This window comes from Paenibacillus sp. J22P51, from assembly GCF_059692215.1.
Window position 1 is genome coordinate 57,672 of the sequence record NZ_JCAUAZ010000019.1, and the last position, 54,118, is coordinate 111,789.

At 45.7% G+C, this 54,118-nt stretch carries 49 protein-coding genes, 1 pseudogene and 1 other annotated feature (1 of these 51 running past the window's edge); of the genes and pseudogenes, 7 read left to right on the plus strand and 43 right to left on the minus strand.

What is annotated here, in order from left to right:
• The 3 genes from selD to aroA form a co-directional block, all read right to left on the minus strand.
• A protein-coding gene (selD, locus tag AC58QC_RS26830; protein WP_497418115.1) for a selenide, water dikinase SelD crosses the window boundary here: on the minus strand, nucleotides 1-905 show its 5' portion. It extends 145 nt beyond the left edge of the window; only the first 905 of its 1,050 coding nucleotides appear in the window; it begins with the start codon at nucleotides 903-905; the stop codon falls past the left edge of the window.
• Nucleotides 906-1,042: 137 nt separating this feature from the next.
• Nucleotides 1,043-2,098, minus strand: coding sequence for a chorismate synthase (gene aroC / locus AC58QC_RS26835; RefSeq protein ID WP_497418116.1), 1,056 nt, complete (start codon nucleotides 2,096-2,098; stop codon nucleotides 1,043-1,045).
• Nucleotides 2,099-2,116: 18 nt separating this feature from the next.
• A complete protein-coding gene (aroA, locus tag AC58QC_RS26840; RefSeq protein ID WP_497418117.1) occupies nucleotides 2,117-3,460 on the minus strand; it encodes a 3-phosphoshikimate 1-carboxyvinyltransferase in 1,344 nt (447 codons plus the stop codon).
• A gap of 105 nt (nucleotides 3,461-3,565) precedes the next feature.
• Here aroA and AC58QC_RS26845 point away from each other — a divergent pair, with 105 nt between their 5' ends.
• Complete coding sequence (locus AC58QC_RS26845; RefSeq protein ID WP_497418118.1) at nucleotides 3,566-4,444, plus strand: LysR family transcriptional regulator; 879 nt, start codon at nucleotides 3,566-3,568, stop codon at nucleotides 4,442-4,444.
• 80 nt (nucleotides 4,445-4,524) lie between these two features.
• Nucleotides 4,525-5,004: a hypothetical protein gene (locus AC58QC_RS26850; RefSeq protein ID WP_497418119.1), complete on the plus strand. Its 480-nt coding sequence runs from the start codon at nucleotides 4,525-4,527 to the stop codon at nucleotides 5,002-5,004.
• A 243-nt stretch (nucleotides 5,005-5,247) separates the two neighbouring features.
• Here AC58QC_RS26850 and AC58QC_RS26855 read toward each other — a convergent pair whose 3' ends face one another.
• Together AC58QC_RS26855 and AC58QC_RS26860 are read right to left on the minus strand one after the other, a co-directional pair.
• Nucleotides 5,248-6,921, minus strand: coding sequence for a ribonuclease J (locus tag AC58QC_RS26855; RefSeq protein ID WP_497418120.1), 1,674 nt, complete (start codon nucleotides 6,919-6,921; stop codon nucleotides 5,248-5,250).
• 153 nt (nucleotides 6,922-7,074) lie between these two features.
• Complete coding sequence (locus AC58QC_RS26860; protein ID WP_497418121.1) at nucleotides 7,075-7,293, minus strand: hypothetical protein; 219 nt, start codon at nucleotides 7,291-7,293, stop codon at nucleotides 7,075-7,077.
• A gap of 268 nt (nucleotides 7,294-7,561) precedes the next feature.
• On the opposite strand from AC58QC_RS26860, the gene AC58QC_RS26865 reads away from it, so the two are divergent.
• The gene (locus tag AC58QC_RS26865; protein WP_497418122.1) at nucleotides 7,562-8,119 is read left to right on the plus strand and encodes an NADPH-dependent FMN reductase; all 558 of its coding nucleotides are present in this window, start codon (nucleotides 7,562-7,564) and stop codon (nucleotides 8,117-8,119) included.
• Between the two features lie 105 nt (nucleotides 8,120-8,224).
• Here the strand turns inward: AC58QC_RS26865 and AC58QC_RS26870 are convergent, their stop codons facing one another.
• Genes AC58QC_RS26870 through AC58QC_RS26880 form a run of 3 tightly spaced genes read right to left on the minus strand, consistent with a single transcriptional unit; the run spans nucleotide 8,225 to nucleotide 11,879 of the window.
• Nucleotides 8,225-9,316, minus strand: coding sequence for a GerAB/ArcD/ProY family transporter (locus AC58QC_RS26870; RefSeq protein ID WP_497418123.1), 1,092 nt, complete (start codon nucleotides 9,314-9,316; stop codon nucleotides 8,225-8,227).
• Nucleotides 9,313-10,455: a Ger(x)C family spore germination protein gene (locus AC58QC_RS26875; RefSeq protein ID WP_497418159.1), complete on the minus strand. Its 1,143-nt coding sequence runs from the start codon at nucleotides 10,453-10,455 to the stop codon at nucleotides 9,313-9,315. The genes AC58QC_RS26870 and AC58QC_RS26875 overlap by 4 nt, the downstream gene beginning before the upstream one ends.
• Nucleotides 10,456-10,481: 26 nt before the next feature.
• Nucleotides 10,482-11,879, minus strand: a complete 1,398-nt coding sequence (locus AC58QC_RS26880) for a spore germination protein (protein WP_497418124.1) — start codon at nucleotides 11,877-11,879, stop codon at nucleotides 10,482-10,484.
• Between the two features lie 210 nt (nucleotides 11,880-12,089).
• On the opposite strand from AC58QC_RS26880, the gene AC58QC_RS26885 reads away from it, so the two are divergent.
• Nucleotides 12,090-12,839 (plus strand): glucose 1-dehydrogenase, encoded by a 750-nt coding sequence (locus tag AC58QC_RS26885; protein ID WP_497418125.1) that lies wholly within the window; start codon nucleotides 12,090-12,092, stop codon nucleotides 12,837-12,839.
• A 220-nt stretch (nucleotides 12,840-13,059) separates the two neighbouring features.
• Here the strand turns inward: AC58QC_RS26885 and AC58QC_RS26890 are convergent, their stop codons facing one another.
• From AC58QC_RS26890 to AC58QC_RS26905, 4 genes are all read right to left on the minus strand, one after another.
• Entirely contained in the window at nucleotides 13,060-15,126 is a 2,067-nt protein-coding gene (locus AC58QC_RS26890) for a beta-galactosidase (protein ID WP_497418126.1), read from the minus strand.
• A 560-nt stretch (nucleotides 15,127-15,686) separates the two neighbouring features.
• Entirely contained in the window at nucleotides 15,687-17,258 is a 1,572-nt protein-coding gene (locus tag AC58QC_RS26895) for an ABC transporter substrate-binding protein (RefSeq protein WP_497418127.1), read from the minus strand.
• Nucleotides 17,259-17,328: 70 nt separating this feature from the next.
• Nucleotides 17,329-18,228: a carbohydrate ABC transporter permease gene (locus AC58QC_RS26900; protein WP_056625360.1), complete on the minus strand. Its 900-nt coding sequence runs from the start codon at nucleotides 18,226-18,228 to the stop codon at nucleotides 17,329-17,331.
• A 27-nt stretch (nucleotides 18,229-18,255) separates the two neighbouring features.
• Nucleotides 18,256-19,173, minus strand: a complete 918-nt coding sequence (locus AC58QC_RS26905; protein WP_497418128.1) for an ABC transporter permease — start codon at nucleotides 19,171-19,173, stop codon at nucleotides 18,256-18,258.
• A 187-nt stretch (nucleotides 19,174-19,360) separates the two neighbouring features.
• Between AC58QC_RS26905 and AC58QC_RS26910 the strand changes: the two genes are divergently transcribed.
• From AC58QC_RS26910 to AC58QC_RS26920, 3 genes are read left to right on the plus strand one after another with little or no spacing between them, the layout of a single operon-like run.
• On the plus strand, nucleotides 19,361-20,935 hold the full coding sequence (locus tag AC58QC_RS26910; RefSeq protein ID WP_497418129.1) for a response regulator transcription factor: 1,575 nt from the start codon (nucleotides 19,361-19,363) through the stop codon (nucleotides 20,933-20,935).
• Nucleotides 20,932-22,710, plus strand: coding sequence for a cache domain-containing sensor histidine kinase (locus AC58QC_RS26915; protein WP_497418130.1), 1,779 nt, complete (start codon nucleotides 20,932-20,934; stop codon nucleotides 22,708-22,710). The genes AC58QC_RS26910 and AC58QC_RS26915 overlap by 4 nt, the downstream gene beginning before the upstream one ends.
• A gap of 30 nt (nucleotides 22,711-22,740) precedes the next feature.
• The gene (locus tag AC58QC_RS26920) at nucleotides 22,741-23,079 is read left to right on the plus strand and encodes a hypothetical protein (RefSeq protein ID WP_497418131.1); all 339 of its coding nucleotides are present in this window, start codon (nucleotides 22,741-22,743) and stop codon (nucleotides 23,077-23,079) included.
• Nucleotides 23,080-23,363: 284 nt separating this feature from the next.
• Here the strand turns inward: AC58QC_RS26920 and AC58QC_RS26925 are convergent, their stop codons facing one another.
• From AC58QC_RS26925 to AC58QC_RS27075, 31 genes and pseudogenes are all read right to left on the minus strand, one after another.
• Entirely contained in the window at nucleotides 23,364-24,593 is a 1,230-nt protein-coding gene (locus tag AC58QC_RS26925; protein ID WP_497418132.1) for a stalk domain-containing protein, read from the minus strand.
• Between the two features lie 154 nt (nucleotides 24,594-24,747).
• Complete coding sequence (locus AC58QC_RS26930) at nucleotides 24,748-25,365, minus strand: NUDIX hydrolase (RefSeq protein ID WP_497418160.1); 618 nt, start codon at nucleotides 25,363-25,365, stop codon at nucleotides 24,748-24,750.
• 19 nt (nucleotides 25,366-25,384) lie between these two features.
• Nucleotides 25,385-26,197: a class I SAM-dependent methyltransferase gene (locus tag AC58QC_RS26935; RefSeq protein WP_497418133.1), complete on the minus strand. Its 813-nt coding sequence runs from the start codon at nucleotides 26,195-26,197 to the stop codon at nucleotides 25,385-25,387.
• A 44-nt stretch (nucleotides 26,198-26,241) separates the two neighbouring features.
• Nucleotides 26,242-26,468: a binding site (T-box leader), on the minus strand.
• A gap of 71 nt (nucleotides 26,469-26,539) precedes the next feature.
• Nucleotides 26,540-26,959: an HIT family protein gene (locus AC58QC_RS26940; protein ID WP_497418134.1), complete on the minus strand. Its 420-nt coding sequence runs from the start codon at nucleotides 26,957-26,959 to the stop codon at nucleotides 26,540-26,542.
• 92 nt (nucleotides 26,960-27,051) lie between these two features.
• Nucleotides 27,052-27,879: a sugar phosphate isomerase/epimerase family protein gene (locus AC58QC_RS26945; RefSeq protein WP_497418135.1), complete on the minus strand. Its 828-nt coding sequence runs from the start codon at nucleotides 27,877-27,879 to the stop codon at nucleotides 27,052-27,054.
• A gap of 240 nt (nucleotides 27,880-28,119) precedes the next feature.
• A complete protein-coding gene (locus AC58QC_RS26950) occupies nucleotides 28,120-28,608 on the minus strand; it encodes an SRPBCC family protein (protein WP_497418136.1) in 489 nt (162 codons plus the stop codon).
• A gap of 153 nt (nucleotides 28,609-28,761) precedes the next feature.
• Nucleotides 28,762-29,934, minus strand: a complete 1,173-nt coding sequence (locus AC58QC_RS26955) for an MFS transporter (RefSeq protein ID WP_497418161.1) — start codon at nucleotides 29,932-29,934, stop codon at nucleotides 28,762-28,764.
• Between the two features lie 8 nt (nucleotides 29,935-29,942).
• A complete protein-coding gene (locus tag AC58QC_RS26960; RefSeq protein ID WP_497418137.1) occupies nucleotides 29,943-30,761 on the minus strand; it encodes a class I SAM-dependent methyltransferase in 819 nt (272 codons plus the stop codon).
• A gap of 66 nt (nucleotides 30,762-30,827) precedes the next feature.
• On the minus strand, nucleotides 30,828-31,124 hold the full coding sequence (locus tag AC58QC_RS26965) for a hypothetical protein (RefSeq protein ID WP_497418138.1): 297 nt from the start codon (nucleotides 31,122-31,124) through the stop codon (nucleotides 30,828-30,830).
• Nucleotides 31,093-31,707 (minus strand): DUF3990 domain-containing protein, encoded by a 615-nt coding sequence (locus tag AC58QC_RS26970; RefSeq protein ID WP_497418139.1) that lies wholly within the window; start codon nucleotides 31,705-31,707, stop codon nucleotides 31,093-31,095. Before AC58QC_RS26970 ends, AC58QC_RS26965 begins: the two co-directional genes overlap by 32 nt.
• A 38-nt stretch (nucleotides 31,708-31,745) precedes the next feature.
• Entirely contained in the window at nucleotides 31,746-32,729 is a 984-nt protein-coding gene (locus AC58QC_RS26975; RefSeq protein WP_497418140.1) for an aldo/keto reductase, read from the minus strand.
• Nucleotides 32,730-32,880: 151 nt separating this feature from the next.
• Nucleotides 32,881-33,264, minus strand: a complete 384-nt coding sequence (locus tag AC58QC_RS26980) for a GIY-YIG nuclease family protein (RefSeq protein ID WP_497418141.1) — start codon at nucleotides 33,262-33,264, stop codon at nucleotides 32,881-32,883.
• A 5-nt stretch (nucleotides 33,265-33,269) separates the two neighbouring features.
• Nucleotides 33,270-33,752 carry a DUF6530 family protein gene (locus AC58QC_RS26985; protein ID WP_477593919.1) on the minus strand — a complete coding sequence of 161 codons (483 nt, stop codon included), beginning with the start codon at nucleotides 33,750-33,752 and terminating at the stop codon, nucleotides 33,270-33,272.
• A 313-nt stretch (nucleotides 33,753-34,065) separates the two neighbouring features.
• Nucleotides 34,066-34,521: a GNAT family N-acetyltransferase gene (locus AC58QC_RS26990; RefSeq protein ID WP_497418142.1), complete on the minus strand. Its 456-nt coding sequence runs from the start codon at nucleotides 34,519-34,521 to the stop codon at nucleotides 34,066-34,068.
• 32 nt (nucleotides 34,522-34,553) lie between these two features.
• Nucleotides 34,554-35,111, minus strand: coding sequence for a DEAD/DEAH box helicase family protein (locus AC58QC_RS26995; RefSeq protein WP_497418143.1), 558 nt, complete (start codon nucleotides 35,109-35,111; stop codon nucleotides 34,554-34,556).
• Between the two features lie 456 nt (nucleotides 35,112-35,567).
• Nucleotides 35,568-35,828: a hypothetical protein gene (locus AC58QC_RS27000; RefSeq protein WP_497418144.1), complete on the minus strand. Its 261-nt coding sequence runs from the start codon at nucleotides 35,826-35,828 to the stop codon at nucleotides 35,568-35,570.
• Nucleotides 35,825-36,217 carry a hypothetical protein gene (locus AC58QC_RS27005; RefSeq protein WP_497418145.1) on the minus strand — a complete coding sequence of 131 codons (393 nt, stop codon included), beginning with the start codon at nucleotides 36,215-36,217 and terminating at the stop codon, nucleotides 35,825-35,827. The genes AC58QC_RS27000 and AC58QC_RS27005 overlap by 4 nt, the downstream gene beginning before the upstream one ends.
• Before the next feature lie 121 nt (nucleotides 36,218-36,338).
• A complete protein-coding gene (locus AC58QC_RS27010; RefSeq protein WP_497418146.1) occupies nucleotides 36,339-36,764 on the minus strand; it encodes an HIT family protein in 426 nt (141 codons plus the stop codon).
• Nucleotides 36,765-36,915: 151 nt separating this feature from the next.
• A complete protein-coding gene (locus tag AC58QC_RS27015; protein WP_497418147.1) occupies nucleotides 36,916-37,770 on the minus strand; it encodes a 3-hydroxybutyryl-CoA dehydrogenase in 855 nt (284 codons plus the stop codon).
• A 61-nt stretch (nucleotides 37,771-37,831) separates the two neighbouring features.
• The gene (locus tag AC58QC_RS27020; RefSeq protein ID WP_497418148.1) at nucleotides 37,832-38,998 is read right to left on the minus strand and encodes an acetyl-CoA C-acetyltransferase; all 1,167 of its coding nucleotides are present in this window, start codon (nucleotides 38,996-38,998) and stop codon (nucleotides 37,832-37,834) included.
• 73 nt (nucleotides 38,999-39,071) lie between these two features.
• Nucleotides 39,072-40,217 (minus strand): acyl-CoA dehydrogenase family protein, encoded by a 1,146-nt coding sequence (locus AC58QC_RS27025; protein ID WP_497418149.1) that lies wholly within the window; start codon nucleotides 40,215-40,217, stop codon nucleotides 39,072-39,074.
• Nucleotides 40,218-40,245: 28 nt separating this feature from the next.
• Nucleotides 40,246-41,154 carry a methylisocitrate lyase gene (prpB, locus tag AC58QC_RS27030; protein ID WP_497418150.1) on the minus strand — a complete coding sequence of 303 codons (909 nt, stop codon included), beginning with the start codon at nucleotides 41,152-41,154 and terminating at the stop codon, nucleotides 40,246-40,248.
• Between the two features lie 44 nt (nucleotides 41,155-41,198).
• Nucleotides 41,199-42,647 carry a bifunctional 2-methylcitrate dehydratase/aconitate hydratase gene (locus tag AC58QC_RS27035; protein ID WP_497418151.1) on the minus strand — a complete coding sequence of 483 codons (1,449 nt, stop codon included), beginning with the start codon at nucleotides 42,645-42,647 and terminating at the stop codon, nucleotides 41,199-41,201.
• Nucleotides 42,644-43,795 (minus strand): citrate synthase, encoded by a 1,152-nt coding sequence (mmgD, locus tag AC58QC_RS27040; protein WP_497418152.1) that lies wholly within the window; start codon nucleotides 43,793-43,795, stop codon nucleotides 42,644-42,646. Before mmgD ends, AC58QC_RS27035 begins: the two co-directional genes overlap by 4 nt.
• Before the next feature lie 17 nt (nucleotides 43,796-43,812).
• Nucleotides 43,813-44,946: an acyl-CoA dehydrogenase family protein gene (locus AC58QC_RS27045; protein ID WP_497418153.1), complete on the minus strand. Its 1,134-nt coding sequence runs from the start codon at nucleotides 44,944-44,946 to the stop codon at nucleotides 43,813-43,815.
• A gap of 654 nt (nucleotides 44,947-45,600) precedes the next feature.
• Nucleotides 45,601-47,547 carry an ATP-dependent DNA helicase gene (locus AC58QC_RS27050; RefSeq protein WP_497418154.1) on the minus strand — a complete coding sequence of 649 codons (1,947 nt, stop codon included), beginning with the start codon at nucleotides 47,545-47,547 and terminating at the stop codon, nucleotides 45,601-45,603.
• Between the two features lie 136 nt (nucleotides 47,548-47,683).
• The gene (locus AC58QC_RS27055; RefSeq protein ID WP_056625258.1) at nucleotides 47,684-48,562 is read right to left on the minus strand and encodes a radical SAM/SPASM domain-containing protein; all 879 of its coding nucleotides are present in this window, start codon (nucleotides 48,560-48,562) and stop codon (nucleotides 47,684-47,686) included.
• Between the two features lie 85 nt (nucleotides 48,563-48,647).
• On the minus strand, nucleotides 48,648-49,442 hold the full coding sequence (locus AC58QC_RS27060) for a lipid II flippase Amj family protein (RefSeq protein WP_497418155.1): 795 nt from the start codon (nucleotides 49,440-49,442) through the stop codon (nucleotides 48,648-48,650).
• Nucleotides 49,443-50,047: 605 nt separating this feature from the next.
• Nucleotides 50,048-51,896, minus strand: a pseudogene (locus AC58QC_RS27065) (ABC transporter ATP-binding protein).
• Complete coding sequence (locus AC58QC_RS27070) at nucleotides 51,893-53,656, minus strand: ABC transporter ATP-binding protein (protein WP_497418156.1); 1,764 nt, start codon at nucleotides 53,654-53,656, stop codon at nucleotides 51,893-51,895. Before AC58QC_RS27070 ends, AC58QC_RS27065 begins: the two are co-directional and overlap by 4 nt.
• 268 nt (nucleotides 53,657-53,924) lie before the next feature.
• Nucleotides 53,925-54,118 (minus strand): hypothetical protein (locus AC58QC_RS27075; protein WP_497418157.1); only part of this gene is annotated, 194 nt, incomplete at its 5' end.

Consider the following 54,118-nt stretch of genomic DNA (forward strand, 5'->3'; position numbering starts at 1 on the left):
TCACATAGGATCCATTGACCTATTTGATCCAACGTTTCTGGGTAAGTAACCGAGTCTTGTACATGGGCGTAGTTATTCTTAGTGCCACCCGGAACAAATCCTTCTTCAGCCAATTCCCTTACTCTCGGCAATAGTGGCACATCGCTAGCCGTGATGCGAATGCCGACTTGACTGCCTTTTGCCATCTCAAGCGAGTGTCCGATCAAGCCAAATCCAGTCACATCTGTGCAAGCATGTACATCGAATGGCTCCATGGTTTCGGCCGCTATTTTGTTAAGAGTTGCCATAACCTGTGTTACCCGGGCAACTTCTTCTTCATTCAAGCGATCTTTCTTAATCGAAGTTGTCAAAATGCCCACACCAATTGGCTTCGTTAAAATCAATTTATCACCGGGAATCGACCCCGCATTGGTACGTATCTTCTTAGGATGGACTAAACCCGTAACAGCAAGACCGAACTTAGGCTCGTTATCATCAATCGAGTGTCCACCAACGAGCGTAATGCCTGCTTCCTTCATTTTATCGCCAGCACCACGCAGTATGTCAGCCAGCACCTCTTTATCCAACGTACGAATCGGAAATGCAACGATATTTAATGCCGTTAACGGTCTGCCACCCATGGCATAAATGTCACTAATCGCATTCGCAGCGGCGACTTGTCCGAACGAATACGGATCATCAACAATCGGGGTAAAGAAGTCTACCGTTTGTACAAGAGCAAGTTCTTCGGTTAATTGATAAACGCCAGCATCATCACTTGTGTCAATACCTACGAGAAGATTGGGATTTGGTACCCCCGGTGGTAATTTCTTGATTACTTCGGAGAGATCAGCGGGACCAATTTTGCAGCCACAGCCACCCTTAGTTGAATAGGAGGTTAGTTTAATTTTATCCGTTGTCGACATATGCTTCTTCCTTCCTTGGTTCAGCAGGGAAATAAGTATGTTAATATTTTTCTATACGTCTAATAATAACCTATTTATCTTCCCAAAATCTAATTTTTGGTGAATAAAAAAGACTGCCGAATGAACGGCAGACTCAACTATCCTAGCATAGCAGCTTGACGCTTGTACTGATCTTCCAGTACTAAGCATGTCATCGCTTCTACCACAGGTACAATTCTCGGGCAAATACACGGATCATGTCTGCCTTCTGTACGAATATCTTGTTCCTCTCCGTTCACGTTTAGCGTTTTCTGGGGAACTGAAATGGAAGAAGTCGGTTTTACACTAATTCGGAAAATGATTTCTTGGCCGGTACTGATTCCACCTAAGATTCCACCGGAATGATTACTGAGGAATCCATCTCTATTCATTTCATCATTATGCTCACTGCCTAGCATCGAAGCCGCTGAGAAGCCCGCTCCAAATTCAATTCCTTTGACAGCTCCGATAGAGAGCATAGCTTTCGCCAGTTCTGCATCCAATTTATCGAAAACGGGCTCGCCGAGCCCTGGAATTACCCCGCGAATACGGCATTCTACGATACCACCACAACTATCGCCAACAGCAGCTAATTGCTCTATTTTTTCAATCATCTTCGCACCGGCAATCGGATCGCAAGCACGAACCGCATTATGTTCAATGGCGTCCTCTTCGAAAGTCTCACACGGAATTCCTCCGATCTCTCGTGTATAAGCCAATACTTGTACACCTCTTTGCTCTAGTAACTTTCGAGCAATAGCACCGCCAGCCACCCTGCCCGCTGTTTCTCTTCCCGAAGCTCGCCCACTCCCGCGATGATCACGGATTCCGTATTTCTGCAGATAAGTGTAATCCGCATGGCCAGGTCGAAAGGAATGCTGAATATCGTTGTAAGCCTCTGGTTTCATATCTTGATTATATAAGCTGACAAACAGAGGCGTGCCCGTTGTTTTTCCTTCAAAAACACCGGATAAGATGTGAATGATATCATATTCTTTACGGGGTGAAGTCACGGAGGATTGACCAGGCTTTCTCCTATCCATCTGTTTTTGAATATACGCTTCATCGATCTCGACGCCAGGTGTTACACCATCCACGATGACGCCTACGGCGGCACCATGTGATTCCCCGAAGGTTGTAATTTTGAAAATTTCACCAAAAGTATTCCCTGCCATATGAATACAGCCTCCTATTTAGTAAGTAATTCCTACACCTAACGCAGATAATTGTTCAAAATACCCTGGACACGTTTTGGATACACATCCTGGGTCGGTAATCCGGATATTTTCGACCCTCAATCCGATCAAAGACAACGCCATGGCCATGCGATGATCGTCATGGGAATCCACCAAAGCCGGCATCGGTTGCCCGGGATAAATAGTTAAACCGTCCTGATGCTCATCGACACGAATGCCAAGCTTACAGAGTTCCGTACACATAGCGGCAATGCGATCGCATTCATGATGTCGAATATGAGCAGCATCTGTTAGTGTAATCGGTCCATCCGTAAAAGGAGCCAAAGCAGCTATCGTTAATGTTTGATCTGACCATTTCTTCATACTGAGTGTAAAGCCGCCTTTGAGCTGCTTTGTGCCCTGCACTTCTACAAAGTTTTCACCGCGAATTACGGTACAACCCATGCGCTCCAATACAGCTAATATTTCAATGTCTGGCTGACTTGTGCTCTTTGCGTTAATACCTTCGATTCGTACGCAGCCTGAAGTTAGCGCAGCTAACGCCCAGAAATAGCAACAGGTAGACACATCTGGCTCAAGTTGGAACGACTGCGCTTGATATTTCCCTGAAGGAACCATAATCGATTGTCCGTCCTCGGAAAATTGCGGTGTGATACCGAATGTAGTCATCATATCCACGGTCATTTGCACATAATCCCGCTGCACAATTTCACCATCAATCTGAATGGTTAGTGGTGTTTCCGTATAGGGTGATGCTAATAAAAGTCCACTAATAAATTGACTGGACGTTGAACCGGGCAGCCTCACACTTCCACCTTTTAGTCCAGACGCATGGAGTTTCAAGGGCAACCGGTGTTCCACCTCTTGATAGTCCAAATTAGCACCAAGACTGGAAATTGCAGAAAGTAACGGTGCCAGTGGCCGCTCGCTCAATCGTCTGCTCCCTTTTATCATCCAATTGCCATTACCTACCGCCAAAGCTGCTGGCAAGAAACGCGCAATCGTACCTGCAGCTCCCATGTAAAGCTCACCAGATGTATGGGGCCATTTCCCTCCACAACCATCCACATATGCGGTCTCTCCATCAATGACGACAGACACACCTAATTTGGTTAATGCGTCCATGCACCAGTACGAATCGTCGCTTTTCAATAAGCCATCTAACTGTGATTTACCTTCGGCTAAAGAGGCGATAATTAATGCGCGGTTAGTCAAGCTTTTGCTCCCAGGTACTCGGATTGTTCCTGCTACGTTGGATTTTGGAGGACTAATCTGTACTTCTTTAGCCTTATTTGTTGACCACGGGGAACGAGCTTCCCAATCAGGCTGATGCATCGCCATATTCTCCACCTCTTTGTATTATTTGTATAAACCAATTATAATGAGTCTTGTGAAATAAATGAAATTGGATTTTATATATCATGTCATAGAGGTGATCTATACCAAATGATGAACTTGGAATGGTATCGTATTTTTTTACATACGGCAAAATGCCGAAATTTAACGAAGGCTGCACAAGAACTCCATATCACACAACCATCCGTGAGTTATGCCATTAAGCAGATTGAAGATGCAGTAGGTTTGAAATTGTTCCATCGGTTATCGAAAGGTGTAGAGCTAACAGAAGAAGGGCGTACGCTTTATGACTATGTGGAACAATCATTTGCCTTGCTGGATTCGGGACAGAAGCATCTTCAAAATCTAAAGCAACTAAACGAAGGTGAGATTCGGATCGGGGCAAGTGATTCACTGATCAAGCATCTTCTGCTCCCCCAGTTGAATGCGTATCACAAGAAATATCCGGGCATACGGATTCGGCTTTCGCATGGGAAAACGCACGAGATCACGAAGCGCTTAAAAGAAGGTGAGATTGACTGTGCCATTGTTCACATGCCGATAGACGATCCTGAACTATCCATTCAAACTTTGGCGGTGCTGGAGGATTGTTTTGTGGTTGGGGAGACTTTTCAAGCGCTGACGAACCATACGATCACTGTAAAAGAACTAGCAGAGCTTCCGCTAATCCTCTTATCTCCTGGCAGCAGTACTCGTGTATTCATCGAAAAATGGTTTGCCGCTAAGGGGTTAGAGGTGAAACCAGATATTGAATTAGGAAATATTGATCTCCTGTCAGAATTCGCAAGGTTAGGTTATGGGGTTGCCTTCATTAGCCGGTCATTTGTACAGGAAGAACTTCAGTCTGGCACACTTTTTGAGCTCAAATTAGATGATCCACTTCCTCCACGAAGTATAGGCTTTGCTGTGCGGCGTAATATGAAATTATCTGTTGCTGCTGAAGGTTTCGTCGAGATCCTTAGAGATTAGCTAAGATTGATCGCATAAATGAACAATTCACCTTACGCCAACGTCTTAATTAAGTAAATGTTAAAAGAAGGAGCTTAAGGATGAAATTTTTTTTCACATCACGAATGAACTGGCACACTTTCACTGAACAATTGGAGTCTTATTGGGGCGCAAAGGTGTTGAAATGGAAAAAACGGTTGAATCCATTGACGAACAAAATCGGGTTTGGCATCTACTTTTATAAAAATATGACCATCAATCTCAATCGTTTGAACAAAGAGATCTTACAAATTGCCCAAGATCGCGTCCATCTATCGCATTTCAAGAAATCAGAATTTCCTAGTTTTATCTCCGTTGTTGATGGTATTAGTGCAACAACGATGGTTATGAAATTGCCAAACCATATCACCCAGCAGATTACGTCGATGGTCAAAATGCTCCCAGGGTTTAAATCATTGCAAGCTATTGCTTGTGAGTATGGGTACAAATGTGAGCTTCATTACAACCAAGGGAAAGCATTTTTCGGCTCGTTACAAATACATTTCGTGAAAATCAACACCTATCCAACCATGCACGCATGAATACAGGCTGCCGACTTTGTAATGTCGGCAGCCTGTTTCTGTTTCATTGTAATAAGGCAAAATCTCTCCTGTTACCATTTTCATCTTTTTCACAGTAATAAAGGGCAGCTCCATATATCGTTTATCCGTTACAATCTGCAGAAGCAGCTCCCCTTTTTCTATACGGGGTTCTCCATTTAAGATCTGGTGGATCGAGATATGACGTATCCCATTGGTTCCCATCAACACAACCTGACACTTACATTACACTTGTATAATAATGGGCAATATCATAGGTCTTCTCTTCGTCTGTGTGTATAAATATTTGCCTATGGCTTCCTTCAAAGCTTGTTTATAGAGTCCCCATTGGTTCGTTTTCATCTCTTGTAATTGTGTAAGTGTAGTTAGGGCAATGCGATGTACTTCCTCCATTAAAGCCTCTGATTCTTTGACGTATACGAATCCACGTGAAATGATATCCGGTCCGGAAACGATTTTACCATCCGATCTACTAAGAGATATTACAAAAATCAATATACCGTCTTCGGATAATACCTTACGGTCTCTTAACACAATTTGACCGACATCCCCTATACCTAAACCATCAACTAGCGTATTGCCATTCGAAACATGACGTTCCTGACGAGCTTCTGAGTTCGTGAAGTCTACGACTTCTCCGTTATTAATAATATAAATGTTATCTGACTCGACACCAACTGCTTCGGCCAATAATCGATGCTGATACAACATCCGATATTCACCATGGATCGGGATGAAATATTTGGGCTTCATTAGGGTCAGCATGAGCTTCAACTCTTCCTGACTAGCATGGCCAGACACATGCATCCCTGTTACCGATCCTGATCCGTAGATGACTTTAACGCCTTTGGCAAACAGGTTATCTACGATACGGGCTACATTCCGCTCATTTCCAGGAATAGGCGTAGCCGCTAGAATAACCGTATCACCTCGAGAAACTTCAACTTGCCGGTGTGTCCCACTGGCTAAGCGAGCAAGTGCAGCCATAGGCTCCCCTTGGCTTCCCGTACAAAGAATGACAAGTTCATGTGGTGAAAACCGATTAACATCCTGGGCCTCTATCAACATTTCAGGAGACATTCTTAGATAACCAAGCCTCAAAGCGATATCTACGACATTGACCATACTTCTTCCTAACAGGGCAATTTTACGGTTCGTCTTTTCCGCGGCGACGATGACTTGCTGTAATCGATTAACGTTAGAGGCGAAGGTTGATAAGAATATTTTTCCCGTCGCCTTCGCGAAAGCTTCCTCAATATGATCGCCTACTAAGCGCTCAGAAGGTGTGAATCCTGGCCGCTCAGCATTCGTACTCTCGGAAAGCAGCGCAAGTACACCCTTTTCACCAATAGCTGCCATCTTATGTATATCTGCATATTGCTCATTCACCGGTGTCAAATCGAACTTGAAGTCACCCGTATGCACAACCGTTCCTTGCGGAGTATCGAATACAATACCTAGGCAATCGGGAATACTGTGATTTGTTCGAAAGAAGCTGAGCGGAATGTCGCCTAAGATAAGCTTCGTATTTGCATCAATCTCATGCAAGCTAGTTGTTTTCATAAGCCCATGCTCTTTAAGTTTTACTTCAATAAGGCCAAGTGTAAGTCGCGTGGCATAAATGGGCATGTTCAATTGTTTGATGATATAAGGGATACCGCCAATATGGTCCTCATGTCCATGTGTAATGACAACGCCTCTAATTTTCTCTTTATGTTCAAGTAAGTAAGAGATATCAGGAATGATTAGGTCTATACCTAACAAGCTTTCGTCTGGAAACTTGGAGCCACAATCGATAATGATAATATGATCATTGTATTGAAGAACATACATATTTTTGCCTATTTCATTAACACCCCCGAGGGCGAAAATCGAAAGCTTATCTTGATTTAACTTCATGAATAGACCTCCAACATATCCTAATAACGCGCATACATACCATTCACTGCATAACTACTCAGTCATAGTATGTCCCGTTCAATAAATTGAAAATTCATCTTATGTGAGCAAAGAAAAAAGACCTCCGGCTAAGGAGATCTTTCTCAATGAAATCTATTCTATCGAGTATCGAATAAAAGCTAACAATGCTAACAAGCCTGCTGCGATGGAGACGACATATAAAGCTGACAGTCGAACCCACTTGACCCCAGTTTTCTGAAAATAGGACTGATCTCCTTCACGGTTCTTACGCGAAAAGCCAATCATAAGTGTAGCCAAAACACCAACTACTAAGATTACTGTAAATATCATATAATACAACGTCATATTCATATGACAACCCACCTTCAATTTGTTTATTTAATGAATCACTTGTCATCTCTAATTATATAGGAGCTCGTATTAAAAAACATACTTTACTTTGCTAGTTCATATAAATTTCAAATTATTTAGATTTCTTTGACGTGAAACTTTCACTTTTCAAGAACTAGAATCATCTCGTTATCCGGAAACAATGGTTATAACTGTAATTTCTTTTGCATTTCATTCCACCTAACCGTTATGCTTCCCATATATACTTAACTTATCGGAGGTCATAACGATGCTTAAAATCGGAATCATACTTGGCAGCACTCGCCCAGGACGCAGAGGTGAAGTCGTCGCTCAATGGGTACATGAAGTTGCACATAAACGGACTGACGCGATATTCGAGATTGTTGATCTTGCGGATTTCAATTTGCCGCTATATGATGAGCCCCATCCACCTATGTTGATGAAATACACGAAAGAACATACGATCGCTTGGTCGAACACGATCAACGCTTACGATGGTTACATCTTCGTAACACCGGAGTATAATCATGCCGTTCCTGCGGCGCTTAAGAATGCGATAGATTTCCTATTCAATGAATGGAAAAATAAAGCCGCTGGGATCGTTAGCTATGGCGGTGGTACAGGCGGTGCGCGTGCAGCAGAGAACCTCAGGCTCATCTTGAGTGAATTACATGTAGCCGACGTTCGTGCACAAGTAACATTGTCCCTCTTTACTGATTTTGAAAACTTCACAGTGTTCAAGCCCCATCCACGTCAGGAATCCGCTGCTAACACCATGTTTGATCAAGTCATTGCTTGGAGCGGGGCTTTGAAGTCATTGCGTTAATACCGTTTATTTATCAAGCCGCGGAACATAGAAAGAGCTGATTTAGGATTCTCCTAATTCAGCTTTTTCCGTCTATCTTATTTGTTATCGGATTCTATTCTGCAATTACACCTCTTGCATACGTCGGCCTCTAATAAGACTAACGAGTAGAAAAATAACCGGAAAACCGACGATGAAAATAGGAAAAATAAATGTAGTCCAGACAAGGTTCGCATAATCTAGTATCCCAAAGACGTTTGCAGGTACTACTGAGATAGCAAAAATGACGGGTGCAGTTAATCCGATCATTCCCCGCCATTTTTTGATACCAAGCAATTGAGCTGTTCCATAACTGTTGATGAACAAGTAGATGGACAGCTTTACTAATACACTGAAAATCCAGATAAACACAATCCAGACATCCATATTTTGAATAAACTCTAGATAATTAATAAATCGAACCATAGCAAAATACGGAAAATACATGCTTGAACCGATATTTGTACCGAATGTTGAAATAACCATAATTGTCGCAACGATTGCAAGCAAGGATGGAATGCAAATAGACAATAGAATCGGCTTAAGCAGCTTTTCCGGCTTCGCAATAAAAGGCGTTAACATCATGATCATCATGGATTCCCCAAGGAAAGATGCATTCACCAAAGATCCCTTTAAAATGGGCATGACGCCAGAATCCGCGTATATTGGCAGAAGCAGTGCTATGTGTAAATTGGGTATATTTAATGCAAATGAAATGACAATGCCGGCTATAATCAAGGGTCCAGCCAATTCACTGAAACGTGCAATTGCTTCGACACTGCCAGCGAGTGTTATATAAACCATTGCCGCCATCATCAGAGCTGAGATAATCCATACCGGCGTATCGTGGAATAGAATCTGCTTAATAAATAATGAAAATATGCGTAATATATCGGCACAAACCGAATACCAAACCACAATATACATCAGAGCAATTAGCTTTCCGACCCATTTCCCAAAAAGCTTTTGAGTAAACTCTACCAGCGTATGGGAAGAATGTCGCTGACTGACTCGAACTAAAATCATCGTTACAGCAAGTCCAATAAACCCCGCCACCGCAATTGAGATCCAAGCGTCTTGTTTAGCGATTTCTATCGTTGGCGATATGGTCAGCCATATGGACATTGAGATCTCTAAGGTTGTAAACATCCAAAACAACTGCCAAGTTGAAATTTTCATTCTCTTTCTCCTTTATCTCCTTTTCTTACGATTCGCTTGCGGATATCTCCCGTACTCTGAATATTCAACTTGACATCGACCGCCACTTCAACTGTCGGAAATATTTCATCCCATCTATTCCGAAGTTCTTTCCATCGATAAGGATGTTCTCTGTGAAATTCTTCGCCGATTCCGAACACGTCCTGCCCAAACTGAGTCTGCAACTTCTTTATTGTTTCTTCTACTCTCTTTGCTTTTATTGCGTTTAGCTTACTTTCTATCCGAATGCGTTCGGTAGATACGGAAAGATCAATGTCCGAATTGTTTTCAAGTACCCTTCCGGTTCCCACCAGTTTTACATAGGCTTTCAGCTTATTACCATCAAATCTAGTTCGGATGGTTTGTTTTAAATTGGATTCATATAGGGATATGCTTCCTTCTTCTATCTCTTCAGTCACGAATTGATTTTTCAATACACCTTTGACCCAAAATAATTCTAGTGATTCTCTCCCACTCACTTCCCCGACCATCTGCAAATCTTTATTAAAGATGGCAACAGATCTGACATCAAATATTCTGTCTTTCTCATGCTTATTCATCGGTGAAATCTCGACCATCGGCATGGAAGGACGAATACCATCCCGCCCTACATCGATTAAGACATCTCGTAAAGCAGTATCACCTAATCGACAATATCGGTCTTGATCAACAGCCACGATCGCTGAAAATTGATTGAACGGACTGTTAATATGCAATACCTCCTTGCCTTCTCCGTTATTCACAACGAAAATATCCGTTCGTAGACGCGTATCGGTATTTCGTGTAAATTGATCCATAACATCGACTAGCCCTTTTCGTGCCAGCTTTTCTCCGATAAAAATGGATCTGCGATGTCCAAGGAACACTTTTCGGGGCAGCTTATCTTGAATTTGTTGCGTCAAATCTCCAATTGTCGATCCGGTCGCCGTTAATACAATGTTTGCCCTTTGATTGTTTCCCCCACCTCCCCTGATACTCTTGAAATCCGCAGGAACCGCGATTTGAGCGCTTTTTTGAAGCTTGCCGCTTTCCGATAAATCTAAGGCAGTTCCAATCCAGAATGCGTAATCGTTAATTTCATTTCTGTCCCAGCATCCAGAGAGCATCAGTGCCTGTATCATAAGCAAGATTAAACAACCTAATTTCTTCACTGTTTTCCTTGTGCCGATACGTTCCGTTTATTCATACGTATTAGCGTATCCTTCCAGAAATTTGAACCAATAGGCGCTACCGGTTTTAAATAAGGCATACCGAATGACTTAAGTGTCACAAGATGAATCATGATAAACATAATGCCGATCGCAATACCGTACAGACCAAGGACTCCGCCTGAAATCAGAAGCGGAAACCGCAGAATTCGAAATGGTAATGCCAAACTATAGCTAGGAAAAGCGAACGATGCAATCCCGGTACCAGCAACAATCATCACGATGGGAGCAGAGATAAATCCAGCTTGGACGGCTGCCTCCCCTATAACAAGTGCACCTACGATGCTCACAGCTGACCCGATGGCTTTAGGCAAACGAAGACCGGCTTCCCGTAATCCTTCGAACATAAGCTCCATTAATAAGGTTTCAATTACGGTTGGAAATGGAATGCCTTCTCTAGATGCTGAAATACTAAGCATCAGCGAAAGTGGGATCATCTGGGGATGGAAGGTCGTAAGCGCAACATATATGGATGGAAGAAGGCAAGACATAATGGCCAGTAGGAACCGTAAAGTTCTGACTGCCGATACGTATAAGAAGCGTTCATAATGGTCTTCTGCTGCTTGAAAACCTGCCCAGAATGTCATTGGCAACAGCAGCGCGTTTGGGGATCCGTCAACGATAATGGCCACTCTGCCTGCCAATAAACTTGCGGAAACGGTGTCTGGACGTTCTGTATTTTGGATTTGCGGGAAAAGGGAAAAGGATTTGTCCTCAATAAATTCTTCAATATAGCCTGAATCCAATAGTTGATTTGTGTGGTAAGCTTGAAGTCTTGCCCTAACTTCTTGAAGCAATTCTGGTTTGACTTTATCTTCGATGTACGCAACGACAAACGAAGTATTGGTCATCTCACCTGCTTGATGATTTTCGAACTTAAGTTTCGAATTACTTATTATTCTTCGAATCATGCTTAAATTTGTTTTTAGGTCTTCCGTGAATCCCTCACGCGGACCGCGTATAGATGCCTCATTTGAAGGTTCATTGATCGCGCGTTGTTTGAAAGCGGTTAGATCTGCTAAATAAGCAAAAGGCTTACCATCTAAAAAGATGGCAGTATTACCTTTCAGGACTTTTGCTACGATTTCCGAAAAATTAATTACAATTTTATACTGTGTCAGACGGTCAATATCATGACTTATCATACATGTCGAAATAATCTGTTCCAATTTGTTAGAATCCGTTAATTCTTCAATATAAACGAGGAGAATGTTCGAGTGATTAGATAATTTTAGTGGTCTAAATACGACATCGGCACAATTATGAAAAATGTGATGCAACGCCTCATGATTGATTTTAATGCTCTCGCTGACATCCACAGGAATACTAGACTCCACGTCGTTCCCCTCCTCTTTCCAAAAATTTCATTGCATATTATGTGCGGATGTTTGTTGCCTTATTCGAATAAATAAGAAGAGAAGCATTGCTCGCAGCATTGCCCCTTTGGATTTAATCATATATTCTCACAATTGACGGCTATGCCTGCCATCGTATGTTCTTGCAGCAGTTGTGTTAAACTGTTGAAAATAGTGATAGAGGTGATTCATATGCGAAAAATCGCAGTCATTACTGGCGGAGGTCAGGGCATAGGACGAGCCATTGCTCTTTCTTTTGCTCAAGAAGGTTATGGCATTTCCATAGCGGATATTCATCAAGACAGAGGATTGGAGACAATTGAGCTCCTGCGTCCCTTTACAGAAGATGCAATCTTCATGAAGGTCGATGTCTCCAGGCAAGAGGATGTCGAGCAATGGATAGAGCGTACGTCTTCAGTTTTGGGCAGTATCGACGTCTTGGTGAATAATGCAGGGATCATGCATAATACCGATGTGTTGGAACTTAGCGCAGAGCAATTTCAGCGGGTCATTTCCGTAAACCTGGGAGGTACTTTTCTCTGCTCGCAGGCTGCAGCCCGCATCATGAAAGCGCAAGAGCGCGGCGGCGCCATCATTAATATCTCATCGACCAGGGCTATAATGTCGGAGCCTAATACCGAGGCATATTCGGCCTCAAAAGGAGGTATCTCTGCGCTGACCCATGCAATGGCCATTAGTTTAGGCGGTTATGGAATTCGCGTTAACGCGATATCTCCAGGATGGATTGAAGTACGGGACGAAGGCAGCTTTTCCCACACGAAAGAGGATAAAAGCCAGCACCCGATAGGCAGAGTAGGCAAACCAGAAGATGTTGCCATGGCTTGTCTCTATTTAGCTAGCGAGAAGGCAGGATTCATTACTGGTCAGAACCTGACAATTGATGGCGGTATGACAGTTAAAATGATGTATGTCGAGGAATAACTGCCTACGTCAATCCATGAAAGCACTCTTTTTTGTGTCGCCGGACAACGGCTTATTCAAAACTTCGGCGACACAATATCAGATACAATTCCTATAAATACGGCATTAGTTTACATAACATATATTATGTCATTTAATTTCCACTCAGAAAAAAAAAGCCGAATCAGGTTTCCCCAATCCAGCATTTTCATTACTTCTCGCTCTAACCATTTTAACTCGACTACTTCGATCTTCTCAATACTCTTACCCCATAAGGCTCAAGCCGTAAGCTTGATGCTTCCAGTGTATCCTGCAACAGCATATCCCAATACTTATTCGCGTCTAGCTCAACCGTTTGCTCCTGCTGACCGAAATTCATCAGGAAAACATACTTATATTCCCCATCCGTTCTAACTTGTGCAGTTACTTCAGCCGGTAGCTCGGTTTGCAACACCGCTTTGACCCCAGCCTGCTCAACTACTTGCTTATAAAATGGTTTCAAAAATTCAGTATCTGTTCGCGTCGCGATATAATAGGCTTTACCTTGTCCCAATGAATTCACGGTCAATGCAGGACGACCTGCATAGAAATCTTCCCCGTAGACGGCAAGTGTCTCAGCACCCTCGGTATGGATTAGTTCACAGAGCTCACGGGACTCGTACTCCCCTGCTAAACCTAGCTCATTCCCCTCTAGACAAATCAAGCGATTATTCTCGTTATCATAGAGTGCATCGATCTCCTCTGACCAAATCCCTAGCGTTTTACGAAGCGGTCCTGGGAATCCACCTTGGAAACAAAGATCATTCTCGTCAACAATTCCCGACCAATAAGTGGTAACAAGCGTCCCTCCACCTGCAACAAATTGCTCTATCCGCTCTCCAACACCTGGTCGAACCAAATACAGCATTGGCGCCACGATAAGCTTGTATTTGCTGAAATCAACATCCATATCGATCACATCAACGGGAACACCGCTCTCCCAGAATGCGCGATAGTGGCTAAGAACCGTTTGTTCATACTTGATCCCCATATTTCGCGGACCTTGCGAATTCTTCACAGCCCAGCGATTTTCCCAGTCGAATATCACAGCCGTTTCTGCTGGCACCGAAGTCCCAATCACATCAGACAGCTTCTCCAATGCGCCGCCAAGCTCAGCCACATCTCGGAATACCCGTGTATGCTCATGTCCAACATGATCGATCACCGCACCGTGCAGCTTCTCGCTAGCACCGCGACTCTTCCGCCATTGGAAGTATTGCACGGAATCGGAGCCATGCGCTACAGCCTGCAAGGAGGATAGCAGGTGCATCCCTGGCTTTTTCAACTTGGAGACAGCCTGCCAATTGGTTAAGCTCGGCGTGCTTTCCATCAATAGAAACGGTTGTCCACCTTTAAGCGAACGGAACATATCATGATTGAGGGCGAACCAAGCTGCCAAGTTACGCTGGTCTTGCGAATCATGCCAAGTTGGATACGCATCCCATGAGATGACATCAAGGATTTCCGTGAATTTCCAATAGTTAAGGCCTTCAAATGCATCCATTAGATTCGTCGTAACTGGCAGCTGCGCATTCGCAGCTTTCAGCGGGGCGATCTCATGACGGCAGAAATCTACCGTTTGATCCGTCACAAAACGTTTCCAATCCAAGTTCATGCCATGAACTAGTTTCTCACCGTGCGGTGCCGGAGACTCAATTTGAGTCCAACTCGTATACGTATGACTCCAAAACGAAGTCCACCACGCCATATTCAAAGCATCCAGCGTGCCATATTTCTGTTTCAACCAGCCTCGGAAGGCTTCTTGGCAATACGAGCAGTGGCATTCCCCACCATATTCGTTCGAAATATGCCAACCCACTACAGCCGGATGCTGCGCGTAGCGCTCCGCTAATCGTGTGTTCATCATCGCTACCTTCTCCCTGTACACAGGGGAGGTGAAGCAATGATTATGACGTGCGCCGAATAAATTGCGCACGCGATTCGCCCCAACCCGCAGTACCTCCGGGTACTGCTCAGCCATCCAAGCGGGCCTTGCGCCACTCGGCGTCGCAAGCCAAGCATAGATCCCATTCGCGGCAAAGGTGTCGAGCACGCGATCTAACCACTCGAAGGTATACGTGCCTTCGACGGGTTCAAGTGCGGACCATGCGAAGATGCCGATGGCCATGACATTACATTTGGCCAGCTTCATCATGCGGATGTCTTCTTCTAAGACCTGCGGATCGTGCTGCCATTGATCAGGATTATAATCAGCGCCGTGCATGAAAACCGGCAATTTCGGGCTAATGGGTGGATAGGTAAGAGACATACGGATCACCTCATGGATTCATTTAATAAAGAAATATGACCCCATTCTATCAGCTTCCTGTCCCTTTTTATACCCTATAAATTATCGATTGTCTGTCATTTATCAGGCAGCTGGTTGTTAAATAGGGGGTAAGTTCGTTTACCCCTTAACCCAAAGCATATAAATTCTGGCATGTCACTCGAGTTAGTCGATTATTTCGACTAACTCACCCCGCAGACGCCGTTTTCTATCGAGTTAGTCGATTATTTCGACTAACTCACCCCGCAGACGCCGTTTTCTATTGAGTTAGTCGATTATTTCGACTAACTCACCCCGCAGACGCCGTTTTCTATCGAGTTAGTCGATTATTTCGACTAACTCACTCCGCAGACGACGTTTTCTATCGAGTTAGTCGATTATTTCGACTAACTCACCCCGCAGAGCGCCGATGTCACTCGAGTTAGTCGATTATTTCGACTATCTCATCCCGCAAGCGCCGTTTTCATTCGAGTTAGTCGATTATTTCGACTAACTCACCCATAACAAAACCGCCCCCTGCACGCAGGAAGCGGTCCTCACTCTTACTTTTTAGCTATAACAGGATCTGCTTGGCTTTGCATTTCAGCCACAATTTTATCAATACCTGCTTGCTTCAACTTGTCTTTGAATATTTGCAAGCCATGTGCAGCATCACTTGGATCAACTAGGCCATAGAATAACGGCTTACCATAGGTTTCCATCACATTGCTGACAGCCGCAACTTCGTTCTTCACTTTGGTATCATCGAATGTAAATGTCTCTAATGGATGGTTGACCGTTACAGTCTTCTTCCAATTCTCTGTAAATTTAATAGTCTCTTCGGCTACGGTCGAATCCAGACGCTCATTCAATGAGTTCCAGCCCCATGGATCTGTACCTGATGGCGGGAAATCTGCCGAAGCAGGAAGCGGTTTAAACTGATCCTTGCCAATGGGCTCATAGTGCTTACCTTTGATGCCGTAGTTCGTCAAATCATGAATTTCCGGGTCATAACGAAGAAGGTCAATCGCCATCAGAGCGCGCTCATAGTTCTTGGAGCCTGCGTGAATGGACATCCCGTTGTTGATGAACGGATTGGATAAACGTTTCTTGTCAGCACTTAAATCGTATAGTTCCACTTTCCAATCCGGATGCGTCGTCTGCATTTCGGATTTCGTGCGCAGCAACGTTCCAAGATTCCACTCGACAGAAGCTAATTTACCATCTTTGAAAGCTTGCGTTTTATCCACTTTATTGGCAATCGCATCACGGGACCATGCGCCAGCTTTTTGCGTGTCGAACATTTTCTTAGCGAAAGTAGCGAATTCTGGTGTATCTACATAGTTGAATAGTTTGCCTGTTGCCTCAGTTACTTTATATACGATAGGCAGTTGCGGCACGACAAAGTTCCACTCGTTCGGCTGTACCAATTCAACCGCATTAAATTCACTTACCCCAATGCTTGGTTTGAAATCCTTCTCTTTCTCCGAGATCACTTTCAAGTAATTGACATAATCATCATACGTTTTCAGCTCAGGCAAATTATACTTCTGACGCAGATCACCACGAATACCGACCATATGATAGCTATATTCAAAATTGTTTTGTGGAATCATGTAAATTTTTCCGTTGATTTTCGCTTGCTCCCAAGCGACCTTCGGCTCTTCAGCCCAGGTTTTTGGTGCGAATTTCTTAATCAGATCCTCGGTCAATGGCATGAATCCGTTCTTTGTAGCTTGCTGAGCATAATAGGACCAAGTCGCTGAGAACACAAGATCGAAATCCTCATTTGCCGCAAACATCAAAGGATATTTCTGTTGATATTCGCCCCAATCAAGGAAGCTAATGTCTAGCGTTGCGTTAATTTTTTGCTTCATTAATTTGTTGACTTCCCCATATACCTCATCAAACGCCTTCGGCTTGGAGCCTAACAGAACCGTTTTCAGCTTAACTTCCTTGCTTGTATCAATGCCCGTATTCGCAGCTGCTGTCGCGGAAGCGCTTGCTTGTGGAACTGATGACGATGACGCACTTGGTGAAGGCGAGGCTTCTTTGGTGCTGCAAGCTGACAGTACAGTTCCCATTGCAAATAAGGATGCCAGACTCAATGTGGCTAATTTCTTCGTGTTTGCCATGTTATTCTCCCCTTATAAATGATAGATAAGTTATGATAAACCGGAAATTGGAATTCCCGGGGCTACCCTTTTACCCTTTTACAGCGCCAACCGTTAATCCTTGAACAAAATAACGCTGTACGAACGGATACAAGAAAATGATCGGTCCTGTGACAAGAATAGCTAAGGCCATCTTCAAGCTCTCGCCAGGCAAGTCTGTTACCTGCATACCGGTAATCGCCATAACCTTGCGTATCCCTTCGAGATTTCCTAACATTTTATATAGTAAATATTGCAGGGTGTACAGTTTCTCATTCTGCACAAACAGCAACGAGTTAAACCAATCGTTCCAATAATTCAGAGCCGTGAACAAGCCAATCGTCGCTAGACCAGGTTTCGCCAAAGGGATAATCAATCGCACGAAGATCGTGAAATCCCCTGCTCCATCGATTTTCGCTGACTCAGTAATGGCATCTGGTATGCTCCGTAGGAACGTTCGTAAGATGATGATATAGAAAACGTTTAACAAAGGCGGGACAAGCAGCGCCCAGAACGTATTCTTCATGTGTAAATAGTTAACCATTAAGATATACCAAGGAACAAGACCACCGTTAAACAGGGTTGTAAAGTAGAAGAAGAAGGAAAATCCGCTTCGCCACTCAAAATCCTGTCGTTGCAGGACATAAGCTGCCATCGCAGAAATGAACAACCCAACAACTGTACCTGTCACCGTCAATGCTATAGTTAGCAGGTAAGAGCTCACGAACTGCTCAGGATGCTTGAGCGCGAACGTATAGGCATCCCACGAAAACTCCTTCGGCCATAATCGAAACCCATCGCTAGTAATCGACGATTCACTCGTTAACGATCCGCTAATGATGAGCAAGAATGGAATCAAGCAAGCCAAACATATCACTGCTATAAAGACATAGCCAACCGTATCCAAGATTCGCTGATCGATTTGACTCTTTTTCACACTGGTCGTACTCATAGAAACACCTCGCTAGTTGCTGTATGTTTAGAATAAGGCATTATCTTTATCCGATTTACGGACTAGGAAATTTGTCACCATAATGGTTACAAAACACAGAATCGATTGATAGAAGCCAATTGCGGACGACATGCCGATTTCGTTGTTAACCAACAGGGAGCGATATACGTAGGTGTCAATCACATCCGTCGTTTCATAAAGCAGACCATTATTACCCACGAGCTGATAAAAGAGCCCGAAGTCTCCACGGAAAATGCCGCCAATCGCTAATAGGACAAGTATCGTAATCGTTGGTCGAAGTGAAGGTAACGTAATGTATCGAATGCGCTGGAACACGTTAGCTCCGTCGATTTCAGCTGCTTCATACGTCTCACGGTCTATGCTCAGAATGGAGGCCATATAGAATACTGCACCATAACCCACTGCTTTCCAAGCCGAGAAGAAAACCAAGATATATTTCCAATATTCCGTTGTCGTGTAGATATCTAATTCAGGAACGTGCAATGCTCGCAGCAGCGTGTTTACTGTTCCGTGCTCGTAGTTAAACAAATTGTAAGCAACCGCTCCTACGACAACCCAGGATAAAAAGTAGGGTAAAAACATAATCGTTTGCGCTGTTTTACGAAACAGCTTGGATCCGATCTCCGCCATGAAGATGGCGACAATAATTTGCAGAACGTTATTAATAAGGATGAACGCCGCATTATATAACAGCGTGTTTCTTGTTACTCGGATAGCATCTCCTGTCATGAAGAAGAACTTGAAGTTATCGAAGCCTACCCACGGTGATCCCAAAATTCCTAAATCATAGCGATACTGCTTGAATGCCAGCACAATGCCTGCCATCGGTACATAGCTGAAAAGCAAGAAGTAAAGCACTGCTGGCGCAATCATGAATAACAGCGCTTTCTTGGATCTCATGCGATACAGGAGTCCTGTTCTCATCTCTATCCTTTCCCCCATCCGTTTCTAGTTGTCTCTCTCCTTTATCTAAATTAACAGGTTACTCCGAACGAGATAACCCGACAAAATATCGATTCCCTGTAACTTTTGCAGATGCCCCCTCCGACTAGTGGTATTGCATCTCAATATAAGATAATCTATAGCTACATCTAAGGGGGGGTTGCCCGTTATGAAGCTTCTATTTGTAGAAGATGAGAAATTCACTCGAGACGGCGTACTCAAATCCGTTAGCTGGGAGCGTCTTGGCATCACAGAATTAAGAGAAGCTGTCGATGGTCTGGACGCTGTCGCTATCGCCGAACAGTTCAAGCCGGACATCGTCCTCACCGATATTCGCATGCCGCGGATGGATGGGATCGAGCTTGCCTTTCACCTTCGCCGCAAGTACCCGCAGTGCAAAATCGTCTTTATGAGCGGCTTTGCCGATAAAGAATATTTGAAAGCCGCAATAACGTTGAAAGCGGTTAGTTATGTAGAGAAACCAATTGATGTGGAAGAATTGGAAGAAGCTCTGCGGAGTGCGATTGATATCGTGCTGGAAGAACAGCGACATATTGCGAATGATACGGTAGCGAAAGAGAATAAGAGCTATATGAAGCAAGAAGCCGCTTTGCAGCTGATTCGCGGCGGTTATGACGAAGAGATGCTGCGCAATCGATTATTAGCTGCAGATTTCACAGCAGTCATGCAAGCGCCTGCGGCAACGGCTATGATTAAGTTAATTTCCCCCGGGTCCCATAAGGAAACGCTCGGTTATTTAATTGATGAAGCACTGGCTGTGGGCGAGAAGCCCTACTTGTACGCATGGAAAGATGACCATCACGCGATCATTCACTTCTTTTCACAGCAGCATGACTTCATCGAGATGAGCCAAGTGCAGCATTTGTGTTATGTGCTTTCCACCGCTTTGAAGCGGGAATATGGCTTATTTTCTATCGCAGCAGGCAAAATCGTCCCTTCCGCTCATAAGCTGCAGGAGTCCTATACGAGTGCTGTGCTCCGCTTACAGGAGTCGTTTTTTCACAAGCCGTGCTCCCTCATCTTGCAGGATAACACGGGGAGCGACGCTCACTCGCTGCATTATGTGGCGCAGCCTGAACAGCTCATGCGCTTCACCGAAGCGTTAGCGGAAGAGAATTGGGCTGACGCAGATCAGCTAGTTACGACGATAACGTCCGACATACGTCAACATCCAGGCACGCTCATTGTCAGTGTGAAAGAACTCTATTATCGTTACATCCTCGAAATGGATAAGTTTGCGCATAGTCGGAACATCACCCTCTTCGATACCTCTGAGGAGAATGACGTGGCCTGGAAGCTAATTCTCGAATGCCATTATTTGGATGATATCCAGCGTGTAATGTCTACAAAGTTAGACGAATTGAAAAAAGCCATTCAAGAGCGCTCTACTGGCGGCATGTCCTCCACAAGCTCACGCATCATGCGTTTCATTCATCTGCATTATGCCGATGACGATCTATCGGTGCAGGATGTAAGCGATCATATGCAGATGACGGCTTCGCATCTGATTTCGATTTTCAAAGAAGCTACCGGGAAAACGATCAAGCAATATGTGACCGAATATCGGATGGACAAATCGAAGGAGCTGCTGCGCAACAACCGCTTGAAGGTGCTGGATGTGGCTTCTCAAGTGGGCTTTAAGGACGGGGAGCATTTCGCTAAAATCTTCCGTAAATCAACGGGCATGACGCCTTCTGAATACCGGGAGCGCTGCCAATTATGATCTTCTCCTTCATTCAAATGCTGCGCAAATGGCTGTATAACACGAAGCTGCGCCATAAAATCATGTACTCCTATTTGCTGCTGATCATGCTGCCTCTCGGCTTCTATCAGTTCATTGCTTCCGAGAAAATGTCCGATATCATTATCAATCATGTCACCTATTCGGCTAAGCAAGGCTTCGATCAGACATATTCCTTTCTTAATTATCGCGTGCAGCGGATTGCAGAGACGACGAATATTCTTGTTTCCAACTCCGCCATTTCGGACATTCTGATGGATAACAACGTAACAAGTGATATAAATCGGGAGCTGCAAGAATACGCCAATCTCAAAAAACTGCTCCGCTCCATGCAGGATAGTCTCGATATTTCACGCGTAATTCTCTATGTTCCGAGTGTGTTTATTTTCGCCAATGAGACCGAGAATTTCTTACCATTGGGTGAAACCACAGACAGTCCTTGCTTCGATCGTTTAAATGAATTGCATGCCAAATACTTATGGTGCTCAGCGCCTGAGCTAGGTAAGAAGGCTTCCCATGACAGTTCTTCGCTTTATGTTGTCCGCAGTATTTTAGATCCTAACAATTACGCTAACCCAATCGGACAATTGCGCGTGGATGTTCAAGCGGAAACGATTCGTTCTATGCTGAGCAAAGCCAATGTGGTCAGGAACAGCACGACTTTTCTAGTGGATCAAAATCAACAAATTGTCCTTTCGTCGGACTCGGCAGCGACTACTCTGGTCGATTTGCCTGATACACTTGACGATGCGGTCTCCACCACATGGCAAACGAATAACAATTACTATTTGTTCAGGCAGCTTCCCTCCAATTGGGGGATGGTCACCGTCATTCCTCTCCACGAAGTTGTGCAGCAGAGTCATCAATTGCGAAATGATTTATTGGTCATTTTGCTCATCGTGACCGTGATCGCCTACTTGTTAGCCTACCTCTTCTCCTTCTCCGTCACTCGGCGCATCACCCAGCTGACCAGCCGTCTGCGGGATGTACAGAAAGGAAATCTGATAGCGCTAGCTCAAACGCAAGGGCGAGATGAAATTGGCGAGCTCATCCAAACGTATAATTACATGATTGAACAAATAAGCTCTATGAATAAGGAACATTACAGGCTGGGACAAGAGGTCAAAAATGCCGAATTAAAAGCACTTCAATCGCAGATTAATCCGCATTTTCTCTACAATACGTTGGATCTCATTAACTGGATGGCGGACAGCGGGCTGAACACAGACATTAAGAAGGTCGTCAAAGCACTCGCTCGTTTCTACAAAGTCAGCCTCAGCAGCGGCAAAGATATCATCACGCTGCGCGAAGAGCTGCAGCATGTTTCCTTTTATGTGCAGATTCAGAATATTCGTTTTGAAAATAAAATTGATTTTCAGATTGACGTTCCAGAAGAACTGCTAAGTCATCCGATTCCGAAAATCACCCTTCAGCCACTTGTCGAGAATGCCATTCTTCATGGTATTTTAGGTCGAACGCAGCGTGAAGGCAGCATCTCGATCCGGGCTTATCAGGATGCACAAACGATGCATCTCCTCATCAAAGATGATGGTGTGGGCATGAGTCCCAACCTCATCGAAGATATGATGGCAGGTATTAGCCGCAGTCGAATCGGGGGCAGCAGCTTCGGCGTCAAGAACGTAGGCGAACGCATTCGCCACTATTTCGGTGAACCTGCGACGCTAACATATCGAAGCGTCCCAGGTATAGGAACCGAGGTTGAGATTACGTTTCCGTTTACGGAAGAGGAAATCTGAGGTTAATATCGATACGGAGGTGGTTGTATAATGAAACGATTTTCGCTCATTATGTGCGTTATCATCGTTCTTGCGGGGTGCTCTTCACTGACGAGTAACGAAACTTTTAGCAGTTACCCAAGCGCCGTTGCTTGGAATAACATCCTGTATGGGCTTTCAGCCTCCGAAATCTCCGCCCAAGACATTGGCAAGCAAATTGGTCAAATCGAGCGAAGAATTGCGCCAATGCCCAAGAAAAACGGTGACGCGAATGATAAGCCTGTTGGCAGCCTTTTATTTGAGATTAAGGGATTCGATGCGAATGAAGTCATTGCGGTAAAGGTAAATGACACGTATTTCACGGCTTCGAAGCTGGCGCCGTTGCAATAAGTAAGAACGAAGCTCTGCCTAAGTAATCCCTGCGGAACCTACGGTCGCTATTTACTCATTTTCCGCGAGTTTCCCGCTGTAACGGAACGTACGTCCGCTATTTTCGTAAAAAGTGACCTTTCAATCGAAATTTGGAAAAATAAGGGCCCTACTTTCCGCAACTCGCTTCAATCTAGCGTTTCGGCGTGAATAGCGGCTCTTATTTCCGTTTAAAAACTGCTTCCCTAACATACGGTAAGTGTAAATAAAAAAAGCCGAGCATCTTTCACTCGACTTGATCTCGTTTATTCAATTTGATTAATAACGGCCGTCCATTTATCACTTTCCCATGCGACTTGTGCCCCAAGCGCCTCAGTGACAAAGCGAAGTGGTACATAGGTAGAGCCTTCAATGGATATGAACGGAGCAATCGAGAGTGACTGCCATTTGCCGTTAACAAGAGCTTGTTTATTCCCAATTGTCAGAACAATTGTTTTGGCGCCTTTTACGATAGTAACCTCTTTACGTGTTCCCTCCCAGAGGACTTTAGCCCCCATTGCCTCAAAAACCCCACGAAGCGGGATAAATGTACTTTCACCAATGATTTTGGCTTTTGGAGTAACATCTATATATGTGCCATTCATTCGGATCCCAACGTTACTGCTGCCAAATGACTTCGTTGGATCTGACTTATCTTTCGTTAATTGCACGGTTGGATTGGCAATTGTCGTGAAAGACCACGTTTTATTCTCAATTGTTACCGAATACTTTTCACCGTAGGCTAAAACGTTTTTGGGAATGATATGCCAGGCGTTCGTATCTCCAAGCTCTTGTTTTAATTTCAAAAATTCCACAGGTTGACCTGCACCATCCATCAGAGATGCCGACACATCTGAAATATCTTCAGCGACCCCAGCATAGGTGATGAAATATCCTGACTTCTTCAAATTGAACTCTTTCAATGGATTGGGCGTTTCATTCCCATCAAAACTTACAGGTACATCCGTTTGCCCCTCATAGGGATACACGCCAACTCCCGAGCTTGTAAACCAAGCTTTAGCGGGGTTAAGAACAATGGCATGCTCATTGTAACCCACACCAAGGAGTGTCATACTAGGCAAAATCAAACTCGATCTATGCAGCGGAGCATCTAGCAAGGATTGCACTCCAGCTTCTGGGGTTTGTGTATAAGACGAAACATCTTCAAATACACCGAATTTATCAGTATCAAAACCTGCTGCTGCGGCCCGATCCCACGGCAGTTCCCCCGAGTAACCTTGCTTACCAGGCGTTTCTGAGTGTCCAAATTCATCATTCATGAGGAGATAGTTCGCATGATTTTCTGCTGCTGTTGTAAGGGCAGGATTCAAGGTCATTGATTGGATTCCTATTTTCGACCTTACCGCATTTAGGTAATCTAATGCTGCGCTCGCTTCGTTGTTCGCTGCTGCCTGTACGTTCGCATTCGCGATAACAAGGGACAGTGCAGTAAAGACTGCTGCAAGTTTGACTTTCGTTTTCTGAGAGCTTCTCATCCTACCTCCAAAACACGCTGTTTTATTTCCATGATGTCTATTCTTTTCGACAAAATCCTTCTTATTTCCTGCAAAAAGGATCAGAAAAGGCCGGCGAGTCAAGACTCGCCAGCCTTAATTTCAAACAATCTACCACCCCCGCCATCTTATCATTTTAATCCAAGATGACTTCTTTGTTTGGTTCCCTCAAATAGTCAAACATACGCTTCACCTGAGCAACCGTATTCCGTTCTGTGGATAATTCCGGCAGTTCATTTTCACCAAAAAATTGCACATCGCTCGTTTCCACACCGCCCAATGCCTGACCTCCAATTACTTTACAGAGAATGAACATTTTATAAATGTGATATGGCTCTGGTGGATGGTTATGGAATTTTTTATCAAGAACAGCGAGCAATTTCACAGGCACCACATCAAATCCGGCTTCTTCTTTGATCTCTTTCACAGCAATCTCAGACGGCGAATACCCAATATCGGCCCATCCTCCCGGGAGTGCCCAAGCACCATCTGCTTTTTCCCTCACGAGAAGTATTTTATCATCTTCAAAAACTACCCCTCGAATATCAACTTTCGGAGTTGCATACCCGGTTTCATTGGCGAAGCTAAGGTTAATTTTATCCACGCCCACTGAGGTATAGCTATCCAGAATATCAACACTTATTTCCCGCAATGCTTGGAAACGCTCCAAATCATAGACATCCTTTGAATAGGTTAAGCCGATTTGTGCGATCGATTGGATTTGTTTGGCCCAGTCTAACCATTTAAGACTCAAATCTTGTCCGGTCATCGCTTCACTCTCCTACTTTTCTCCCGATATATAACAAATGCGAGGAAACGCCTAATATCGATGGATCACGCGCTAGTCGAATTAGAAGTTCAATGAACTCGTCCTTTTCCCCACGGTCGGTCCAATATTGCTTCTGTTCATTCGAAATCAAAGCGCCAAGGTTGGAGGAACCAATCAGATCTAACGTCGCAAATCCCTGGCTTTCCATAAAAGGTTTAATATCTTCGACATTGTAATAGTACGCGCCTGTAAATCGACCTGCATCCGTATGATTAAAAATGCCTTCGTCTATAAAATGCTCAATAGCAGCCATATTGTCATTCGGTTTCCAAGCATTTGGGTATAGCAACGATGTCAGAAGCATCCGCATCCGGCTTTGAAAAGCGACAAACACGATACCATCGTTCTTAGTTACACGATGCACTTCCCTAGCGGCAGCTATTCGATCTTCTTCTACTTGCAAATGATAAAGAGGTCCCAACATCAACGAAGCATCGAAGGTTTCATCTGCAATTCCCTGCAAATGGGTTGCATTTAGAGAATGAAAACCAGTAAACCTATCTGCTAAGCCCAACTCACTTGCTTTATCTTTCGCGAGCTCGACGAGATTAGGTGTTAGATCCGAGAGGGTCACGTTGTAGCCAAGCTTCGCTAATTCCATGGCGTATTTGCCTGGCCCGGCACCATTATCTAGGACATGTCCTCCGCTAGGGAGATACTTCTTCATGTAGTGCCAATTTACCGTAATCTCGATAGGCTCGCGATCCAATCTTCCCCATTCATCAAACTTGGCATAGTAATCGATCACATTCTTCATTCGGTTTTCCTCCCTTTTTGAAATACAAAAAAACCCATCGCCTACAAAGAGGCGACAGGTCTAACCTTCGCGGTACCACTCTTCTTGATTTGCAACACAAAAAAGTGCAAATCCTTGAGACCCGATGACGGAGGTAAACCGTTAAGATCTACCAGACACTTTCGATCTTACCGCTCAAGGGTGAGTTGGGGAAGCTATTGACTGTCTTTCACCGGATCGACAGCTCTCTGGACAATAGTGTTTCCTTACTAGTCCCAATCATTGCGTTTTCATATGCAATTAGGAAGTATTGATGTAAGTTTATAATCCCAAATAATTCCTGTCAATTGCAACTTTTTAATTTTATAAATGCTGTTTTAATTGAGCAATAATATCCTCATATTCTTGCTCACTCAGCTGCTTATTGTCAGCCGGATTCATCTCGAACATTTTCCCCCACGTGTAACCATCCTTATATTTCGGCACAACGTGGAAGTGCACATGAGGCATTGTGTCGCCAAAGGCGCCATAATTAATTTTGTCCGGTGAAAAAACTCGCTCAATGGCTGAGGCTGCTTGAGCCACATCGCGCATATAGGCATCCTGCTTCTCCTGGGATAAGTGGAAGAATTCAGTTTGATGCTCATTCAAAGCAACAATACAGCGCCCCTTATACGTTTGTTCTCTAAATAAGTACAGAGTTGAAACACGCAATTGACCGATTTCAATCATCAAGTTGGCTAATGTTTCATTCTTGCTGCAATAATTACACACTTGGCTCATTGTGGAATTCTCCTATTCTAGCGGTTAGTTAGTGGGGATTATTTCCTAGTATCATAGCATAATTCAGATAATAGCATGTACACAAAATCAACTTAACAGTATGGCTCCGCCAACTTCCTAACACGCTCTATACCTTCCCACATATCGCCAGGTCCATCGTACACAAGTGTCAGCGGCCCTTCATAGCCAGCCTGTTTGGCAATGTCTAAGCAGCGAATAAACTCAACCTCATCCGGAATTCCTCCATCATTCGTTTGCGCTTTGGCATGGATGGATTCACTATATGGAATCGTCCGGGTAAGCTCATCATATTTCCCCGTGCCTTTGAAATTCCCAAAATCCGAAGTAAAACCAAGGATCTCTCCGCATCCTTCCAACATAGCAATACAATTATCCGCTGAGGATGAAAGGGATTTGAAATTCTCAGTCACCACTCGTACGCCATGAGCAGCTCCATATTGCCCGAGCTCACGAAGTGCCTCTATGGATCTTGCCAATGCCTCTCGGTCCTCTGGCTCCGCTTCCCCAGCAATTACACGAACCCTTTCGGCTCCTGCTAATGCAGCGACATCAATCCAACCTTTGATCCATGCAATATCGGATTGTCTACGCTGCTCATCCGCGCTAGAGATATCTCCATATTCGAGCAAAAGCGTATAAAAGTGCAGATCAGCTTCTGCAAAAGCGTTCTTCAACGCTTGAAGATACTCATTACTCGTCTCTGGGAAATGAAAATGACATACTTCAAGTGACGAAAACCCCTTCCCCGCTAGAACAGCCGGTAATTCAAGCAGGGAAAGCAGCTCTGGCTGATCTTGAGCATCTGTATATTGCGTGCGTGTGCTCACATCCCAGCGTGTCCACCGCAATGGCCCAAGATTACGATGCAAACTCCAAGTTGTCAGTGATAGAAATGGCATAGTTTCCATCCTTTCAATACTTCTATTTTAAAGTATCTTATCAAAATCATTCAGGAATCACCATATTCGAAAATGCAGATAGATGTCTTATTGTGCTATTTCTTTAGCTTTAATAAAATTAATACACTACATTAATTATTAATGTAATTAATTAAATAATTCTTTTTGCAGTCGCTGCTTCAAGCCAAATCATTAAGCAAACAAAAAAGCAGGTCGCCTCAGCGCCTGCTCTTCCTCCTACTACTTAATTCGCTCCAAAAGCTCCGCTAAACGCTCATATGAATCCTGCATCCCTTGCTCCATGCCGGAGTGCAGCATGCCATCACGATCCGCAACCGACTGAAACACAGATTCCATCACCAATTTAGTCTGACCGCCTTCAAGTGCTTCAAATTTAGCAGTTTCAAGGATAACATGTCCCTTCTCCGGGAGTCCTTCAAACTCAAAGGTTTGAATAATCCGTTCAGGTGCAGTAACTTCATGATACACGCCTCGAAAAGCAAACGCGTTCCCGTTGCTATCCCGATGAATATAACGCCAGCTGCCGCCATTCCTCGGTTCAAAAGTCTCCAATTGCATCGTCAACGCCCGAGGTCCAAGCCATTCCACGATAAGGTTCGCATCCGTAAACGCTTTAAACACAAGCTCTCGAGGCGCATTGAACACTCGTGTCATACAAATCTGCTGTCCTCCAGGTTCATAGGTGAGAATCGCTTCATTTTTAATCATGACTCAGCACTTCCTTTCCTCATCTTACCATCCTACTATCATAATCGAATTTACCTACATAATCCAAACACTCAAGAGTTTACAACGCGATGCGGCGAAAAGCCTTCAACATCGTCAATTAAAGCGCATGTGTTGTAGCTAGCACTAAACGCATTATAAGCCTAGTTCATGTCGCTTTCTCCTATAGAAGATTAAGGCTCCAAACACTACAACACACGCCATAGAAACCCAAGAACTATAGAGGAAAACTTGTCTCATTCCATAAGCTGCGCTCATAATGCCACCCAAGAAGCTGCCGATGATGCGAGCCGCCCCAAGGCTGAGTAAGCCGTTAAGGGTTTGTCCGCTTGCTTTCCATTCCGCTGGTACTTCGCGATTAATAATCGTGGCTATCGTAACCGAGAGAACGATAAAGATGAGTCCATGCAAGACTTGTACAGGTAATATCCAATGTGCCACTTCAATCTTAGAGAATAAGAACCACCGTATGGATGACGCCAAGGCTGCAACAAGAAAAATGATCGAGATCGGGATTCGCTTAAATATTTTTGCCGAAAATAATAGAAAAGGCAGCTCACTCATAGATGAGATTGTCATCGACCAGCCTAACATCACACTATCCCCGCCCATTTCCTTGAAATAGATTGGGAAAAAAGCGTAATAATAGCCAAGTGTGATTTGGATAATAAAATTTAAGCTTAAATAGAACATGAGTTTGCCATTTTTGAAAAGCTCACGGAATTTCCGCCCCATCACATGTGACGGGCGCCCAGCCGCAGCCGGAAACCGCCATAAACAAAGCAACGCGGCAACCATCGTACATGCATAAACCGGGAACATCGAATCTATGTAGGACTTCGCAATGAAACCGAACACAAGTGACATCATGGCGAAACCTACGGTTCCTCCCAGCCGAATCAACCCAAAACTCCATGTAGGTTGCCGATCTAATTCCTCCAAGGTAATTGCATCGCTTAGAGCAAATATGGAGGTTTGGAAAAAGGTAAATATACAAATAAAAACAAGAATATAGAGAAATTGATGCGAGATCGGGAAGAATAAGATCGAAATACCGCTGCCTATGATTAATAGTCGCAGGATTTGATTCTTTGATTTGGCACGATCCCCTAATGCCCCCCAAATAGGTTGACCAATCATTGCAATCAAGGGACCGAGACTCAGAAGGAGCCCGATCTGCTCCTGAGAGAACTTGGCGTTGTTGAGATACACCGGCATGAAAGTTCCATAAACCGCGTTTCCCATGTAAATGACGACATAAAATAATAAAAATGCATTCAGTTTCGTAGCTGTTCCCTTCTTTCCAATGCGAGAGGTTAAATAATACCTACCCGCATGCGGTATCCAAATAATATCGACCGTTCTTCGCCAGCGAACGCCTTCTCCACAAGCTGGCGAAATGTCGCCGCTTCTGTGTCTAGCTCTTTCGCACCCAGCTTTAACGCGGTTTGCAAGCTGCCCTGACTCAACGCGAGGTTGGCATAACGAGTTGCATCGCAGGTTTCCCAATTATGAAACACAATCTCTCTGGCGTACCGGAATAAACCCGACGCTTCGATTTGCTTCAAATGCTCTTCCTTATTCCATTTGTGCGCTTGCTCATCCTTTTGTGCCAGCTCTACCGCTCTCTGATCACCAAGGGCTGTAAGCTTCACATACTGCTGCTCGATCTCCCAGTCAATAACAGGCGGCCAATCGCAATCATATGCGGCAAACACGCCGCCAGGACGCAATACACGAGCGAATTCACACAAAGTGCTTTGCGGCTCCATCCAATGAAACGATTGTGAACACGTAATAATGTCTGCAGAAGCAGACGGAAGCGCTAGCTCATGCGACAGTCCCGCCATGAATCGAATGTGTTCAGGTTTGTTCATTGCCTCCCACTTGGCTAAGGCGACTGCCCTCATGTCATCACTTGGTTCAACCCCGATGATCCGCTCTGCGTCATGCAGCCATAGAAACGAAGAAAGGCCCGTGCCGCAGCCTACATCGACAACGGTTTGCGGCTTTCTCCCCAAATAAGCTGTCAAAATTTTGATCACTTCCTGCGGCGCCGTTGGCCGACTTTCATCGTATAAAGCTCCAAACCCAGTAAAGCGCTGAACATTGTTCGTGCGAATGTGTTCGATCATACGTTTCCCTCCCCTGTTTGGTCACAAAAAAAGCTCAACCATAGGATGAGCTTCTAGTCCAACTATTTAACGAACATTCACGTGCAAACGACCTTCGAGGTGAAGAATGCCTTTATCCTGAACGGCTTCCTTCGCAATCACATTAATCCGCTTCAACCACTCTTCTGGCTTACAATTCATGGTTGTGGCTTGAACTAACCGCTCTGCATGATCATAACAGGTGTCATAGCCACCTAATTTACGAATGACCTCAGCATAATCGACTACAAGCTTCCGAGCACCTTGCGGGGTGTAACCGAAACTCTGAACAAGTGCATCAACGATTCCGCGTTCATATAGATTCAGCCGAACTTGTGTTTTCATAGTAGATCCACCTGCCTCCCGTAAAAATGTTATAACCAACAAAACGAAGTGATGCTTCCCACTTCTCAGAGGAAAAAACCACTTGATTTCCAAGACGTAACGCATCTAATTTCCGTCCACGTGTGGTACGTAAAATTTGATCATAAAACCAATGTACATCTTTATTTAATTGTACTGCTTCTTCAATAATTCGTCCAGTATCACCATCCGCCATAGGACCTATAATAATATCTGGATGCTTGTGACATGGGTCCGCTTCTCCCTTTTTCATGACACTGCGATGCCCCATCACAAATTCAGCCCAAGCTAAGGAGTCACTTAGAAAGATAAGAGGTTCCATCTTCGCAGGAATCGCGATTAGCTCAATTTCCAGCACACATGGCTGTTCGTTCCCCATAATAGATCGTGCAGATGCTTTGCGCGCCCAATTTCGTGCCTGCGCTGCTGATATCGTCGTATAAAATCCCTCGCCGAAGTCGCGGCCAGGACGCCAATACCTGCTATCCAATAATTTATCTTGGAAAAGGTTGACTAGATTATCCGTCGTCCCGTGATATAAACGTTGTGGTGTTATTATATCCATTTCGCTTCCCCCTGAAACCTCATTCCCCTCTAATTGGGCTAGTATGCACCACGAATATGATCGTGTACTTGAGTCGCATAGAAGCTTTGCAGAAGGGACTGTTCTTCCGAAGTAAATGACGGCACTTCAAGCGTAGCCAGATTATCTTCAATTTGCTTGACGTTTTTAAAGCCAGGAATAATACACGTAATGTTCGGATTCTCCAAAATCCAACGCATCGAAGCACGTGCCAAATTGCCACGACCTTCGCCGATCCAAGCCAGCTCCTTCGCAAGCTCAACGCCTTTGGTAAACGGCAGTCCAGCAAACGTCTCACCTACGTTGAACTGGTCGCCGTTGGCATTGAAATTCCGATGATCATCTGCAGCAAATGTGCTAGAAGCCGTGAATTTACCTGTCAAAAGGCCGCTTGCCAGCGGAAGCCGAACAAGGATGCCAACGCCTGCAGCTTTCGCTTGCGGGAAGAGCTCATCGGCAGGCTTCTGACGGAACAAGTTGAAGATCACTTGCAAGGCTTTGACACCAGGAACAGTGAGACAGAACAAGCCTTCTTCCACAGTTTCAACGCTCACGCCATAATGGCGAATTTTTCCCTCGGCCTTTAATTTCTCAAGCACCTCGAATACGGAACCATCTTTCAAGATCGCGAGGGGCGGGCAATGAATTTGGTAAAGATCGATTCGTTCACGGTTCAACCGTTTCAAGCTATTTTCAGCAAATTGACGAACAGCATCTTCTGAATATGTAGCAAGGTCATGGATATCGCCAGATCGACAAAACTTCGTCGCGATATATACCTCATCTTCTTTCCCCTTCGTCGCTTTCGCGAGAAGCTCTTCTGCATGCCCTGAGCCATACACATCCGCTGTATCAAAAAAGTTAACACCTGCATCCATCGCACGGTGCAACCCTCGAATGGATTCATCGTCGTTCGCTTCTCCCCAGCCTCCACCGATGGCCCAAGTTCCGAAGCTAACCTCACTAATTCGAAGCTCTGTGTCTCCAAGTTGACGGTATTTCATTTCTTCCACTCCTTCTATGTACGTCTCATTAAGTTACTTCCAAAGTTTTCATCTATCACCACTTCGCCATTGGATAAGAGGAAACCTGCCTGTTTATGCAAAAAAAGGGTATCCGCTCAATGTCGGGTACCCCTTGTAAGATGGAGAAAGATTAACGCTTGCGTTTATTATAGCCCTTCTCATCATAAGGCTCTAGCTTCTCTAACCATAAGTCTAGCAGCGCATCCACTTCGGCGCGATAGCTTTTCAGATCTGTTGTATCCAACATGATTTCATCCCGTGGCTCGATGCGATCTAATACCTCAAACACGAAGCAATCGCCTCCGTATGTTGCCCAATCCTTCTGAAGCTCATTGAAGGTATTCGTGTTCATTTGCTTGCAAAACTCAAGGCGATTCTTCATGCCATCCAGATCCATGCTGCTATTTACGAATATTTTATCGTTCTGGGTGTTGCGAATTTGATAGACACCCATCGCACGAAATGTTTGCGTATAGTTGGTGGCAAGCTCCTTCTTCTTCTGTTTGTCTAACATGCTGATTAGTACCCCATTTCTTTTAAAATCCTGGAAAGCGTGCGTAAACGTTCCCCAATCAACTCTCCGTCATCACTCAACGCTTGGCTGAAAAGCTTGATATCTTCATTAATTTTCTCATTATCCGTACATACCCCTACCGTCATGGCATCCCCTTGCAATCCAATACGGTCGATTACAGGATTCTCGGGATTATACGAGTTCTCATAGCGATAAGCATCCTCTTGGAAATGCAGCTTCGTTCGGCACACGAGAATTGCAAGATCTAGCACGCGGTGCAATGGCAGCTCCTCCGATTGGCGGGACCATTTCTCTCCGGTGTAGCGCCATACTTTAGCAGAAATATCTACCTTTCCTCTGTCGTTCCACTGTGCAAGACCTAAAGAAAGACCTTGTGTATCGGTGTTTTGCGTATATCTGCCGTCGATATTGGCATAATTCTCAGCTACGATGACAGGTTTATGTTTGAGTGTAGTTGGTATTTTCATTGGGATTCCTCCAAGTTCGAATAGGATTCGGATGAAAGCTTTCGGTTTTGTGTTTTTCGCCCGTTTCGATTTACTAATTTACTAATTTACTAAATAGAAAACCGATGAATGAAGTATACCTCAGCTTCTTTTTCAAGTCAATGGATGCCTGTTAGGGGATTTGAATGGTGTCAGAGCATACAAAATTGGGATCAACGTATGCCGATAGGCAAATATGGTAATAATGAAAACACGCGAACGGCGTTCCCCATACAGAAAAACTCCTGCTGCAGCGCCATAATGGCACTGTTTGCAGGAGTTTTTCCTACGCTATTTATAAATCCTGACTTAAGCGAATCATGTCTCTACATTGAATGCCATTTTCAAAAATAGGCTCCTTATAATGTCTTGTGAAAAAATCAAGATCAACACCATAGATCCGAAACCCGCACTTTTGATAAAGACTTAGCTGCTGCACCCCTGAATTACCAGTACCAACCTCAATGGTCTGATAGTTTAAGGTCCTCGCTGTCTCCACCGCGTGCTTGACTAGTTCCTTTCCATAGCCCCTGCCTTGTTTCTTAGTTATTACAGCGATATTCACCAGTTCAACCGTCTTCGGTCTCGTAGGAAGCAGCAAATAAGAACCGATAATTTCATGGTTTTCTTCCAGTACGAAGCATTTGCTTTGATAGACATAAGATTCAACCATCGCAAGTTCTGGATCAGCTAAAAGAAACAAGTGAATCGGATATTCCTCAGTAAGAAGCAATTCTCTAATGTGTAACATCCACTATACCTCCATCCTTAATGTGATGGGATTCAGAAATGAAACTTTTCTTTGATCATCGCCGCAACATCCTCGGGACATAAGCCAGAATTGTTAATACGCAAGTAATTCGCTCTAGTAATTTCTCCTTCGAACGAGTTCAATCGATGCTTCTCCATACTTACGCGTAAGTTCTGTTCAGATTGTGCAGTATCTCGCTTGGTAGGTTTATGCGCGAGTCGATGAGGTGTTTTATTACGTTCAACTCTTTCATCCATTGACGCTTCAAGTTCAACGAAATAAACCTCGCCACCTTGGGATTCGAAAATCGAACAGACTTTCTGCACAAAGTCCCACTCCGCTTGCACATCAAAAGCCCATACGTACGTGAAAATTAAACCATAAAGCTCACTTTTCGCAACAGCTTCAAAAATCTCACAACGAAACAACTCAACTAGCCGCCAAGTTTCTGCGGAGTACCCGAAAAAGGGATGAACAAGATCAATCGTCATATGATTATGGAAGAGCTTCAACTCAGTAATTTTTTCAAGTTCGTGACCGACTGTCATTTTGCCTACAGCTTGCGGACCGAAAATAAGCACAAATTTCATTTCTGCACCTCACTAGGATTCATCCCTTACTCTTAGTTTATCATGCTCACTGCCCATTTATTTGGAAAAAATAAGTATTATTCAATTTTTCCTAGACTCGCTTTGCTGCTGCTGATCACGAGTTAGTCGAGCTAGTCGACTTTTTCGACAATCTCCGCACTTTTGCCGCTGCTTGCGCACGAGTTAGTCGATTTTTTCGACCAACTCCACAAATTTGCGCTGCTTGCGCACGAGTTAGTCGACTTTTTCGACTAACTCCTCACTTTTGCCTCTGCTGCACTCGAGTTAGTCGATTTTATCGACTAACTTCCCTCGTTTTGCCACTGCTACACTCGAGTTAGTCGATTTTATCGACTAACTTCACTCGTTTTGCTACTACAGCATAAGAGTTAGTCGATTGCCACTGCCCTCGATCTCCGGAACAAAAAGAAACGGCCGCCCCAAGGCAGCCGCAACTTAATTATACGTAATCTTCAAGCCCAATTCCGCGGCACGCACTAACGCTGTGTCTGAGAATTTCGGCTTTTTGTACTTCTCTTCGAACTCTTCTTTAGTCAGCGGAGTCCAGTTAAAATCTCGGTTCTGGTACACCCATGTTTTCGTACCCCAGTCCACATGAATCGTACGACTAGCTACCTTTTTCACAACACCAATTTCAAGAATGACACCTGTTTTGCCAAAAAACTTTGCACAGTACTTTCCAACCATTTCACTCACGATACATCCTCATTTCCATTAGTCAAATCACGAAGAATGCCAATTGCGATTTCAAACGTCTCTTCACCTGCTTGAAACTCATCCAGAAAAGAATTTTTGAAAATCCGTTGGATGGCTTGTCCTACACCAGCAACGCTTATATCATCCATATGCTTAATTATATAAATGGCTACGCTGCGAGCCTCACCATCATACTCATCGTCTAAGCTCCCACCCTCAAGCAGCCCAATCGGATCCCACAGATCCAAATGATGCTTTACAACACCTATGACGGGTGAAGGATCAAACGGTAATGACGCCAAGTACTTATTTTCTTTCCTAATTTCATTCTGTATACTCCAGAACATATAATTCATCTTGGTCTCATTCGATACGGCTCGAAATTTCACTGAGATTGCCTCCTTTGTTGGACACCAGCTTGATCTGCTTGTCCTAATCATCAGATCAATCCGCTGCGGTGTCGCCCCTAGCAGTTTATCATGTTGCTAGCGCAATGCCAACTGTTTGTAATTAATCACCTAAATCATTAATGGCATTAATCAAATCCAATCTAGTCTCAGCCAACCGACTTCGATTATCAGAACGATCCTCAGGCTCCAACCAACCAAAGCCATCCCCGACATATCTCGGAAAAACATGGACGTGTACATGGCCTAAATCATTGAAGGTACCGCCATTTTGGAGGATCGTGACGCCATCTGGTTGATAGCGTTTTTTGATCAAACGGGACATTTTCATTGTTGCTTTCAGCATTGCGGCTGACGTAGCCTCCCCCATTTCCTCTATTTCAACAACATGTCGCTTCGGAAGTAGAAGAACATGCCCTTCATTCAACGGCGCGATATCTAAGATACAAGTCAACCACTCATTCTCGTATACCACATGAGCCTGAACTTGTCCGTTCGCTAATTGACATCCTAAGCAAGCAGTTTCCATCTTACCTATTCCTCCTTTCTCATCACAAGCTAAACTCCATCATTTAATTACCTATTCCATCCGGTCCCAGGAATTACCTTCCGAAACAAAAAAACAGCCCCTCCTCTGAGTGACTGCACATCCCAAAATGATGAACTTCCGGTCTCCGTGATCAACCTGAATACACATAAAATCCTTGCCCTGACTTGCGTCCAAGACGTCCCGCCTTCACATATTTCCTAAGTAACGGACATGGCCGATATTTGGGATCCTTGAACCCGTCGTAAAGAATCTCCATGATCGATAAACAGGTGTCCAAGCCAATTAAATCTGCTAGCTCAAGAGGTCCCATAGGATGGTTCATCCCGAGCTTCATCACCGTATCTACAGCTTCCACTGTGGCTACCCCTTCATAAACGGTGAAAACGGCTTCGTTAATCATCGGCATGAGAATACGATTCGAAACGAAACCTGGGAAATCCTGCACCTCAACCGGTGTTTTGCCAAGCTCTTGGCTTAGCTCATAGATCGTATCAAATACTGACTGTGAGGTTTCAAGACCACGAATGATTTCAATGAGCGGCATAACGGGAACCGGGTTCATGAAATGCATCCCTATCACCTGCGAGGGACGTGAGGTCGCAGCAGCGAGCTCGGTAATTGGCAAGGAGGACGTATTCGTAGCCAAAATCACATGAGGCGGACAGATCCCGTCCAACTTGTGAAAAAGAGCCGTTTTCCAGGCCATATTCTCAGAAATCGCCTCGATCACGAGATCCACATGCGCAGCATCTTCCATTGCCTCCGTAGGCTGAATCCGGTTAAGGATGCCGGCCTTCGCTTCCTCCGTCAATCTTCCTTTCGCTACGCTCCGATCCAAATGTTTGCGAATGACCAGCATGCCCTTGTCGATCAGAGTCATAGACAGATCGTGCCAAAGCACCTTACGCCCCGCTGCTGCGGCAACCTGGGCTATGCCGCTTCCCATCTGCCCTGCCCCTACTACCATGATGGTTTGAATAGACATTGTTCATCGCTCCTACAACTTCATGGAAATAAACCTCGTTCACAGCTAGGTTTCACAGCTGTTAATCCACGCGCAATAGAACCGCGTCACCTTGCGCCGTACCACTGCATATCGCTGCAATCCCATACCCACCGCCAATTCTACGAAGCTCATGAATTAGAGTAAGAATAATCCGCGTGCCGCTTGCGCCAATTGGATGACCTAGCGCAATCGCACCTCCGTTGACATTGACCCGCTGTACATCCCAACTAAGCAGACTTTCACATGTGAGCACGACAGCAGCAAAAGCTTCATTCACCTCGAATCGATCGATCTGATCCACCGTCATTCCCGTTTGCTGAAGCAGCTTCCGTATGGCCAAAGCTGGTGTCGTCGCAATATATGGCGCACGCTCACCGACACTTTTATGGCCAAGTATCGTCGCCAGCGGCATCAAGCCCTGGGATTCGGCGATTTCCCTCGCCATCACAACCAAAGCGGCTGCGCCATCGTTCACACCAGGCGCATTCCCCGCTGTTATGCTGCCTTGCTTATCCAACACAGGGGCTAATGCGGCAAGCTTAGCCAAATTCGTATCTGCACGCGGTCCCTCATCGCGATCCACTACACTCGTACCTAGATGGACAGGTACAATTTCCTCTGCGAAATAACCTTTTGATATCGCTTGTAACGCTAATTGATGACTGCGCAGAGCCCATTCGTCCTGCTCCAGACGTCCAATGCTGTACTCGGCAGCAACACGACTTCCATGGACCACCATATGCACACGATCAAAGGGACATGTCAGACCATCATGAATCATGAGATCGATAAGTCGCTGTTCGCCCATTCGTGCGCCCCAACGCGCATGCGTCGCCAGATAGGGAGCGGAGCTCATGCTTTCCATGCCGCCGGCCACGAGTATCGACGCATCCCCGGAGCGGATGATTTGGTCCGCCATAGTTACACTGCGCAGACCTGAAGCGCACACTTTGTTGATCGTCTCTGACGTTACGTTCCACCCAAGACCCGCTCTGTAAGCCGCCTGTCGGGAAGGGATTTGTCCTGCACCTCCTTGCAGTACCATGCCCATCAGCACTTCATCAATCATTAAAGGATCCAGAGACGCACGTCGTATGGCTTCCTTGATAACAATGCCACCCAACTCGACTGCTGGAACATCCTTCAGCGCGCCACCAAACTTGCCGAACGGGGTTCTCGCACCGCCAACAACGACGCTTTCTCGCATACACCTCGCCCTCCAGTCTTTCGCTGCTTGTTATTCATTTAGCTAAGACGTTGTTTCGCGTAATCATTCCTTCTCACTTCATCGCTAAAAAACGAGCGATCGCCTTCCGCTGCTCATCTAATGTTGCTTCCACCATTTGAAGCATTTTCGCATCCCGCATATACCTTTCAACTGGAAATTCTTTCGTATATCCATAACCGCCGTGGATTTGAATTGCTTCTATCGCTACCGCCATCACAGTATCCCCAGCGAATAGATTGGAATACTTCACTCCGCCTCCTCCACCCTGACTCTCACGCCATGCGGTTTGATACGTGAGCAGCCTCGCAGCCTCGATTTGCGTAGCCATGTTCGCAAGCTTGAATGCAATCGCCTGCTGCTGCGCAATCGGTTTACCAAATTGCTTACGAGTCTTCGCATACGCAATAGCCACATCCATGGCTGCTTGCGCTAGCCCTACTGCCAGAGCTGCGATGCCACTTCGAGCACTGTCCAGTGTTCGCAGAGCAATCCGATGGCCGTCACCTTCCTCTCCAAGACGATTCGCAACAGGGATACGGCAGTCCACAAGCTCTAATGACATGCTTGGTGAGCCACGCGTGCCGAGCAAGCTTTCCTTTTTGCCTACAATGAAACCAGGTGTGCCTTTCTCAATAATAAAAGCACTACTCAAGCGCGATGCAGTATCCTCCATCCCCGTCGTTGCAAACACAACATACACATCTGCTTCGTCCGCATTTGAAACGAAAGCCTTTGTGCCCTGCAGCACGTACTCTTCTCCCTCACGCAAAGCTCTCGTCTGCAGCTCTGTTCCCGCTAATACTGTCGCATGTACCATTTCTGACAACGCAAACGCCCCAAGTTTACGCCCCGCCCCCATCGGGCCAAGGAAATCCTGCTTCTGCTCCTCACTGCCAAATATCGAAATAGCCGCGCCTGCCAACGCACTATGCACAAAAAGGGTATACCCCGTTGATGCACAAGCTCGTGCTAACTCCTCTAGAACTAAGCAATTCGTCAGCACATCCGAGCCAAGGCCGCCATACGACTCAGGCACTAGAATCCCTGTTAAGCCAAGCTCACCCATCGTTTCGAATAGCGAGCGATCCAACCTCGCCTCTTCATCACGCAGCGCCGCTGACGGTGCAACCTCCCCTGAAGCAAAATCACGAACCATACCGCGAATCATTTCCAATTCCTCTGAAAGGCTATAATCCATGTGGAGCCCTCCCTCAACCCGCGTGCAATTACCCCTTATCCTCCCATGTTGATCGCGCAATCGTTCCGTCTAACGCTTCATACTCCTCATAACGAATGGCCTTATATAACTCAGTGCGAGTTTGCATATTGTCTAGGGATCCCACTTGCGTCCCTTGTTGACGAATCTCCTCAAATACACGCTCATATGCCTTAGCAGCAACACGGAGGGACGTGACTGGATAGAGAACCATGCGGATGCCCCAGCTTTCAAATTGCGCTGCCGTAAAGTAAGGTGTACGTCCAAACTCTGTCATATTAGCCAAAAGAGGTGCGTCCACTTCCTTACGAAAATGTTGAAAGTCCTCCTCACTCTCAAGTGCTTCTGGGAAAATCGCATCCGCACCAGCGGCGAGATAGTGCTTTGCACGGGTAATGGCTGCTGCCATTCCTTCTACCCCTATCGCATCTGTTCGTGCAAGAATATATAGAGTTGGGCTTACTGCTTTGAGCGTGCGGATTTTTTGACACATTTCTTCGGTGGAAATGAGCTTCTTACCGCTGAGATGTCCGCATTTCTTCGGCATTTCTTGATCTTCAATCTGCACAGCGGCGACCTTCGCCTCCACCATCTCCTTCGCTGTCCGTGCTACATTCAGAATGCCGCCGTAACCTGTATCGATATCTACCAACAACGGAAGTCCAGATGCTCGAACGAGCTCACGCGCACGCTCAGCCACCTCGTTGGAATAAATAAGCCCCAAATCAGGCAAACCTCTACTCGCCGTATAAGCAGCACCAGACAAGTAAAGGGCTTCAAACCCTGCTTGCTTCGCCATTCTTGCGGCCATGCCATCGTGGGTACCAATGATCTGAAGAATAGGACCCGCTTCGACTACACGGCGCCATTCAGCCGCTAACTGTTCTTGACTCGGCTCCTCCTCAATCAGCCATGACATAGTAACCTCCTACCTCAACTCATACGTACCGTTCTGCTGCTGAATTAAATCACAAAAAGAGACATATACGCGGGAACGGTTATCTGTATGAAATTCTCGTAATCGAGTGAGAGCCTCATAATTTCTTCCGTCTGTTTCCGAGGAAATCGAGTTTGCACATTCGCTTTAAACTTGTCGATCACCTTCGGCAACCCCTCAACACGCCGTCTGCGGTGTCCGATGGGGTATTCACAGACAATTTTCTCCGTAGATGTACCATCCTTAAAATAAATTTGAATGCTGTTCGCAATGGAACGCTTATCCGGATCTAGGTAGTCCTTGCTGTATTGCTCGTTCTCGACAACAACCATACGCTCCCGAAGCGCATCAATGCGTGGGTCAGCAGCAATATCATCTTCGTAATGCTCCGCAGTCAACGTGCCGTAAAGGAGTCCGATGGCAACCATGTACTGTAGACAATGATCACGATCTGCAGGATTATGCAGGGGTCCTTTTTTATCAATAATTCGCAGCGCTGATTTGTGTGTTGTTAACATAATTTTAGTTATGTCAACTAAATGATCTTTGACACGTTCATGCAGAGTGAGTGCACACTCAACCGCGGTTTGCGCATGAAACTCGGCAGGAAATGAAATTTTGAATAGAATATGCTCCATCACATAGCTGCGTAGGGGTCGAGCCAAGGTTAATGTCTTGCCTTCAAAAAGCACATCCTGAAATCCCCAATTCGGAGCCGTCAAAGCTGATGCATATCCCATCTCTCCGCCTACTGCCATCAGAGCCAATCGTACCGCACGACTTGTCGCATCACCCGCTGCCCAAGATTTCCTAGATCCCGTATTCGGCGCATGCCGATATGTTCGTAAGCTAGCACCATCAATCCACGCGTTGGAGATGGCGTTGCATACCTCTTCTTTCGTACCTCCCAACATGACTGTAGCCACTGCCGTTGAGGCGATTTTCACCAGATGTACATGATCCAAACCAACACTATTCAAGCTATTTTCCAATGCGAGTACACCTTGTATCTCATGAGCTTTGATCGCCATCGTTAAAACGTCCTTCATGTTGAATGGTGTTTGCCCCTCTGCGATGCGCCTTCTGCTCACATAATCGGCAACGGCTAAGATGCTTCCTAAGTTATCGGATGGATGCCCCCATTCTGCGGCTAGCCACGTGTCATTATAATCGAGCCACCGTATCATACAGCCAATATTAAAGGCCGCTTGAACGGGGTCCAATTCGTATCTAGTACCTGGCACGCGAGCACCGCCGAACACCTCTGCACCTGGTACAATCGGACCAAGATGCTTCGTGCACGCTGGAAAACGCAGTGCAAGCAAGCCCGTTCCCAGAGAGTCCAACAGGACATGCTGGGCAATCTGATACGCTTCCTCGCTCTCAATCTCGGCATTCAGAGCATAGTCAGCAATCTCATCAATTAGCGGGTCAAAAATCATCTCCCTCTGATTCGATTCACTAGGCGTACTCATACGATTTCGTCCTCACTTTCTGAAAGACTTTGTCCCTGAGGCGGGTGCAAATCTCTCGCTCCGGTATAACGGACACGTGGTCTGAACAAGCGATTATTCGCATGCTGCTCCATGACATGTGCACTGATTCCCAGTGTTCGAGCTGCAAGGAAAACAGGCGTAAACAGCTCAATCGGAATACCAAGTAAGTAGTAGACAGGTGCTGCATAATAATCTAGGTTCGGATGCAGCTGCTTCTCAGTCCTCATCACGTCTTCCCCGCGTACGCACATGTCGTACAGTTCTTGTTGGTTGCACAGGGGGGCGAGCTGAGCCAGTGCTTCTTTCATCAACAAGGCGCGAGGATCAGGCTTTCGCATATACACACGATGCCCAAACCCCATAATGCGCTCTTTCCTTGCAAGCTTCGAACGAATCAACGCTTCGAGCTCATCTTCCGAACCCGCTTCAAGCAGCATGTGCATCACCGCTTCATTCGCTCCACCGTGCAACGTACCTTTGAGCGATGCAACCGCGCCGACAAGTGCGCCGTATAAATCAGACTGTGTTGAAGCAATTACGCGAGCCGTAAACGTTGAATTCGGCAGTTCATGTTCACTATATACCACCAAGGATTGATCAAAAATCGCTTCCTCAATCTGTGTCGGCTTCTCTCCTGTAATCATGTACAGAAAGTTAGCGGTATACGATAGTTTGGGATCTGGTTCGATCAGGGATTGCTTGGTCAACGCGCGATAACCATACGCGACAATTTGCGGTACCTTGGCAAGCAGGCGTATTGCTTTACGTCCATTAGCCTCAGCTGATCGATCATCGAGCTCCTCATCAAAGCTCGCAAGCGCGGAAATACTCGTTCGCAGCACATCCATCATATCTGCTCGATCTGGCATCAAATGGAGCATCGCACGCACATTCGGCGGTAATCCATAGACAGATTGTATCTGTGACTCAATCGCTTTACGCCGTTGCTCATTCGGCAATTCACCTTCTAGCAGAAGTCCAACGACGTCCAAATAGGTCATTTGCTCCGCAAGCTCCATTAGATCATACCCGCGAATGACGATCTCTTCCTTCTCCACATCCAGAAATGAAATGCTAGTCTCACTGGCTATGACATGCTCAAGTCCAGGCAAATACTGATCACTCATGTTTTCGCTCTCCCTTCCTACGTGCTTTCAGAAAGTAGCAAACGCGAAATCACAATTCGCTGAATTTCATTCGTCCCTTCATAAATTTGGGTCACTTTGGCATCTCGCAGATAACGTTCCACCTTTGATTCCTTTAAACACCCCCATAAACCACATAGTTGAACACCACGCAAACATACTTTTACAGCCGTATCACTGGCAAAAAGCTTCGCTATGGCAGCCTGCTTCCCATAAGAGAGCCCCTTGCTCTTGCGCCAAGCGGCTTGATAGGTCAGCAGCCTTGCGGCCTCAATGTGCGTCGCCATCTCGGAAATATGAGCATCGAACAGCTCGCCGCTAAGTGCGCCGACTCCCGCTCCATACGCTGTGACAGCGTCCAGGGCCCCTTGGCTAATGCCCGTTGCTTGCGCGGCAATCCCAATCCGTCCGCCATCCAGACTCCGCATCGCGATGCGGAAGCCTTCGCCTTCTGGACCTAGCCGATTTTCCGTTGGCACTCTGCATGCCTCAAACCTCAGCTCCATCGTAGTGGATGAGCGGATGCCGAGCTTTTTTTCTTTCGTGCCGAAAATAAGCCCAGCTGTCCCTTTTTCCACGATGAAGGCCGTACAGCCCTTTTGCTTGTTCATCGCATCCGTTAACGCAAAAACAATATACACCTCCGCCTCCCCGCCATTCGTAACGAATAGCTTGGAGCCGTTAAGCTCATACGCATCTCCCACATTTGTAGCGGTTGTGCGCATGGCTCCAGCGTCTGAGCCGGATTCGCTCTCCGTCAGACAGTAGGCGCCAAGCTTATGCCCTTGGTTCATTGGAAGCAAAAACCTTATCTTCTGAGCATCCGTACCATACGCTTGAATCGCCCAGCTGGCCAGCGACGTATGCACGGAGAGCATAACACCAGTAGAAGCACATACACGCGATAACTCCTCAATCACCATGGCATAGGTTAAGAAATCGGCTCCCCCGCCACCATATACTTGTGGCCAGGGTATCCCAGTCCATCCAAGCTCACCCATGCTGTCGAAAATCCCACGATCAAACCGCTCATGTTCATCCCTTTCCTCTGAAGTCGGGTCCATTCTCGCGAGTGCAAACTCACGAACTTTCGTACGAATATCTTGCTGATCTTGGGTATAAGAGAAATGCATGCGACGACCTCCTTCGACGTGTTCATGTTGCTAACACCTGATTGGCCGAGGTTGATTGGGTCGATCGTAATTCTTTGGACAAGTTGTAAACGCTTTCAATTATATGTTATATATACACGCTTTTGTTAGGCATTAGACTGTGCCGCGACAAAAAATGATCGTCTTCCGATTACTTCTTTCTTTCATTGCTGTAAGAACACATTTAGTTACTTCTACTTCTCATTGCAACTATACACTTGATAGTTACTTCTACCACAAATCCCCACCAAACAGCGTGTTACTTCACTCCGATCAACGCGCCTCCCACCAGCCGCTGGGTTTAGATGGAAAAAGTACAGTTATTTTCGATGAATATTCGATTTCTGAACGATTAGATGGAAAATATGATGTTAATTCTGCGGATTTCACTTTTTTGGCAGAATACCCTTCAAATTAACATCAGGAAATCCAGTTAGTTTCCATTTCTCTGCGAAAACTGACGAAATAGCTGTACAATTTCCAGTTAATTGATATTTTACCGACACCTAGGTTGAGATGATATTAATGACTGGCTTTCATAGCATGTATGTCATTACGCCATTGCATGGTTACTAGATGCTTGATATAACAAAAGAGGAGCAGTTATCTGCCCCTCTTTCTCTATGATAACAACTCCTACTCGGACTTCATCACAACACCCGCTGGTAAAACCCGCTCCACATGCTCGCGCAACGAAGTATTCGTAACAAGCTCATCACTGAAAATCGCAATAATCCCGGCGTCTTCTCGCGTTCGAATCAAACGGCCCATCCCTTGTCGCAATCTGAGCAGCATGTAAGGAATATCGACTTCTTCATAAGGAGAAGCAGCCGCTTCACGCTTCGCGTTAAATACCGGATCCTGCGGAGGGAACGGCAGCGCCCAGACAATGACATTGGATAGCGATGGGCCAGGAATATCAAGTCCTTCCCACAGGCTCACGGCAGCCAAGACACTGTGCTCATCCTCTTGGAACGAAGCGATCACATGCGAAATTTCTTGATCTCCTTCATAGAAGAAGGTTAGATCCTTACAATCCGAACGAGATGACATCTCAGCTTTGAACCGTTGTAATTCCTGATGTGTAGGGAACAGAATCAGCGCTCTGCCTTCCGTCCTTTTCAACAAGCCAACGGCTGCCGTCATCTTCTCTTGGAACGTTCCACCTTCCGTGAAGCGCGGGGCAACGACTTCCATCCGTTCCACATAGTCATACGGAGAATCTACCGAAAACGACAGATATTTTTCTAAGCCTAAGCTGTTCGCCACATAGTCAAAGCTACCTTCTACAGATAGTGTCGCCGAGGAGAAGACAATAGGCATTTTAGAGGAAAAGACATTCTCCTTCAACACTTCCTTCACCGTTCTAGGCATGATAACAAGACTGAGTCCAGTAATGCTTTCCGTCGCCCAGCAAATGAAGGAATGATCGTTGCGGAATAACGCAAGCGCCTTCTGCATCATCTCCAAATGCTCCTCGACAATTTTCAGCTGATAGTCATTGAGGGTAAACATTTCCCCTTCAAAGACGAGCTCCTCTTCAATCTCGGACAAAATATCACAGAGCGTATGAATCTCTCTTTTCAAGAGATCACTCATGACAATCTGTTTACGATCAGAGCCCGCAATCGGACGACAGCTTTTTTCTAATACCTCAAACATGCGTTCGCTCTGCTCGATTGCCCGATCAATACAGACGGCTAGGGTTTCACGAACTTCCCCTTTTAGTAATCGAATGACCAATTCCTCGAAAACCATATGCTTTAGCTTATAGGTCAACGCTTTTTGTGCAGCGGATTCCATTAAATGTCCTTCATCAAACACAACAGTACAATGATCTGGCAGTAATGGCAGCTGTCCTTCACGCTTTCTTCCGTCATACGTCCACACATGCTCCATGTAGAAATCATGCGAACAGATGATTAAATCCGCCGATTTCCGGTAGGATTCGCGGGATAAGGTTTGTCCACAGCGATGCCGTTTATCACACACAAAGCAGTCTTGGTAAGCATCCCAGTTCATGCGGTGCCACTGCTCATCGTTTAGCTGCGGATAGTTTTTGCGATCGCCGTAGGCATAGAACGTTTGCAGGGCTTCACGCGTATGCACGAATTCAGGAAGACCCTCATACACCTCGCGGTACAGCCCTGTATCTTCGTGCCCGAATCTAGCCTCATCCAGCTTGACCAAGCAAGCATACTGATCTGGTGATTTAGCAAGTCGCGCATCGATTTTCATATTTAAGTGGCGTGAAATTTTATCGATATCCCCGCCTGGTTTAACGAGCTGCTCAATTAACGATTCATCCGCACAGGCGATAATCGCCGGTTTGTTCGTGAAGCGTGAATAGCACAGTGCATATAATAAATACACCAACGTTTTGCCTGTCCCAACGCCAGCTTCCGCAAAAATCGTCTGTTTCTCCGCATAAGCCCGCTCTAGCTGAAACGCCATGTAAATCTGTTCATCTCTTACCTCAAACCCTGCTTCAGGCAATATGTCATAAAAGATATCCGCAATCCAGTCGGACACCTGCTGCATATATGGCTGTGCATGATCATACGCAAATGGATAACGTCCCACGTTAATGCCCCCAACCCATAGTTTGAATCAAACTTGTATTATCTCATGAATGTACGTTAAATGCAAAATATCAAGAGGAAAATGAGAAAAGCCCACTCCCACAGCAATGGCGACGCTGTACAGAGTGAGCATTTTATTACATGCTAAAACGTTCGCGATATCCGCACTTACGGCATAACTCCTCGACCACTTCACGTCTGGAAAAGCCTTCGAATAAGCGATTGGCACGCTCACCTTCTACGATTTCGGAGAAAGGCGTGTGGTTGATGTTACCCAAATTGATAACCCCTTCCCCATCGAGACAACAAGGGATGACGGTTCCGTCAACCAGAATACCCGCTTGATTACGTAGGGCATGGCAGAAACCAGGACCTGAGATCTCCTCCGCCTTCAAATCTGGCCACTGGAACTCGTGATCCTGATTCAAATAGACGCGATCGGCAAGCTTAACGCCAGTTCCGCGGACAAATTTCTCATCGATTTTGTAATCGAGCTCGAATTCCTTCTCTAACAGCTCCAACACTTCACGATTCCGATTCCGCTCCAAATTCGTCTGATTATCTGTGTCCAAATTCCATAATCGGAAGGAAATAATGACATTAGATTTCGCAACGATCTCCTTCGCAAACCGCAGAATACTCGTTACATAGCCTTCTTTATCTTCAGAGCCCTCGTGGCCATCAAAGCTGTGCAAGGAGAAATTCATTTGCCGAAGCGCCGGTTTATCGAGCAATTTGTGCCTATTTTTGTTAATCAGCGTTCCATTGGTTGTAATATTAACCTTGAAGCCCTTCTCGTGGCTTAGATCGAGCAGCTCATCGATTTTGGGATGAAGCAGCGGCTCACCCTTCACATGCAAATAAATGTGATCCGTATGCGGCTTAATTTGATCAAGAATATTCGTAAACGTATCTATTTTGATGAAATTCGCTTGACGCTTTGTCTGCGGACAGAACGTGCAGGCCAAGTTGCAGACGCTCGTAATTTCAATATAAAACTTTTTAAACTTCTTCATGGTCGGACTCCGTTTCTATTTTGCGCTACTATGATAGAGGCTATTATACCAAGCGAGGCGGCTGAATGAAAGGATTTCGCACATTTTAGAAAAACAGCTGCACCATCCATCCAATGAAATACGCTGACGGTACGAGAAATATTTGCGCCAGAAGCGTTCCTAAGAAGCGAGTTGTCATGAGTAAGGCATAGATTTTGCCTAGCTGCTTGCGTTGATCTTCATCATGCAGTGCCTTATCGGTAATTAAACCTAACTGCGGATCAATGAATATCGTTAGCAAAATGGTGGCAATCCCGTTGATCAGACCAGATGCTTGTGAGGCAGTCGTTGCATGATCAGGCCATAAATGAGCCGCATACAGCGAGGCTAGAACACCTACAGAATAAAACGCCGTAACTACGATATTGATGAACAGAAACCGTTTGGATATACCGAGATAACGGAACTGGCTTAGCTTTAACTTTGGCTTTTTGATGTATTTGGTTGTGTTCTTGAGTTGTGAAATCGTGACATTCGTGAGCATTTTCGGTAAGGATCCTGCAATTTCGAGGCGAGCAATCACTCTAGCACTAAGGTTGATAAAAGTAGGAAATAACGCAATGGCAATGACCGTCCCGATGGACGAGGCCAACAGACTTATTCGTAAGTATCGCACCAAATCAAACGTAGGCTCATGCTTGGCAAAATCCACAAAGTGTGCCGTCATCGGCGCCTGAATTAAGTTCGCAGTCCGAGAGACGAGCACGACGATGCCAACTAGCGAAAGCGCCACAGCGAGCTTGTTCACCCGCACTCCCGCATAGCGAATCGAGTACGACAGCGTCTCTGCTGTATGAATGATCATTGTTAAAATAAATACCAATATGAGCGTGTTGATCATACGATTTTCTCATCCTTTGCGTGAGTGATTTGTGCTAAAACGAACGAAAACCCACCTTCTGTTGGCAGCATCGGGTGGGTTTCGTGGGGATAGGTTCAGGAAAATGCTAGCTTTGCCCCATCTTTCGGAGGTTCGAGCGCCAAATTCTAGCTTCGCCCCTCCGCTCGGAGGTCCAAGCGCCAAACTTCTAGCTTCGCCACTCTCCGCTCGGAATTCAAGCGCCAAACTTCTAGCTTCGCCACTCTCCGCTCGGAATTCAAGCGCCAAACTTCTAGCTTCGCCACTCTCCGCTCGGAATATAGGCCGGAAATAGATGGAAAACATGCAGATAATTTCGCTGATTTCACCCAACTGGGCTCTTTAAATGGAAAATAGGTAGTTAATTTCACGAATTTCATCGTTTGCAGCGAATTCCGTTGAAATTAACTACAGGAAATCCAGTTAATTAGGGTTTTGGTGAGATATTTAGAAGATTACCTGTAGTTTTTACAGTTAATTGGAGTTATGACAGACTAACTTGTGTTGAGCCTTTGTTTTACTATTCGTGACGCAGCTCGGATTCCCTTTTTTGGTAATCGCGAAGCGCGCAGGAATGACGTCAAATGCTAAGTTTTGCGGTCGTCGCCGTACCACAGCTCACGGAACGTGGAGCTGTGTCGCAGCAGCTCCTCCGACGTGCCTTCCGCTTCGATGCGGCCGTCTTTCATCACGATGATGTGGTCGGCACGCGTCAACGCGGTTTTGCGGTGCGAGACGACCAGACACGTCGCTTCACTGCGACGCTGGAACATCCGCTCCCAGAGCTTCTGCTCCGTCTCGACGTCGAGCGCGCTCGACAGGTCGTCGAAGACATACAGCTCGGCGTCCCGCACGAGCATGCGGGCTGCGGCCGTCCGCTGCGCTTGGCCGCCGGAGAGCTTCACCCCGCGCGGGCCGATGACCGTGTCCAGCCCGCCAGGCAGCTGCGCGACGTCGTACTCGAGCACCGCCGCGTTCAGTGCCTGCTGCAAGCTGTCACCTTGCTCCGCTTGCCCGAGCAAAATATTATTGCGCAGCGTATCGCTGTATAGCCGCGGCACCTGCGCGGTATACGCGCTCTGCGGCGGTGTAAAGAAGGTGCCCGGATCTTCGACGGGCACACCATTCCACGCGATCGTTCCTTTCTCCTTGGGCAGCAGCCCAAGAAGGGAACGAACCAGCGTGGTTTTGCCAGAGCCGATCGTTCCCGTGATGACGTTGAACGATCCTCTGCGCATGGCGAAGTGAATGTCAGCGATACCTCTCCCCGTATCCGGGTAGGTGTAGCTGAGCCCATTCACTTCCAAGCTGCAGCGGAGGCGCAACCACGCTCTCACTTATATGATCTTGGTCCATCGCTTGATGACCTCTGTCTATCACTTGGCTGCTTTTTGCTCCAAGTCCTTCCTTCCGGGATACCGAATCAACCTTCCCTACCCGCTCCTTCTTCAAATACAACGGCTTCACCATCGTCAACACCTTTGCCGACGCGCCTTGCAATAAGAACGTCAACCGCTCCAATGAAACACTCATTTGTTTAAAGTAAGTGATAAATTTCCCTACATTCGTAATAAACTGCGTTACGAAGGTCAAATAGTAGACGAACAACGCAAGATCACCGACGGTGAACGTCCCGGCTCTCATTTTCGTCCCAGCCAAAAGAAGCAAAAGACCCGTTCCCAAATTAACCGAATTCGAAAACACGGAGTCAAGCAATTCGCTCATTAGCCGATCTTTAAGCATCGCTTTACGGCGATTATCTCCAAAAGTACGAAACCGCTCGATCACTCGCTTTTCGGCGCCAGCGACTTGAATGGCCTGCACGTTACCGAACATTTCGCTGATTTCGCCCGTTACTTTTGATGTGGATTCCCGACTGGCCGCGCGGTATTTCTGTAGACGTACGGTTGCGAGTTGAGCCGCTGTGATAACGATCACGATTGGCATAAACACAAGCAACGTCATTTGTGCATCAATGCGAATCAATATGTATCCAGACACGAGGGCAAAACACGTCATCCCAAACACATCAACTGACCAGCTCGCCGCTTCCTCAGATTGATCTACATCGTCTCGGAAATGACTGATTGCCTCACCGGGAGATACCGGAATCGCTTGTGCACCTGGTTGCTTGAGAACATGCTCTAACAAATTACGGCGAAGCAGCATCCCCATCCGAAAGCGGAAATGCACATCCGTAATGAATCCAATGACGATCAGCAGGATTCGTCCAAGTGCTGCCCCGATCAGCAGCGCGATCAAGCCCCACACACCAAACTTCAGAGTGGCATTTCCCGTTAATGTATCGAAGAATGCTTTTGTTATCAGACCAGGAGCAATTGGGGCCAAATAAATGACCGTCCATGCAAAGGCATTAATGAAATACCGGAAAGGCTTATACATAATAAGTCCTTTTAAATATTGAAACGTCGTCATGCCAACACCTCCTCTAACCCTGTCGCGAGTAATTGGCTGAATCGGGAATTAGGGTCAGCGGCAAGAATCTCTCGACGACCGGATTCCAGCACACGCCCTCCATCCAAAATGACGATATGATCCGCACGTTGAACTGTGGCTAGTCGATGGGCGATCATGATGCAGGAGCGATCATTTAACAATTTGGAAACCGCCTTCTCCATCCGTTGCTCGGTCAAAGGATCCAGTCGCGATGAAGCTTCATCCATAATGACCAATCCCGGATTCGTTAAGAATACACGTGCAAAAGCCAACAACTGCGCCTCACCCGCAGACAAGCTGCTTCCGCCCGAAGCGAGTCCCGTATCCAGTCCCTCTGGCATTGCTTCATACCAAGCGCCTAAGCCAAGTTCATGAAGCACCTCAATAATCTGTTCATCCCGAATCCCCGCATTATAAAAGGTTAAATTATCCCGAATTGTCCCTTGGATAATTTCAATATTTTGTGTCACGAGTGCGACACGTTTACGCAGATCAGCTAACTTACAATCGCGAATATCGGTTCCGCTGAGTGCAATCACACCGCTTTGCGGATCATAGAAACGCAATAACAACCTGGCAATCGTGGACTTCCCACTCCCTGTGCGACCTAGCAATCCAAGCACTTCGCCAGGCTTCAAAGTCATCGTCAGTTGATCAATTGTAGGCTGATCCTCGTCATAGCTAAATACAACATCCTTGAAATCCACCCCAAGTGGTCCTTCTGGCAGCTTGGCCCCTGGTCCATCTTGAATTTTGGACTGAATCGCGAATAGCTCTCTGATGCGGGAAATACTTGCGTCTGCTTTTTGCAAATCTTCCATTTGCGTCCGAATCTTTTCAATAGGCTTTGCCAGTAATTCCGTATAGAAGAAAATCAAATACACGGTTCCTAGCGTAATGTGATTACCATGCCATAGGTAGGCGCTGATCCCGAACGCCATCGCATTGCCTAACGCGAACACGAAGATCGACATGTTCCACATCGCACAGAACCCGAGGAAAGCTTTCACACGCAAAGGCAACATTTTTCGCAACATGGTATAGAAACGATTCATCACGAAGCTCACTGCACCATTGGCGCGAATGTCTTCCGTCCCTTCCAAATGCTCTCCGATAAAACCATAAAACTCCGCGTTCGCCTGCCGCCACCCCGCCCAAACGGGCACAGCAAATTGACGAATCCACCCAATCATATAAATCGCGACAACAACGAAAACCGCCATTCCTACGCCAATTAACCAATTTTCACGGAATAGCAGCACGAGAATCCCCGCCATCAGCAGTACATTGCCAAATAAATGAATGATCATGCTGGAGAAAAAATTCGCAAGCGCATTCACATCGCCATCCACACGCTCGATCAGCGAGCCAGATGTATGACTCTTATGAAAGGACATATCCAAAGACAGACAATGTGCCGCTAAATCGACGCGCAGCTTATTCGTTGTTTTCCAGCCGACATTTTCACTAAAATAAGTCGCAATCACCGATACAAGCTGCTGGACCAGCGCAAAGCCAATAAATAAGAGCGCAGCTGTAAAAAGAGGCTGCATCGCCCCCTGCGACTGCGCGGTATCGATAAAATAGCGGATAATTTGCGGATTAATCAGCTGCAGTCCAATGGATGCGAACAATAGCAAGGTCAATCCAATCAGCGTCCCCTTCTGAGGAAACAAATAGCGGCCGAGCAGCTCGCGATATTGCCCCATGGAGTTGCTGTTTTTTCGGTTTTTCTTCATAGAAATGGAGTCCTCCGTATTCCTCTTGACGTACACTCCATCATACTAAATTGACTCCTTCTCGACAACGGACACTTTCGATAAAATGAAAAAGGCCGCCGATCGGTGGTACATGTCGTTCCGTACAGTCCACTTAGCGAATGGTTTGATATGATAACAGTAACGGTGTTTTTCAACTCTACAGCGATGGAATCAAACAAATAGAGCTCATTCTGGAGCTGTAACGGTGTTTTTCATCCTTACAGCAAAGAAATCTATCATTTGCAGCTCATTCTGGAGCTGTAACGGTGTTTTTCATCCTTACAGCAAGGGTATCCATCAATTGCAGCTCTTCCTGGAGCTGTAACGGTGTTTTTGCAACTAGAATTATAAGTGGACACCTCGTTAACAGATTTAAGATAATAGACGTAACGAGGAGGTGTTCACATGGGTGAACAACGGCAAAGGTACAATGATGAATTT

What these genes read in the sequence shown, in the direction of transcription:
- prpB (WP_497418150.1), bottom strand. Translation starts at nt 41,154, where the DNA reads ATGTCATGGCTGATTGAGGAGGAGCCGAGTCAAGAACAGTTAGCGGCT.
- AC58QC_RS26950 (WP_497418136.1), bottom strand. Translation starts at nt 28,608, where the DNA reads ATGATTAAAAATGAAGCGATTCTCACCTATGAACCTGGAGGACAGCAG.
- AC58QC_RS26945 (WP_497418135.1), bottom strand. Translation starts at nt 27,879, where the DNA reads ATGCCATTTCTATCACTGACAACTTGGAGTTTGCATCGTAATCTTGGG.
- AC58QC_RS26960 (WP_497418137.1), bottom strand. Translation starts at nt 30,761, where the DNA reads ATGATCGAACACATTCGCACGAACAATGTTCAGCGCTTTACTGGGTTT.
- AC58QC_RS27060 (WP_497418155.1), bottom strand. Translation starts at nt 49,442, where the DNA reads ATGATCAACACGCTCATATTGGTATTTATTTTAACAATGATCATTCAT.
- AC58QC_RS26865 (WP_497418122.1), top strand. Translation starts at nt 7,562, where the DNA reads ATGCTTAAAATCGGAATCATACTTGGCAGCACTCGCCCAGGACGCAGA.
- AC58QC_RS26990 (WP_497418142.1), bottom strand. Translation starts at nt 34,521, where the DNA reads ATGTTACACATTAGAGAATTGCTTCTTACTGAGGAATATCCGATTCAC.
- AC58QC_RS26890 (WP_497418126.1), bottom strand. Translation starts at nt 15,126, where the DNA reads ATGTCTCTTACCTATCCACCCATTAGCCCGAAATTGCCGGTTTTCATG.
- AC58QC_RS26925 (WP_497418132.1), bottom strand. Translation starts at nt 24,593, where the DNA reads ATGAGAAGCTCTCAGAAAACGAAAGTCAAACTTGCAGCAGTCTTTACT.
- AC58QC_RS27055 (WP_056625258.1), bottom strand. Translation starts at nt 48,562, where the DNA reads ATGAAGAAGTTTAAAAAGTTTTATATTGAAATTACGAGCGTCTGCAAC.
- AC58QC_RS26995 (WP_497418143.1), bottom strand. Translation starts at nt 35,111, where the DNA reads ATGAAATTTGTGCTTATTTTCGGTCCGCAAGCTGTAGGCAAAATGACA.
- AC58QC_RS27020 (WP_497418148.1), bottom strand. Translation starts at nt 38,998, where the DNA reads ATGCGAGAAAGCGTCGTTGTTGGCGGTGCGAGAACCCCGTTCGGCAAG.
- AC58QC_RS26980 (WP_497418141.1), bottom strand. Translation starts at nt 33,264, where the DNA reads ATGTTAGACAAACAGAAGAAGAAGGAGCTTGCCACCAACTATACGCAA.
- AC58QC_RS26910 (WP_497418129.1), top strand. Translation starts at nt 19,361, where the DNA reads ATGAAGCTTCTATTTGTAGAAGATGAGAAATTCACTCGAGACGGCGTA.
- AC58QC_RS26860 (WP_497418121.1), bottom strand. Translation starts at nt 7,293, where the DNA reads ATGAATATGACGTTGTATTATATGATATTTACAGTAATCTTAGTAGTT.
- AC58QC_RS27045 (WP_497418153.1), bottom strand. Translation starts at nt 44,946, where the DNA reads ATGCATTTCTCTTATACCCAAGATCAGCAAGATATTCGTACGAAAGTT.
- AC58QC_RS26895 (WP_497418127.1), bottom strand. Translation starts at nt 17,258, where the DNA reads ATGGCAAACACGAAGAAATTAGCCACATTGAGTCTGGCATCCTTATTT.
- AC58QC_RS27025 (WP_497418149.1), bottom strand. Translation starts at nt 40,217, where the DNA reads ATGGATTATAGCCTTTCAGAGGAATTGGAAATGATTCGCGGTATGGTT.
- AC58QC_RS26965 (WP_497418138.1), bottom strand. Translation starts at nt 31,124, where the DNA reads ATGAAAACACAAGTTCGGCTGAATCTATATGAACGCGGAATCGTTGAT.
- AC58QC_RS26970 (WP_497418139.1), bottom strand. Translation starts at nt 31,707, where the DNA reads ATGGATATAATAACACCACAACGTTTATATCACGGGACGACGGATAAT.
- mmgD (WP_497418152.1), bottom strand. Translation starts at nt 43,795, where the DNA reads ATGAGTGATCAGTATTTGCCTGGACTTGAGCATGTCATAGCCAGTGAG.
- AC58QC_RS26940 (WP_497418134.1), bottom strand. Translation starts at nt 26,959, where the DNA reads ATGAGCCAAGTGTGTAATTATTGCAGCAAGAATGAAACATTAGCCAAC.
- AC58QC_RS27010 (WP_497418146.1), bottom strand. Translation starts at nt 36,764, where the DNA reads ATGGAAACTGCTTGCTTAGGATGTCAATTAGCGAACGGACAAGTTCAG.
- AC58QC_RS26900 (WP_056625360.1), bottom strand. Translation starts at nt 18,228, where the DNA reads ATGAGTACGACCAGTGTGAAAAAGAGTCAAATCGATCAGCGAATCTTG.
- AC58QC_RS26885 (WP_497418125.1), top strand. Translation starts at nt 12,090, where the DNA reads ATGCGAAAAATCGCAGTCATTACTGGCGGAGGTCAGGGCATAGGACGA.
- AC58QC_RS26855 (WP_497418120.1), bottom strand. Translation starts at nt 6,921, where the DNA reads ATGAAGTTAAATCAAGATAAGCTTTCGATTTTCGCCCTCGGGGGTGTT.
- AC58QC_RS26850 (WP_497418119.1), top strand. Translation starts at nt 4,525, where the DNA reads ATGAAATTTTTTTTCACATCACGAATGAACTGGCACACTTTCACTGAA.
- AC58QC_RS26985 (WP_477593919.1), bottom strand. Translation starts at nt 33,752, where the DNA reads ATGAAAATACCAACTACACTCAAACATAAACCTGTCATCGTAGCTGAG.
- AC58QC_RS26935 (WP_497418133.1), bottom strand. Translation starts at nt 26,197, where the DNA reads ATGAAGAATGTGATCGATTACTATGCCAAGTTTGATGAATGGGGAAGA.
- AC58QC_RS26915 (WP_497418130.1), top strand. Translation starts at nt 20,932, where the DNA reads ATGATCTTCTCCTTCATTCAAATGCTGCGCAAATGGCTGTATAACACG.
- AC58QC_RS26920 (WP_497418131.1), top strand. Translation starts at nt 22,741, where the DNA reads ATGAAACGATTTTCGCTCATTATGTGCGTTATCATCGTTCTTGCGGGG.
- AC58QC_RS26870 (WP_497418123.1), bottom strand. Translation starts at nt 9,316, where the DNA reads ATGAAAATTTCAACTTGGCAGTTGTTTTGGATGTTTACAACCTTAGAG.
- AC58QC_RS26975 (WP_497418140.1), bottom strand. Translation starts at nt 32,729, where the DNA reads ATGAAATACCGTCAACTTGGAGACACAGAGCTTCGAATTAGTGAGGTT.
- AC58QC_RS26905 (WP_497418128.1), bottom strand. Translation starts at nt 19,173, where the DNA reads ATGAGAACAGGACTCCTGTATCGCATGAGATCCAAGAAAGCGCTGTTA.
- AC58QC_RS26875 (WP_497418159.1), bottom strand. Translation starts at nt 10,455, where the DNA reads ATGATACAGGCACTGATGCTCTCTGGATGCTGGGACAGAAATGAAATT.
- AC58QC_RS27015 (WP_497418147.1), bottom strand. Translation starts at nt 37,770, where the DNA reads ATGTCTATTCAAACCATCATGGTAGTAGGGGCAGGGCAGATGGGAAGC.
- AC58QC_RS27035 (WP_497418151.1), bottom strand. Translation starts at nt 42,647, where the DNA reads ATGAGTACGCCTAGTGAATCGAATCAGAGGGAGATGATTTTTGACCCG.
- aroC (WP_497418116.1), bottom strand. Translation starts at nt 2,098, where the DNA reads ATGGCAGGGAATACTTTTGGTGAAATTTTCAAAATTACAACCTTCGGG.
- AC58QC_RS26845 (WP_497418118.1), top strand. Translation starts at nt 3,566, where the DNA reads ATGATGAACTTGGAATGGTATCGTATTTTTTTACATACGGCAAAATGC.
- AC58QC_RS27070 (WP_497418156.1), bottom strand. Translation starts at nt 53,656, where the DNA reads ATGAAGAAAAACCGAAAAAACAGCAACTCCATGGGGCAATATCGCGAG.
- aroA (WP_497418117.1), bottom strand. Translation starts at nt 3,460, where the DNA reads ATGGCGATGCATCAGCCTGATTGGGAAGCTCGTTCCCCGTGGTCAACA.